Source organism: Streptomyces sp. NPDC058525, from assembly GCF_042719495.1.
Classification (GTDB): domain Bacteria; phylum Actinomycetota; class Actinomycetes; order Streptomycetales; family Streptomycetaceae; genus Streptomyces.
Genome location: NZ_JBHXNP010000049.1, coordinates 1 through 56130, shown reverse-complemented (window position 1 = coordinate 56130; position 56130 = coordinate 1). Strand labels below are relative to the sequence as shown.

Sequence of the window (56130 nt, the reverse complement as noted above, 5' to 3'; positions counted from 1 at the left end):
CCCCGGCGGCCACCCGGCAGGCGGTGCTCTTGCCGGCGCCGTTGGGTCCGAGCACGGCGAGGATCTCCCCCCGGCGCACGGCCAGCCCGACACCGTGCAGCACGAGCCCACCGTCATACCCGGCCGCGACCCCGCGCAACTCGAGCGCCGGCCCACCGGGGCTCCGCCCGACAGAATCGGGGCTCCGCCCCGGACCCCGCTCCTCAAACTCCCCCAGACTCCGTCCGGGGGGACCCCCAGGAGGGGCTGGACTCTGGCTGCTGTCGGCCGCCTGGCGGGGCTGGATTGCGCGGAGCGCAATTTCAGCCCCGCCTGGGGGCACCTCCCAGCGGTAGCTGGGGGAGTTTGAGGCGCTGGGGGTACCCCCAGCGGTAGCTGGGGGAGGGTCCGGGGGCGGAGCCCCCGAAGGGGCCGGGGCAGGGCCCCGCCCCCCGGCCTTGCGCTTCGCACGGCGGACCGGGACGGCCGCGCAGTAGCCGTCGGGATCGTTGGCCAAGGCCAACCCCGCCAGGCCGAACAGGATCACCGGCAGATGGGCCGAGGCCGTCACGTAGTCCGCCAGCACCCGCGGGGCAACGGCGAACACCAGCCCCGCCACCACCGCGTACTGCGGCCTCCGCACACCCGCCGCCACCACCACCGCCAGCCACACCAGCCCCGTCATCGCCGTGAAGTCCGTGGCCGTGATGCGGGTGTTGAACGACGCGTACATCACCCCGCCGAACCCGGCCAGCCCCGCCGACAGCGTGAACAGCAGCAGCTTCGTCCGCAGGACGGACACCCCCGAGGCCATCGCCGCCGCGGGCGCCGACCGTACGGCCAGCATCGCCCGCCCCGACGGGGACCCCCGCAGTGCGCTGAGTCCGGCGGCCACCACCGCGACCACGACCACCAGGGCCACCCCCAGCGCCCGGTCGTCGGACAGGTCCACCGGCCCGAACACCGGCCGCGGGATCGGCCATCCGGAGTCCCCGTTGCGCAGCCACCGCAGCTGGAACAGCACCTGGTCGGCGAGGAACGCCAGGGCCAGCGTGGCCAGCGCCAGTGACCGGCCGCCCAGCCGCAGCGCCGGCAGCGCGACCAGCGCCCCCAGCACGGCGGCCACGCACGTCCCGACCGCCAGCGCCGCCACGAACGGCCAGCCCCGGCTCATCATCAGCCCGGCGACCAGCGCCGCCCCGGTCACGAAGGTGCCCTGGGCCAGCGAGACCATCGCCCCGAGCCCGGTCACCACGGTGAAGGACATGAACACCAGCCCGATGGCCAGCCCCTGCGCCAGCAGCCCGCTCCAGAACGGGGTGGTCACGGTGTAGAAGGCGACGCACAGGGCCACCGCGCCCGCCGCCCACACCCCCCACCGCCGCCCCCACGCGGCCCCGGCCAGATGGTCGACCGGCGGCGCGTCCACGGCCGCCACCCCCGCCGCCCGCGCCCGGCGCGTCATCACCAGCAGGCCCGCGAACAGGATGAGGAACGGTACGGCCGTACGGAAGCCGGTGATGCCCTCGGCGAAGGAGGCGTACCCGGCCACCAGGTTCTGCAGCACCCCGAGCCCCAGCCCGCCCGCGAAGGCGAGCGGCACGGAGGCGAACCGTCCGATGACCGCCGCCGTCGCCGAGACGAACAGGAACAGGGTGAAGTCGTGCGCGGACAGCCCCAGCAGCGGCGTCGCCAGCACGCCCGCCAGCCCGGCCAGCGCCGAGGCGATCATCCAGGCCACGGAGGAGAGCCGGTCGGCGCTGATCCCGCGCAGCTCGGTCAGCGTGCGGTTGTCCACGGCGGCCCGCAGCAGCAGCCCGAGCCGGGTGTGCCGCATCAGCACCCACAGGGCCACCGCCACCACCGCCGTCACCACCCAGGTGATCAGCTGGTCGGAGTCGATGCCGACGCCCTCCGCGAGCTGCCAGGACTTCGCCGGGCTCGGCCCGACCCCCGGCAGCCCGAACTGGTTCTCGGCGGGCTTCACGGGCGCGCCCGCGTCCGCCAGCAGCTCCACCGCCCACAGCCCGGCCGCCGGCAGCGCCACCAGCAGCCCGATGGTCGCCACGATCTGCGCCGTCTCGCCGACCTGCGCGAGCCGCCGGAACATCAGCCGGTCCAGCCCCCAGCCGAGCCCGGGGGCCAGGACGAACACCACGAGCAGCGCCGTGGGGACCGCCGGCCAGCCCAGGCCCGAGTGCAGCTCGTAGAAGGTGAGCGCGCACAGGTAGGCGGTGGCCCCGTGCGCGAAGTTGAACAGCCCGGACGCCGAGTACGACAGCACCAGCCCGGTGGCGAGCAGTGCGTACAGGGCGCCGGAGACCAGGCCGCTCAGGACGAAGCCGAGCAGATCTCCCATGCCGCGGCCCTACTTGAAGGGGATGGGCTCGTGGCACTTGAACGGGACGGAGACCTCGTACGCGCCGTTCTTCAGCTGTACGAGCGCCCCGCAGCCGAAGCTGTCCTTCTGCCCCTTGGGCTCCGCCCGGTCGCCGACGAGCGTGCCGGTGTCGGAGAAGCCCTGCGCGGCGGCCTGGAAGGACTCGACGGTCAGGTCCTTGCCGGCCTTCTGCGCGATGGAGACGAAGAGGTCGGCCGACATGTAGCCGGTCAGCATGTGCATGTTGAGCGGCACGTCCTGCCCGCCCGCCGCGGCCTTGATGTCGGCCTTGAACTGGGCCATCTTCGGGTTGTCCGACTCGAAGGGCTCGAACTGGAGCAGCACGTGGACCCCGTCGAGCGCCTGCTTGGTGGCGTCCTTGGCGAGCAGGCCCGGGTCGTAGTCGGTGGGGTCGGACAGCAGGCCCTGGTAGCCGCCGCGCTTGAGCGCGGTGAACAGCCCGATGTTGTTGGGGGTCTGCATGACGGAGACCACGGCGTCGGGCGCCTTGCCGCCGTTGCTGCCGAGGATCTCCTTCACGTACGCCGACCAGTCGCTGGGCACGGCGGTGCCGGGCACGGAGGCCTTGGCGTAGGAGACGGTGAACCCGGCGCTGGCGAAGCCCTGCTGGAAGGTGCGGATGCCGAACTTCCCGGCGTCGCTGTCGTTGGCGATGATCGCCACGGACTTGCCCTGTGCCCCGCCGAGGAGCTGGGAGATGCCCTCGGGCCAGGTCTGGTTGATGGTGCCGCCGGGGGTGGGGACCAGGCAGCCGTTGAAGCCGTAGATGTACTTGGGTCCGCAGAAGGAGGGCAGGGTGCCCCAGCCGAAGGTGGGGACCTTCTCCTGTTCCAGGAAGTCGGCGCCGGAGAAGGTCACCGAGCTCATGGGGGCGACCGCGAAGACCTTGTCCTGCTGGACGAGTTTGCGGGCGGCCGCCATGTTCTTCGAGGGGTCCTGGCCGTCGTCCTCCGCGCCGAGGTAGTCGATCTTCCGGCCGTTGACGCCTCCCTCGGCGTTGGCCCTCATGTAGCGCGCCTTGGCGCCGAGATCGGTGTCCTTCTTGCTGTAGCCGCTCGCGCTGGTCATCGACACGATGCCGCCGACCTTGATCGACTCGGCGGTCACCCCGCGGCGGTCCCCGGGCGTGGCGCCGGGCTTGCCGATGTCGTTGCCGTTGGTGGAGGCGGAGTTGCAGGCGGAGACGAGTGCGAGGACTGCCGCCGCGGCGGCAAGGGTGCGGATCGGTCGCGACATCTGGGGATCCCCTCCGGTCGGAATTCCCGCATTCTGTGCGCGACCTGACGCATCGTCAATATTGTTGGCAGCGGCGATATGACGAACCGTCAGGAGAGCTGGGCGGAGCCTCCGGGGCCGGGAACCGGCCTGCTCACGGCTGGTACAGGGCCGCGACCTCCATCGCGTACGCCTTCTCGATCGCCCGGCGCTTGAGTTTCAGGGAGGGCGTCAGCAGCCCCCGCTCCTCGCTGAACTGCTCGGGCAGCACCCGGAAGGTGCGGATCGCCTCCGCCTGCGAGACCAGGGTGTTGGCCGCCACCACCGCCCGCCGGACCTCCGCCGACAGGTCCGTGTCGTGCACCAGCTCCGCCGCCGGCCGCTGCGGCAGGCCGCGCATCGACAGCCAGTGCGCGATCCCCTCCGGGTCCAGCGTGATCAGGGCCGCGATGTACGGCCGGTCGTTGCCCACCAGAACGCACTGGGCCACCAGCGGATGCGAGCGGACCCGCTCCTCCAGCGCGGCCGGCTGCACGCTCTTGCCGTTGGAGGTCACCAGGATCTCCTTCTTGCGGCCCGTGATGGTCAGGTAGCCGTCCTCGTCCAGCCGCCCCAGGTCCCCCGTCGCCAGCCAGCCGCCGCGCAGCACCTCCTCCGTACCGCGCGGGTCGTTGAGGTAGCCCGAGAAGACGTGGCCGCCGTGCAGCCAGACCTCCCCGTCGTCCGCGATGTGCACCGTGCCGCCGGGGATCGGCGGGCCCACCGTGCCGTACTTGGTCGCACCCGGCGGGTTCGCCGTGGCCGCCGCGCTCGACTCGGTCAGCCCGTACCCCTCGAAGATCGTGATCCCGGCCCCGTCGAAGAACAGCCCGAGGCGGCGCGACATCGCCGATCCGCCCGACATGGCGTGCCGCACCCGGCCGCCCATCGCCGAGCGGACCTTCCCGTACACCAGCTTCTCGAAGACCTGGTGCTCCACCCGCAGCCCCGCGGAGGGCCCCGGCCCGCTGCCGAAGGCCTTCTGCTCGCGCGCCTCCGCATACCGCACGGCCGTCTCCACCGCCCGGTCGAAGGGACCCGTGCGCCCCTCCGCCTCCGCCTTGCGGCGGGCGGCCGCGAAGACCTTCTCGAAGACGTACGGGACCCCGAGCACGAAGGTCGGCCGGAACGCCGCCAGGTCCGGCAGCAACTCGGCCGCCGTCAGCTGCGGCTGGTGACCGAGCTTGACCCGCGACCGGATGGCGGCCACCTCCACCATCCGCCCGAAGACGTGCGCCAGCGGCAGGAAGAGCAGCGTCGACGGCTGCTCGCCCGGACCCGCCTGGAAGACGGACTCCCAGCGGCTGACCATCGTGTCGGCCTCGAACATGAAGTTGGCGTGCGTGAGCACGCACCCCTTGGGCCGCCCGGTGGTCCCCGAGGTGTAGATCACGGTCGCGACCGCGTCCGGGGTCACCGCGCCGCGATGACGGTGCACGACGTCCTCCGCGACCCCGCGCCCGTCGGCGACCAGCGCGTCCACGGCCCCCGCGTCGAGCTGCCACAGCAGCCGCAGCCGGGGGAGCCGGTCGACGACCGAGCCCACCGTCATGGCCTGGTCCTCGTTCTCGACGACGCAGGCCGTGCACTCGGAGTCGTGCAGGATCCACTGCACCTGCTCGGCGGAGGAGGTCGGATAGACGGGCACGGGCTGGGCGCCGATCGCCCACAGGGCGAAGTCGAAGAGGGTCCACTCGTAGCGGGTACGGGACATGACGGCGACCCGGTCACCGAACCGCACCCCCTGGGCCAGCAGCCCCTTCGCGAGCGCCAGCACCTCGGCGGCCAGCTCCCCGGAGGTCACGTCCCGCCAGACGCCGCCGGTCTTGCGGCCCAGGACCACCCGGCCCGGTTCCTCGTGCGCATGGCGGAAGACGGAGTCGGCCAGACCGCCGACGGGCGCGCCCGTGACGACAGGTGGGACGGTGATCTCGCGCAAGGCCCCGCTCCTCTCCGTACGGCGCGGCGACGCTACCCCACGCCGAACGGCAGTTGATCAGCCTGCGCATACCTCCACAAGACCTCCTCAGCGGGGTTCCGCGCGCGGGTCACGCCGTACGGCTCAGCCGGTCCGCCCCCGAGAGGATCGCCGAGGCCAGCGCCTCGGCGGCGGCCGGCACGCGGGCGCCGCGCAGCAGCGCGAACTCCACCGAGCCCAGCTCGGGCAGCCCGCCGACACGGACCAGCCCCGGCGGGATCAGCCCGCGCGTGTGGGCCATCACGCCCAGGCCCGCCCGGGCCGCCGCGATCAGCCCGCTCAGGCTGCCGCTCGTACAGGCGATCCGCCACCGCCGCCCGTCCCGCTCCAGCACCTCCAGGGCCCGCGCCCGGGTGATCCCCGGCGGCGGGAAGACGATCAGCGGCACCGGGCGCTCCGGATCCACCCGCAGCCCCTCCGCCCCGATCCACACCATCCGGTCCCGCCACACCAGCCGGCCCCGCTCGTCGCCCGGCCCCCGCCGCTTCGCCAGCACCAGGTCGAGGCGCCCCGCGTCCAGCCGCTCGTGCAGCGTGCCCGACAGCTCCACCGACAGCTCCAGGTCCACCTCGGGATGCTGGTGCCGGAACCCCTCCAGGATCTCCGGCAGCCGGGTCAGCACGAAGTCCTCCGAGGCCCCGAACCGCAGCCGCCCCCGCAACCGGGTCCCCGTGAAGAAGGCCGCCGCCCGCTCGTGCGCCTCGAGGATCGTGCGCGCGAAGCCCAGCAGCGCCTCGCCGTCCTCCGTCAGCTCCACGCTGTGCGTGTCGCGCAGGAACAGCGGCCGGCCCGTCGCCTCCTCCAGCCGCCGCACGTGCTGGCTGACCGTGGACTGCCGTACGCCGAGCCGCCCGGCGGCCTGCGTGAAGCTGAGCGTCTGGGCCACCGTGAGGAACGTGCGCAGCTGGACGGGGTCGTACATACCGTCCACGCTACCGCGCCCATCACGGATCGCGATGACAGTGAGTGTGGTGTGCGGGTTTCCCGATCACCACGCCACCCCCGACGATGGGAGGGAGACCGTCCCCCAGAGGAAGTGAGCACCCCGCGCATGCGACGCCCGCACCTCCCCGCCTGGCTGCCCCTGGACCCGTACATCCTGGCGCTCCTCGGCACCGGCGGCCTCGCCGCGCTGTTCCCCGCCCGCGGCGCGGCCGCCACCGTCGCCGGCGGCGCGTCCACCGCGGCCGTGGCCCTGCTCTTCTTCCTCTACGGCGCCCGGCTCTCCACCCGCGAGGCCCTCGACGGCCTGCGCCACTGGCGGCTGCACCTCACCGTGTTCGCCTCCACCTTCCTCCTCTTCCCCCTCCTCGGCCTCGCCGCCGGGGGCCTGGTGCCCGGAGTGCTCACCCAGCCCCTCTACAGCGGCCTGCTCTTCCTCTGCCTGGTCCCCTCGACCATCCAGTCCTCGGTCGCCTTCACCTCGATCGCCCGCGGCAACGTCCCGGCCGCGATCTGCGCCGGCTCCTTCTCCAGCCTCGCCGGCATCCTCCTCACCCCCCTCCTCGCCGCGGCCCTGCTCGGAAACGGCGCGGGCGGCTTCTCCCTGGACTCCCTCTTCAAGATCGTCCTCCAGCTCCTCCTGCCCTTCCTCCTCGGGCAGTTCCTGCGCCCCTGGGTCGGCGGCTTCCTCGTACGCAACCGGTCCGTCCTCGGCTACGTCGACCGCGGCTCGATCCTGCTCGTCGTCTACGCCGCCTTCAGCGTGGGCATGGTCGCCGGGATCTGGCACCAGGTGAGCATCGCGCGGCTCGGCGCCCTGATGGCGGTGGAGGCCGTCCTCCTCGCCGTCATGCTGCTCGTCACCTGGTACGGGGCGAAGCGCCTGGGCTTCGGCCGGGCGGACCGCATCGTCATCCAGTTCGCCGGGTCGAAGAAGAGCCTGGCCGCCGGACTCCCCATGGCCAGCGTGCTGTTCGGGCCGCAGGCGAGCCTCGCGGTGCTGCCGCTGATGCTGTTCCACCAGATGCAGCTGATGGTCTGCGCGGTCCTCGCCCGGCGCCGCGCCGCCGATCCGGTGGATCCCGAACCCGCCGCAGACCGTGTGGCGGAGGTCTCGCCCGCGTCCCAACAGCCCACCGGTCAGGCTCGATAACGTTCGGTGGTGACCTGGATACGTCCGAACGGCGCCCACGCCGAACGCCCCTGCACCCTCGTGGTCTGCCGCGGCTGCTGCTGCGGCGACCCCCGCAAGAACCCCGGCACCGACCATGCCGGGCAGCTCGCCCGGCTGCGCGAGGCCGCGGCCGCCTCCGGGGGACGGCTGGCCGTCCGTACGAGCGAATGCCTCGGGCCGTGCGCCCAGGCCAACGTGATCGTGGTCCAGCCCACCACCGAGGCCCGCCGCCGCGGAGCCCGCGCGGCCTGGTTCGGCTGGGCCCTGGACGACACCGCCACCGACGAGATCATCGCCTGGGCCGAATCCGGCGGCCCCGGCACCACACCGGTCCCGCCCGCCCTGGACCTGCTCCGCATCACACCGCCGGCCCCCGCCCCGGCCGCCCGCGCCACGCGCCGCACCCGCCGCGGGCGTTGAGCCGGCGGCGGCGCGACGGGGATGGGGACGGGAACGGGGACGGGGACGGCGACGGGGGCGCCTGCGGCCGCCGACGGCATCAGCGGCGGCGGCCCGGGGATCACACCGTGATGCGTTCCTCGCCCGCGTAGATGTTCATGTCCGGGCCGCGCAGGAAGCCGACCAGGGTCAGGCCCGTCTCCAGGGCCAGGTCCACCGCCAGCGAGGACGGGGCCGAGACCGCCGCCAGGATCGGGATGCCCGCCATCACGGCCTTCTGGGCGAGCTCGAAGGAGGCCCGGCCCGACACCAGCAGCACCGCGCCGGTCAGCGGCAGGCCGCCGGACTGGAGCGCCCGCCCGACGATCTTGTCCACGGCGTTGTGCCGGCCCACGTCCTCGCGCAGGTCCAGCAGCTCGCCACCCGCCGAGAACAGCCCGGCCGCGTGCAGCCCGCCCGTGCGGTCGAAGACCTTCTGGGCCGCGCGCAGCCGGTCCGGCAGCGCGGCCAGGAGATCCGCGGAGATCCGTACGGGGTCGGCGGCCGGCGTCGGGAAGCGGGTCGCCGTGCGGACCGCGTCCAGGCTGGCCTTGCCGCACAGGCCGCAGGAGGAGGTGGTGTAGACGTTCCGCTCCAGCGTGATGTCCGGCACGGGAACCCCGGCCGCCAGCTGCACATTGACCACGTTGTAGGTGTTCGTGCCGTCCTCGGCCGCCCCCTCGCAATAGGTGACGGCCCGCACGTCCGAGGCCTTGGCGAGCACGCCCTCGCTCACCAGGAAGCCCACCGCGAGCGCGAAGTCGTCCCCGGGGGTGCGCATCGTGATGGCCAGCGGTTTGCCGTTCAGCCGTATCTCCAGCGGCTCCTCGGCGACCAGAGTGTCCGGGCGGACCCCCACCGCGCCGTTCCGGATCCGGACGACACGACGACGCTCGGTGACCCGTCCCATGGCGATCAGTCCACCCCTTCGGTTTTTTCTTGCGGTTCTCGCACGTGTCCGACAACCTCATTGTCGCGGTTCCGCTTCCTGCACCCTCCCCGGCTGCCGGATCCTCGGGAATCTCCAAATTCCGGCACCGGAATCCTGTCGGGTCACGCGCACACGTACCCACCAGTAGCAGGCAAAGCTGGGTGATCCTGACTTCCGTACGAGGGGGGACCCCGCCCATGACCGGTTCACGCGTGGTGGCGCTAGGGCACTACCAGCCCGCGAAAGTGCTCACCAACGAGGACCTCGCGGCCATGGTCGACACGACGGACGAATGGATCCGGTCCCGGGTCGGCATCAAGACGCGCCACATCGCGGGTCCGGACGAACCGGTGGACGAGCTGGCCTTCCAGGCTGCGGGCAAGGCCCTGGCCGGCGCCGGCCTGACCCCGGACGACATCGACATGGTCCTGGTCGCCACCTCCACGGCCATCGACCGCTCGCCCAACATGGCCGCGCGCGTCGCCGCCAAGCTGGGCATGGGCGGCGGCCCCGCCGTCATGGACATCAACGTCGTCTGCTCGGGCTTCACGCACGCCCTGGCCACCGCCGACCACGCCATCCGGGCCGGATCCGCCTCCCGCGCCCTGGTCATCGGCGCCGACAAGATGACCGAGATCACCGACTGGAGCGACCGCAGCACCTGCGTGCTCACCGGCGACGGCGCCGGCGCGGCCGTGGTCGAGGCCTGCGACGAGCCGGGCATCGGCCCGGTGCTGTGGGGTTCGGTCCCCGAGATGGGCAACGCCGTACGGATCGAGGGCTCGCCGCCGGTCTTCGCGCAGGAGGGCCAGTCCGTCTACCGCTGGACCACCAGCCAGCTCCCGCCGCTCGCCCGCAAGGTGTGCGAGAAGGCCGGGGTCCTCCCGGAGGAGCTGGCCGCGGTCGTCCTGCACCAGGCGAACCTGCGGATCATCGAGCCGCTCGCCGCCAGGATCGGCGCGGTCAACGCCGTCGTCGCCCGCGATGTCGTCGACTCGGGCAACACCTCGGCCGCCAGCATCCCGATGGCGCTGTCCAAGCTGGTGCAGCGCGGCGAGATCCCGACCGGAGCCCCCGTACTCCTCTTCGGTTTCGGCGGGAACCTTTCCTACGCGGGCCAGGTCATCCGCTGCCCCTGACCCGGGCGAGACGCACCGTATCGCCATGCCCGCCGAGACATGCGTGCAGGTCAGCACGGCGTGGCGGACAGCAGCCGCTCGGATAAGTGGTCGGAGCCCCGCCGATCCTTTGCTATTGTTGTCCATGTCGCCGCGGGAAACCGGGGCCGACCACCTGGTCCGGGTGGCGGAATGGCAGACGCGCTAGCTTGAGGTGCTAGTGCCCTTTATCGGGCGTGGGGGTTCAAGTCCCCCCTCGGACACCAGCAGAGACCCCAGTTGATCTGGGGTTTTTCTGTTTCTCCGGCTGTGGCGTGACCAACCACGTGACCAACAGCCGAGCGAACTTCCTGGTCAGACCAGGGATGACAGGCCGAGTCGGCCCGCACCGGAGGCGGCGAGCTTCCGCGCTCCGTCCCTACGTGAGTGGCCGTACCGGGCCATCGTGTAGCCCGGCGAGTGGTGCCGGACGTTCGCAGAGACCTCTACGGGGTTCTCCCCAGCCTCCAGGTCGTTCGTGACCTTGCTGTGGCGCCAGTCGTGAATCCGGAAGTCCTCCGGCAGGTGCAGGCGTGCCCGGAGGGTGCGCCACCGCGCCGAGACCTTCTCGGGGTCCTGGGGCCCCCGGCCTCACTCCGGTACAGCTTGAAGCCGTCCCGAGCGAACACCAGGTCGTGATCAACCCACGCGGGTCCGAGCCGTTCCCGCTCCTCGTCCTGGCGCTGCGTCTGCCACTTGAGCACGTTCATGACGCTCTGATCCACATAGATCCGCGCGTTGGCGTCTCCGTCCTTGGTCAGCTTCCGCAGGCGGTAGACGTTGCCTTCCTCGACTACCACCCAGCCCAATTCGATCGACCCCTCATCCCAGTGGACGAGGGACCACTTCATACCCAGGGCCTCACTGCGACGGACACCAGTCGCGGCGTAGACGGTCCACAGTGGGGCATCCCGGAGGCTGTGATGGGTCAGGCCGCCATCACAGGCTCGGTTGCCGCAGGGCTCCCACACCGAGCCCAGGAAGCGTGCTGTCTGCCCATTCCTCAGCCGACCAGCGCGGAGCGTGACGTGAAGCGCGCCACGGTCGTTCAGATGGACGCCTACCGCCCGACCCTGAAGCCCGTTCCGGTAGACGTGCCGGTGAAGCGGCAGGCCGCTCCGGTTTCCGATTCCAACCCGTTCCGCGCGCTGCTTTGAACGGTCCAAACAAACCAATGAAGCCCCGGCGAATCGCCGGGGCTTCTTTCGTTGCTTCGACTATGCGTGTGGGTAAGGCAGTTCGGGACGGGATCCGTTCGGGAAACAGGACGCCAGGGCTAGCGAGCTACGCTCGGTAGAGCGAAGGGCGCTCGGCAACCTGGTCGGGGCCGAGGCCGTCCACGGTCAGGTTGCCGGTCCACAGGTGGTCACGGTGGGCGCAGGTCGCTTCGAAGCTGACTCGCTTCCCGCCGGGCTCCAGCTTCCAGCCCTGGTCATGGAATTGGGCGATGCGGTCGCTGCCACAGACAAACGAGCGGGTTGCCTGGATCAGAATCCACTGTGCAAGTTCGGTGTCCTTGGCGGCGGGCCTGCCGCAGGTGCGGGCCATCTGCCAGAGCCGGGGCCATTCGACGCCGGGGCTCAGGGGGCCGATGACGGCCACCTCTCCGATCCGTCGTTCGTCAAGGTGGTGTGTGGCGTAGCCGAAGACCGCACCGAACATGGCGAACACCGTGATCCGACTGCTTCCGGTGAGGCCCTCGTCATTGCTGCTCATCTTTGGAACCCTTGGGTGTGGCGGTCCGGGCGCCTTAGACACGCCCGGACCGCTTCCGTTCAGTGAGAGTGGATCAGCAGCCGTCGCCGTCACCGCAGCACGCGGGCGGGTTGCAGTCCTTCGCCGCGCCCCACAGCCGGTCATCGACGTAGAAGCCAGCCGCCCTGACGCGGTCCACCACGGAACCGATCAGCGGACGGGTGCGGACGGTGGCCTTGGGCTCGTGTCCGAGGAAGAACCCGAACTGTTCGTCGCACCAGGCGGCGTACGCCTGTGTGTGGAGCACGAACGAGTGCCATCCGGGGTCCGACACCTTCTCGAACAGCTCGGGACTGACGAGGTCCCGCCCGTGCCGTAAGGCGACGGGGGATTCCAGCATGGTCGTCACAGTGAGATTCCCTCTCTCGACGGTTGGGGGCCGGCTACGCGGCGGGCGGGGGCGGGAACTTCTCTCCGCCGCCCTCGGTCTTGTCGCGGGGGTCAGTCATGCCTGCACCTCCTGATCTGCTTGACGGCCTGGTGAGGCCGTCTCCCGCCCTCAGCGGGCGGAAGTCTCCGTGACCCTCATGGCCTCGGCAATCTGCTCCACCACGGCGGCGGGGAGCATCCCCAGGTGCACGTACGGGAGGCCGTTGTAGGTGACCGTGGGCCGTATGCCACTCCCTGCCGCTTCGGGGATGCCGAGGGCGGCCAAGGCGGCCCGTATGGACTCGGCGGCATCAGTGGCTCGTGTCCGGCCGTCTCTCCAGGTCTGCATGTCCATCAGTGGCCGGTCCCGTGCATCCGCAGCAGGATGTTGCAGTCAGCGATCGTGCTGCTGTCCCGCTCCATCGCAGCGGCCTTCCGGAGCTGGCCCAGCCGCGCGCACTCGGGGCAACCAGCCACCGGCCGGGGCGAGGGGCGTTCCTTCCGCGTAGGCAGCATCACCGTTGGTTCGTGCCACCGATTCGGTTCCGTCTTCATTACGCCGTGCCCTCCCGATCGCTTCCGAGGTCGATGGAATGACCCTAGAAAGCGGGGGACGGAGCGGGCCACGGTCTTGCACGACCTTGCACGCGAACTAACCGAGGGACGTGATCGCATCCGAGATCAGAGCCCGAGCGGGTGCACCGTAGACAGCGAGCTTGGACAGCTCGGAGAACGCCTTGGCGTACGTGGCAACCTCGCTGGGCGCCGTGACGTTCACTGCGGCCGTGAGTAGCTCCACGCTCGCTTGGCGGCCGTCGAAGAGATAGAAGGCTTCCAAGGGCCAGACACGCCGCTGGGCCGTGAAAGGGATTACCCCGAGGCTCACGTTCGGAAGCGCCATGACAGCCAACAGGTAGCCGAGCTGTCCAGCCATGACGGCAGCGTCGCCAATGCGATAGCGAAGCACCGTTTCTTCCAACAGCAGTGCGAAGCGGTGGTTGCCGTCATGGAGCACGCGAGAGCGCTCGATTCGGGATGCTGCCGCCGTCTGCGAGTCGTCAGGGGTGCCTTGAAAGGCGGCAATGGTCGATAGCAGAGCTGCCGCGTACGCCTCGGTCTGGAGCATGCCCGGCACCACGTTCGAGCAGTACACGCGGAAGTGGCGGGTCTGCTCGTAGAGAGGGACAACCTCCTCCTGCGCCCGGCGCATGCCGTGCCGGTGCAGCTTTTGCCAGTGGACATACATCTGGTCTGCTTGGCGGTTCGCCGCGATCAGATCGTCGGTCTGGTCCTCCGCTCCGCACGCTTTGCACCAGGCGCGGATGTCGGCGGCCGATGCAGGGGTCTTGGCCCGCTCAATGCGGGACGACTTCGCGGGACTCCAACCGCACCGAAGAGCCAACTCATGCCCGGTCAGCTCCGCGTCTTTGCGTAGGCCCCCGAGACGGGCGGCGATGGCTTCACGGGCGGCCTGGGCGCTGGACGAGGGGGACGCAGACATGAGTGGGCTCTTCGTATTCCGTCAGGTCAGACCGTGAACTTCTCGTGCGGGATGCCGCGCTCCCAGACCGCCTCGAACGCAGCCGAGGCCAGCCGTGCCACAGCGGGCTCGGAACGAACCTCCCAGCCAGGCTCGGACCAGTTCCCATCACCGGAGAAGTGGTTGAAGAGCACGATCTCTCCGTCGAACACCCAGCAGTCGTTTCCGGGAAGCGCAATGTCCGAAGCCTGCCGCCTGGGCAGCCAGCGAACCTGCTCCCCGGCGTGAAGGTTGACCACGGTGCCGGCGTGCTCGTACCGGATGTAATCCGTTACCGGTTCCGATACGACGCGGGCACGGCGGACGGTCACTCCTCGGGCCACGGTGCTGCAAATCAAATCAACCCAGGGCGTCCAGTAGGTGGACGCCGGGTCAATGTCGCGCTGGCCCGTACGCTTCCAGGTCTCGAAGTCCTCGGCCTCATCCCCGACGCCGTACGAGTCGCGCAGCTCCAGGTGCACAGCCGAGTGCTTGGCTGCGGCCAGCAGCTCGTTGGGGCCCGGCTCGTTCTGTGACATCGCGCGCCTTCCTGGGCATCGGCACCATGCGGGCCGGAATCCGAATCACGGCTTCGTGCGGCGGGATGCCCGGAGCGTGCCCGGGAACCTCGAACGCTGCACACTCTGCCTCAAGCTTCTCGTCTGGCTTCAAGCCCTGAAGCACCAGCTCCCCCTTCTCCTCGTCCACCCATACGGTGGGGGAACCCTGCTGCCCGGTGTCTGGATCAATCCCGATGAACCGTAGTGCCATGACTGCCTCCGGTGTCGAGTGGCTTACGCCAACTTGCACGAGCTTCGTCCTGAGGGCACGGCAGCGTCAAGGTTGGCGAGCGTCTGCACGGTCGCTGGAGAGCGCTTCTCAGCCAGTCTGGAGACCCTGCTGTGAGGAGGCGCGGACTGGAATGGTCACGTGACCAACGCATGACCAACAGCGGTCCGAAACACCGAGAAACAGCAGGTGAGGGTGACCAACCGTGGCAGGCTCCGGATAGCCTCCACGGGGGTGTTCGTGCAGGTCAGTGAACTAAGAAGCTGGTGCCCGAGTGGAGAGTTCAAGTCCCCCCTCGGACACAAAAGAAGGACCCCGCTCCGGCGGGGTCCTTTTCGTTGTCCCGGGGACGACCCGCGGGCCGTCCGGTTCACGGGCTGTCCGGTTCACGGGCCCAGGACCACCAGGCCCGTCGGGGTGGCCAGAGTGCCCGGGGCGACCTGGGTGAAGGTGTGCGGCAGGGACAGGCACGGCCGGCCGGTGTCCGGGAGGGCGTCGAAGAGGTACGCCGCCGCGGACGTGGTGTCGCTGACCAGGTGGGGGCCGGCGGGGGAGCCGGTCGTCCCGGTCACCGGGGTGCGGAAGAGCCGCCTGAGGTGGCGCAGGGTCTCCGGGGTGAGCGGAGCCCGCCCCCGCTCGGGCCGGGGCGGCGCGGCCGGCGGCCGTACGCCCGAGGAGTCCGGGGTGTCCCCGGTGCCCGCCTGGGCAGGGGCCCGCTCGCCGGGCGGGGCGGCCGGGGCGTCCGGCGGGATCGCGCCCGACAGGAGCAGTGCGAGCAGTACCGGGACCGCCTTGCGGCGCAGCGCCTCGGTGGCCGCGGCCAGCCGGTGCGCATGGGCCGCGGGCAGCGAGAGCGCGAGGCTCCCGGCGGCGTCGCCGACCGCGATGGGGACCGCGGAGCAGACCACGCCGGGGGAGTACTCGAGCAGGTCGAAGACGGGTGCACCCGGCGCCACCGAGTCCAGGGCGGTGAACAGGGTGCGGCTGTCCGTGATCGTCCGCGGGGTCAGCCGGGCCGGGCGGTGCCGGGCCACGTGGTCGGCGCGGCGGTCGTGGTCGAGCTGGGTGAGCAGGCACTTGCCCACGGCGCTGGCATGGGCGGCGGCCCGGAAGTCCACCCACTCCCGCACCGGCGGGGTGCCGGGCCCGTCCGCCATCTGCGTGATGCGGACCTCGCCCTCCGCGTACCGGCTCAGGTAGACGGCGGCGCCCGCGCTGTCCCGGGCCAGGGCCAGGGTCCGCTGGAGCTGGCCCGCCAGACCGTGGCAGCCGGGGGCCGCGAGCCGGTCCAGGGCCGGTCCGCGCGCGTACACCCCCGCGGCCGGCCGGTACGCGTACTCCTCCTCGCACAGCATCGACAGCAGCGGACCGAGCGCCTCCTCGGTCAGACCCGACGCCCGTGCGAGCCGGGCGGCCCGCACGCCCAGGGGGTGCTGCTCCAGGACCCGTACGACGGCCAGCGCGCGCCGCGCCTCCGCCAGGGCCTCGCCGGTCCCGGCCTGGACGACGGTCCCGCGCGCCGCGGCCGTCAGCGCCGGGTGGCGCAGCGGCCCCGCCGAGAGGGCCGGTACGGTCACGGGCGCCGGGGCCGGGGCGGCGGCCGGGGCGTCCGCGACCGGGGCAGCCGACGGCCGGAACGCGGCCAGCACCCCCGGCAGCCCCGGCCGGGGCAGCGGCACCGGGCCCAGGTCGGGATCGTCCAGCTGGTCGACGTAGCGCAGGACCGCGGCCTGTGCGCAGAGCCGCACCTCCCGCAGGTCCCGGCGGCCGCCCGGCCGGAAGCCGCGGCGGCCCAGCTCGCGCGCCCAGAGCCGGGCGTCGTGGTGCTCGCCGCGCCGGGAGTGGTCGAGGAACAGGCAGTACGCGGCCGGGGCGGTGCGCGCCCGGCCCGAACCTGCGGCGAACTGCCACCAGAACCGCGCGCCTTCGCGCATCCCGGCCAGGTGCAGCAGACAGCCGAAGACGACCGCGCCGGCCAGATCGCTGTGCCCGCTGGAGAGGAAGGAGTCGAGCTGCGCTTCCGCCTTCGGCCCGCACACGGCGGCCAGGCAGGCGGCCTTGAGGTCGCGGCGGGCCCGCTCCGAGTCGAGCGGGCAGTCCCGCGCCGGGTCGCTCCAGCCGAACACCGACCGGCGGCGGGCGCGGTGTCCGGTGGCGGGCGCGTGCGGGGTGGCCCGCAGCAGCCGGGCCTCGGCCGCGCCCAGGTCGTAGTGCGGATAGCGGTCGCGGACGCCCGCCCGGGCGAGGAACTCGGCCAGGGAGCGGGGGGTCTGTTCGCCGTCCTGCGGTCGCCGGCGCTCGTAGGGCCTCATGATTCGGCTGATTCGGCCGGTCCGGCGGTGTCCGCGGAGGTGTCGAGCAGCCGGGCGAGGCGCCGGTGGGCCTGGCCGAGGTAGGAGCGGACCGTGGCCTCGTCGACGCCCATCAGGGCGGCGGCCTCGCCGGGGGTGCACTGGAGTCCGTACCGCAGCAGCACCGCGTCGCGCTGCCGCTCGGCCAGCCGGGAGACGGCGGAGTAGAAGCGGATGGTGTCGGTCAGCACCTCGTACTGATCGGCGTGGGCTTCCTTCAGGGCGGCCTCGAAGGCGCTGATGTCCACCGGCTCGGGCCGCTGCGGCTGCCAGGGGTGGCGCCGGTGCTGGCGTTCGACCAGGCACTGTTTGAGCACGGTCCACGCGTACGCGTCCAGCCGGTCCATGTGGAGCATGCGGAGCCACTCGCCCATGATCGAGTCGAAGGCGGCGTCCACCGCTTCCTCGGCCGCCTCGTCCGAGCCCAGCTGCAGATACGCGAAGCGCATGTATGCGGGCCGACGGTTGGCGTGGAAGGCCCAGTACGACAGGCGCGCCGTCGGATCCCACTGGCTCATGGGCGTCGGCCGCCGGCGTCGGCTCGGCAGTCCCACGGCCCCACCGGACTCCTCCGGTCCGCCATCGCTCACCGTTCCACCTCATCCCCTGTGCCGTGCACCAGGAAATCAGCGCGGGCGCACTCGGAGGGCGCAGAGAAGAAACCTGGAAATATTACGTTCGGTGATGATCGAGTCGTGATCGAGGGCGATCACGCAGGCGTTCAACCAGCGCGTATGCATATGCCTCTCGCAGATGGCAGTGCACGGCGGGTGACGGCCGCGGGACCGCGACACCTGTCGCACGCCCACCGGACGTCCGTCGCGCGCCCACCGGATGCCCGCCGGATGTCCGTCGCACGCCCACCGGATGTCCGTCCGCTGACCGCCGGTCGGGCGCGCGGCGGACCGGCTGTAGCATGGGCGCCATCGCGAGGGCCGTGACGCAGAGGTCACCACCCTCGCTTTTGTGTTACGTCCACCCAGAACAAATGCGGCGCGGGGCCTTTCGGCGGTTCGATACGATGAACCGCACTCACAATCCGTCACGTCACGTTGTACCGCACATACGAAATGGAGCATCCGAGGATGGCTCGACACCTGATCACCAGCGCGCTTCCCTACATCAACGGGATCAAGCACCTGGGCAACATGGTCGGGTCGATGCTTCCGGCGGATGTGTACTCCCGGTACCTCCGCCAGCGCGGCCACGACGTCCTCTACATCTGCGCCACCGACGAGCACGGCACCCCCGCCGAACTCGCCGCCAAGGAGGCCGGTCTGTCGGTCGCCGAGTTCTGCGCGCAGGCCCACGACGCCCAGAAGGCGGTCTACGACGGCTTCGAGCTGTCCTTCGACTACTTCGGCCGCAGCTCCTCGGAGCAGAACCGCGAGATCACCCAGCACTTCGCCCGCAAGCTCCAGGAGAACGGCTTCATCGAGGAGCGCGCGATCCGGCAGGTCTACTCGCCGGTCGACGGCCGCTTCCTGCCGGACCGCTACGTCGAGGGCACCTGCCCGCACTGCGGCTACGACAAGGCCCGCGGCGACCAGTGCGAGAACTGCACCCGCGTCCTGGACCCCACGGACCTGATCGAGCCCCGCTCGGCGATCTCCGGCTCCACCGAGCTCGAGGTCCGCGAGACCAAGCACCTCTTCCTGCTCCAGTCCAACCTGCAGCACGAGGTCGAGTCCTGGGTCTCCGAGCACGAGGAGGAGTGGCCGCAGCTGGCCTCCTCCATCGCCCGCAAGTGGTTGACCGAGGGCCTGCACGACCGCGCCATCACCCGCGACCTCGACTGGGGCGTCCCGGTCCCGGCCGACACCTGGCCCGAGCTCGCCGCCGAGGGCAAGGTCTTCTACGTCTGGTTCGACGCCCCGATCGAGTACATCGGCGCGACGAAGGAGTGGTCGGACCTGGACCCGGCGAACCGCGACTACAAGTCGTGGTGGTACGAGGCCGAGGACGTCCGCTACACGCAGTTCATGGCCAAGGACAACGTCCCGTTCCACACGGTGATGTTCCCCGCCACCGAACTGGCCACCCGCGAGCCGTGGAAGAAGGTCGACTACGTCAAGGCCTTCAACTGGCTGACGTACTACGGCGGCAAGTTCTCCACCTCGCAGAAGCGCGGCGTCTTCACCGACCAGGCGCTGGAGATCCTCCCGGCCGACTTCTGGCGCTACTTCCTCATCGCCAACGCGCCCGAGTCCGACGACTCCTCCTTCACGTGGGAGCACTTCGCCGCCACGGTCAACAAGGACCTCGGCGGCACCCTCGGCAACTTCGTCAACCGCGTACTGACCTTCTCCCGCAAGAAGTTCGGCGACGAGGTCCCCGCGGGCACCCCCGCCGGCGAGGCCGAGGCCAAGCTGGGCGAGCAGATCGCCGAGCTGCTGGCCGAGTACGAGGGCCACATGGAGTCCCTCCAGTACCGCAAGGCCGCGGCCGGGCTGCGCGCCCTGTGGTCGGCCGGCAACGCCTACCTGGACGAGAAGGCCCCCTGGCTGGAGGTCAAGACCGACCTGGAGGGCGCGGCCCTCACCCTGCGCACCGCGATGAACCTGATCCACCTCTACTCGGTGGTCTCCGAGCCGTTCATCCCGGCCTCGGCGCGCGCCATGCGCTCCGCGTTCGAGCTCGCCGGCGACACGGCCACCTGGGTCACCCCGGAGCAGGCAAGGTCGCTGGACGCGGTCCCGGCCGGCACGCCGTTCACCGTGCCGCCGGTGCTCTTCGCGCGGGTCACCGAGGAGGACCTGGAGTCCTACCGCGAGCGGTTCGGCGGCACCGACGCGGCCTGACGACCGTCCGACCGGAGGGGCGCGACCAGCCGTGGTCGCGCCCCTCCGGCGCACCCGGGCTCACATCGCCGCGCCCAGCACCAGGAAGCCGCAGATCAGCACGAAGAGGATGGCCAGCAGCGGCCAGACGAAGCGCAGGTACGTGTCGTAGCCGACCTTGGCCAGCGCCACACCGCCGATCGTCACGGCCGTCGTGGGCACCCACAGGTTCATCCAGCCGCTGGCCGACTGCCAGGCCGTGACCACCACCGCGCGCGAGACTCCCGCGAAGTCCGCGAGCGGGGCCAGGATCGGCATGGCGAGGGTGGCGTGGCCGGAGGTGGAGGGGATCAGGAAGGCCAGCGGGAGGTTGACCACGAAGACGATCACCGCGAAGACCCCGGACGAGGTGCCCTGGACCACGCCCTCGATGGAGTGGAGCACGGTGTCGGTGATCTTCGAGTTGTTCATGATGACGGTGACCCCGCGGGCCAGCATGATGACCAGGGCCGGCGAGATGAAGTCCGCGGCGCCCTGGATGATCGTGGAGCTGAGCTTCGCCTCTCCCATCCGTGCCACCAGCCCCACCAGCACCGCCGCGCACAGGAAGAGCGCGGAGAGCTGCGGGAAGGACCAGTCCAGCTCCCAGGAGTACGGGGCCGCGTCCGCCTCGCCGGTCAGCGCGCCGGACCAGGGGACCACCGAGAAGATCATGAAGGTGAAGACCAGGACGAGCAGGACCAGCACGGTCCGGTGCAGACGGGTCAGCTCCGGTTCCACCTCGTCGGCTCCGGTGGCCTTCTGCTCGCGGTCGCCCGGCAGGAAGCCGCACAGGGACTTGGCCGGATCGCGCTGGACCCGCCTCGCGTACCGGACGACGTAGAGGATCGTCACCGCCGTCAGCACCACCCACATCGCGAACCGCAGCACGATGCCGTCGCCCAGCGAGATGTCGGCGGCCGAGGAGGCCACGCCGGTCGCGAACGGGTTCACGGTGGAGCACAGCACGCCGATGCCCGCACCCAGGATCGAGGCGCCGACGGCCACCAGCCGGTCGTAGCCGAGGGCCAGCATCATCGGCACCAGCAGGCCGTAGAAGCCCAGGGTCTCCTCGGCGAAGCCCTCCACCGTGCCGAGGACGGAGAACACCAGCATCACGGCGGCGATCAGCAGCGCCCCGCGGTCGCGCAGCCGGTGCGCGAGCCGGGCGATGCCGCGGTCCAGGGCGCCGGTGGCGAAGACCACGGTGATGAACGAGCCGATCGCGAGGACGAAGAGGAAGACGCCCGCGCTGCCGTACAGCTCGCCGGCGAAGCTCGGGCCGACCTCGCCCGTCTTGGCGTCCTGGATGCCGTACAGACCGTTGACGGGGGAGAGGAAGAGGTCGTTCAGCCGCTGCGTGAAGCTCTGCGTGTCGTCGACCCGGTGGTAGGTGCCGGAGACGGGGGCGCCGCCGGCGTCGCGGTCGTACTGGCCCGCCGGGACGAGGAAGGCCAGCAGCCACACCGCCACCGTGACGATCGCCAGGATCGTCAGCGCGCTGGGGAACGCGAACTTGCGGGGCGGCGCGGGCGGTTCGGCCTCGGGCGCGGGCACCGGGGGCGCGGTCGTCACCGGGGGGCTCCGGCCGTGCGCGCCTCGAAGCCGGGGCCGGTGTCGCCCGGGGTGACGGTGAGCGGGATCCCGAAGGGGCGCTGCGCGCGCAGGTGGTGCACCAGCGCGCCGAGGTGGGCGATCACGTTCGACTTGTCATCGGCGATGCCGCGGGCCCGCAGCCCGCCGCCGGGCACCGGGGTCGCGCGGAAGGGCGGGGAGAGCCACAGGGCCTCGTCGCCGGCCGACTGGACGTCGTAGTGCCCGTAGAGCAGGACGGTGGGCGCGTCCGGGCCGGGCGGGAATCCCGGAAAGGCGACCGACGGGATGGCCGCCAGCCGCTGCAGATCCGACCGCAGCCCGTCCATCAGGGCGTCGGCCCGGTGCTCCAGGCCGTCCGGGCGGGCCCGGCCGTCCGAGCCGTTCCGGCCGGCCGGGTTCGCCGGGCCCGCCGGGCTGGTTCGGCCGTCCCGTTCCATCCGCCACCGTCCCTCCTGCTGGTGCTCCGATCATGGGGCGGGGCGGGCGGCGGTGCCGTGGCGGACGGAGCCGGACGGGTGAGCCGGGTCAGGCGGTGACGGCCTTCAGCTCCTGATCGCCGTCGGAGTCCAGCGGCGGGTAGGTGACCGCGCCCCGCACGAGGCAGTCCTCGAAGAAGCCCAGGCAGCGCAGGTGGTAGGCGCGGGCCGCGTAGCCGAGGCTGATGTTGTGGCCGGCCTCCGGCTGCCGGTCGATGTGCACCCGGGGGGCTGCGGTGAGCCGCGACCTCAGCTCGGCGAGCGCGTCCCGGTCGAACCGCCACCACGGCTCGTGCTCGGCGAAGGTGAACCGCACGGGCACGCGGACGCGGCCCGCGGCGGCCCGGAAGACCTCGGGCCAGCGGACGATGTCCGCCTGTTCCCGGGGCGGGACGGGGGCCACGATCGAGGCGCAGGTGGTGAAGGTGCTGGGCGGGTAGAGGCGCAGCGGCCCCCAGCTGCGCCGGCCGCCCCTGGAGGCGCCCGTTCCGGAGAAGGCGTCCGGCGCGTAGCGGTGGCCGCACCCGGAGATCTCCATGCCGAGCAGGTCCGGCGGGGCGTGGTCGGCGGCGGTGAGCAGCGCGACCTTGCCGCCGAAGGAGTGGGCCAGCAGGAAGACGCCGGCCCCGGTCGGATACCGGGCGCCGAAGTCCCCGACCGCCGCGGCGAGGGCGGCCGCCTGCTCGGCGATCGTCCGGCCCTCGGGGTGCGCGGCCGCCGACCGGCCGTAGCCCGGCCGGTCCACGGCCACGACCGTGTACCCGAGGCGGGCCCCCAGGGTGAGCAGGGAGAAGTCGGGGAGGGCCTGGCTGTCGAAGTACCCGGCGCTCATGCCCGCCCCGTGCACCGCGACCACCGTGGCCCGCGGCGGGCCCCCGGACGGTGTGCAGAGCAGGGCGGACAGGGAGCCGTCGTTGGTGTCCAGGCCGATCCGGCGCACTCCCGGAGACAGCTCCTCGCGGGCGGTGCTCATGCCGGCACCGCCCCCCGGGCGGTCGGCTCGGCGCCGACGGTGATGACGTCCGTGTCCACGGGAGCATCCTGCGCTCGGATTGTCGTATTCATGACGTGACGCGCCGAACCCGGTCCGATCCGCTCCGTCGGCGATCTTGTCCGGTCGGCCGCGTGTCGAAGCAGGGCCGTGATCGTTTCTTCAGCCGTAAGCCCCATGAACCTCATGAGGCCCATCTGAAGCCGATCTGTGCTGCGGAAATCGGGAGGACGCGGTGACCGCTTGGCAGTACTTCGCCGGGGCGGGCCTGGTGGCGGCCCTCTGCCCGCTGCACGGCCATGTGGCGGTCGCGGGCGACGGGCACGGCCGCGGCGCCCGGGTCGACCTGTGCGTGCCGGGCGGCGGGCCGGGCCGGCCGGTGTTCCGGCCGCCCTCGGTACGGGCGGGCGTGCCCGGAGCCGAGCGGCCCACCGTGCACCACCCGGGGCGGTCCCCCGAACCGCCCGCGGCCGCGGACCGGACCGCGCCCCCGCGGCCGACGGGGGCGCCGCGGCCGACGGGGCCGGTGGGGCTCGCGGCGCCTTCCGCGGAGGCCCGGGCCGAGCTTCCGGAGCCGCCGGTGCCCGCGCCGGATCCGGGGTCCGGTCCCGGACCGGTCCGGGCGGACGCACCCGCCCCGCCCCGGCCCAGGGCCGCCGCCGCGCCCGCGAGCGCCTTCCACGTGCGTCCGTACCGCTCTGTGGCCTTGAAGCGGCGCGGCCCCGGCGGGATGTCCACGGTGATGCTGATGGTCGTCGTCACGACCCCGGCCGTGCTCGCGGCCGCCGCCCTGCGCCCCCGCTCCAAGGGCCGCGGCTGACCGCAGCCACCGCCGCCGCCCGCTCCGCGCGTCCACGCAACCGACCGTCCACCGATCCACCCACCGATCCGTCCACCGATCCACCACGGGAGAACCCACGTGTCCGAATGGCTGGTCCTGGCCATCGCCATGGCGCTCGTCTGCGCCCTCGTCCTCACCATCACCCTGATCCGGCACCGCCGGGCCGCCGACGACGAGGACACCAGCGAAACCCCCGATGTCATCGAGTACATGACCATGATGGTGGGCGTGGTCTACGCGATCGTGCTGGGTCTGGCCATCGCGGGCGTCTGGGAGGCGCGCGGCGCCGCCGAGGACAGCGTCCGCCGCGAGGCGCAGGCGCTGTACGAGGTCACCCAGCGCGCCGACGTCTACCCGGCGGCCGTCCGCGACCGGATCCGCGGCGAGGTGGACGCGTACGTCTCCCACACGGTCGCCGTGGACTGGCCGCTGCTGACCTCCGGCGAGAGCGCCTCGGCCGAGGGGGCGCAGCTGCTCGGCAAGCTGCGCAGCGACGTCACCCACCAGAGCCCCGCCACCGAACTCCAGGCGCAGGCCTACCAGCCGCTGCTGGACCACATCGCCGCCGCCGACGACGCCCGCCACTCGCGCACCCAGAGCTCGGAGTCCACGCTGCCGAGCGTGGTGTGGTTCGGGCTGCTGGTCGGCGGGGTGGTCACGGTCGGGCTGATCTTCACCCTGCAGATCCGCCGGTCGGGGCGGGAGCTGCTGCTGGCCGGGCTGTTCAGCGCCCTGATCGTGTTCCTGCTGTTCATGGTGTGGAGCTTCGACGCGCCCTACGGGCGGGACGGGACCGACTCCGCGGGGCCGTTCCAGGACCTGTTCCCGGCGACGGCGGTGGCCGCCGCCCGCTGAGCCTGCGGCCTCCGCGGCTCAGGCGCGGCCGCTCCCGGACAGCGCGGCCTGCTGCCGGACCGCCTGCACCACCGGCGAATGCCGCAGGGCGTGGGAGATCCGCAGCAGGTCGCGCGGCCCGTCCGCGGTGTCGAGCACGGTCTCCTCGCCGGCGCCGATGACCATGCCCTCGGGGTCCGCCGACCGGGCCTGAACGGCGGCCGCGACCATGGCCGCGTCGGCGACCGCGCGGGCGGCCGCCTCGTCCGCCCCCTCCGCGAGGGCCCGCTCGTACGCCCGGTCGCGCAGGGCCCGGTCGAAGTAGGGGCCCAGGTGCAGGAATCCGTCGTGGATGTCCGACTCGCGCTGGATCACGCGCAGCTCGGCCGCGGACCACCAGGCCATCTGCACGGACGGGGTGCCGGCGGGTGCGGAGATCTGCACCTCCTGCCACAGCGAACCGAGCTTGCGGTACGTCGCCCACGTCTCCCAGTTGTCCGACATGCGCTGGCAGACGAGCGGGAGCACGAAGCCGATCGCGCTGATCAGGGCTCCGACGGAGGCCAGCGGCGGGGCGACGAGGGTGCTGAGGAAGTCGAGGTCGTGGCCGGTCCAGCGGGCGATCACCGCGGTCATCTTGGTGGCGTCGTAGCTGAGGTTGAACATGTAGCCCGCGACGATGATCATCAGGCCGACCCGTAGCCAGCCGCGCACCTGGAGGGACCAGCGCCAGCACATGGCCACCATCACCACCGCGGCCACGTTGTGCGCCACGAGGTAGAGGGCGATCATCTCGCGGATGTACGGGGTGTTCGCGTAGTGGGTGTCCAGGTCGCGCAGCCGCTCCTCGGGGGCCTCGCCCAGGGCGAAGAGCACGACCAGGGCCACGATCACCAGGCTGTAGCCGAGGATCCAGCGCTGCGAGACGCGGCGGGTCTCCTCGGGCGGCCCGCCCCGCCAGTTGACGACCAGGACCAGGCAGGACGCGCTGAAGGCGGTGATCAGGCAGTACACCAGCGGGGCGGAGACGTTGGGCACCCCGGTCCAGCGGTTGACCGCCGCGATGGTGGGCGGGGCGGCGAAGGCGAACACGGCGCCGGCCAGCATCAGCAGCGCGCAGACCGACCGGAGGAGCGGATCGCGCCAGTTGTGGCGCAGGGCCGGCAGTTTGAAGGCGAGCGAGACCGCCATCGCGGCTGCCGGTATGTAGTAGTCCTGGCCGTTCAACGATCGTTCCTGTGCCCCCGGTAGCCCAGCGCGGCCTCGATCCGGCCCGCCAAATGGTCGCGCTGTGCCGGGGCCCGGTGGCTCGCCGACCCGGCGAGCCAAGTCCGACACCGGCTCCCCAGCAGTAAGCCGAAGGTCTCGGCCTCGGTCTCCTCCCGTACGTCGGCACGCGTGCGCGCGGCGACGCGGCGGACGGTCTCGCCGATGTCGGCCTCGTCGGACAGCAGCCGGGCGGCGACGGCGGCGCCGTCGACGTGATGGCTGCAGTGGCCGGCTTTCATGTGCCACAACTCGTGGCCCAGGATCACCAGCTGGTGGTCGGGTGCCGTGCGTTCCTCGATGACCACGAGATCGCGGTCCGCCATGTCGAGCCACAGACCGCTGGCCGTCCCCGGCGGGAACGAGGCCATCCGGAAATCCACCCGGCGGCCGCGGTGTCTGCTCATGCCCTCGCAGAGGGCGGCGTAGAGGTCCACGGGTTCCACGGGGGCGGTCAGCCGGATCCCGGCCACCAGCTCCCCGCACAACCGCCGCTGCTCTCTGCCTATGCTCACCGTTCTCCCCGTCGGCGCGGATCCGGATCAGGACTCAAGGATCAGACCCAGATGTTCGACTGGGTCAGGACTCGTTCGGTTTGACGCTTTCGAGGAGCATGTCCAGCCATTCGGTCACCTTGTCCCGGTGCTTGTCGCTGGGCAGTTGGGCGGCTCTCCAGGCGATGCCCCGCACACCGTGGTTCTGGAGGAGTCTTGCCAGCGGATCGCCTGCCGAAGCGGCCGCGGCCGGTACGGTTTCGCGCGCACGGCCCGCGAAGTCCTGGAGCAGCTGTTGCTCGGTGCGCTGGAGCGCGTCGGTGAGGGCGTCCGCGTCGTGGGCGGTGAGGAAGCCGGCGTGCACCCCGAAGAAGCGCTGGATCGCGTCACAGTGCTCCATGGTGGGGCGGCGGTCGCCGTTGATCAGGGCTCCGGCCTGCTGCCGGGACATCCCGGCGCCGTCCGCGATCTCCTGCTGCGTGTAGCGGCGGCCGTTGGGTTTGACCCGGGTGCGCCGCAGCAGGTCGAGGCGCTGGAGGAAGCGGGTCTGGAGATCGGGTTCGCCGGCGGGCCTGCCGTCGAGCAGGATCCTGACCACGTCCGTGGGTACGCCGGACGCCTCCGAGAGGCGCCGCAGGTCAAAGACCTGGTTCAGGTCGCGGCCCAGCTTGCCCGCGAGTTCGGCGACGCGCGTGACGGTGGCTGCCAGGGGTGCGTGGGCCACCGCGACGGGAGCCGGGAAGCCGTCTGTCACCAGGGGTTCTCCTAGTTCGCACGAAGTCGGTACGGGCACATGGTCGGCTTCTGGAATCTAGCCGCTATCGCACCGAAGGGCTAGAACGTGCCACAGCTGTGGCGGGAATGAGCTGTCAAGAGGCTGGAATTGCCACAATAGTTGACACTCGAATGAAGTCGGTAGCAGGATCGCCACACGGAAATGAAGATCCAGACCGTGAGGAGGGGGAGCTCTCGGTGCCACATCTCGCAGCGGTGGGCCCGGCCGATGGCCTCGCCCGAGCCGGTGAGGAGCGCCTGGCGGGCGAGGAGTCCGCACGCGGCGCCGTGCGGTCGGAGCGACGCAAGGAGATTTTGCGCCAGCGCCGCGAGGAACTGGGGCTGAGCCAGGAGGACCTCGCGGCTCGGCTGCGCATCAGCGTGCGCGCGTACGGCAATTGGGAACGCGGCCTGGTCAAGGAGTGGACGGACCGCAAACTGCTGGCCCTGGCAGAGGCGTTGGAGATGAGCGAGAGACAGTGCTTCTGGCTCTTCCGCGTCATGGTCGACCGCGACCCCCCGCCCACCTGGCGGGCGGCCGAGGAGAACCGGCTGCCCGAGGACCCCGCGCAGCGCGACTACCTGTGCGACTACGCGGCCCTCATGGAAGCCGTCCCCTACCCGAGCTTCCTGGTGGACCACCGCTGGGACGTCGCGCTCACCAACTCGGCCTTCGACCAGCTCTTCCAGACGGTGCGGCCGCACCCCACGGCCCTGCCCGACGACAACTTCCTGCGCTTCGTGCTCTTCCATCCGGACGCCGCCGCCGTGCTGGAGGACCACGAACCGGCCTGGTGCGTACCGCTGCTGGCCCAGTTCGCCACCGCGCTCGCCGCGGCCCCGGAGGACGAGGGACTGCGCAGCATCCGCCAGGAGGTGGCCCGCGACCCCTTCATGGAGGCGGCCTACCGCTACGGGGTGCCGCACTGGCTGAGCATGCGCGGAGCCGAGGCGGCCGAACAGGACGGGGCGGTGCGCACCGTGCGCCACCCCGACCCGCGGCGGGGCATCGTGCGCTGCCGCATGGTGGCCGAGACCAGCCGCATGCTGGACGCGATGGGGCTGACCCGGATCACCCTGATCCTCTCGGCTCCGCAGGGCGCGCCGGCCGGCCCGGTCCGGGGCGGCGGGCCCGCCCAGCAACAGGGCGCCCGGCTGCGCGCCGTGCCGTCGCTGGGGGAGTGAGCGGCCGGGGGAGACTGTGCCCCGTAGGTCGCGTGCCACGGATGCCGTCACGGTCCCGTGTCACCGATCGTGGCACTGGTGGCGGTGAAGGGCGGTAAGGGCGTGCGGCTGGCGATCCTCGGCGGGGGCGGTTTCCGGGTTCCCCTCGTCTACGGAGCACTCCTCGGCGACCGCGCCGAGGGCCGGGTGACCGAAGTGACCCTGTACGACGAGGATCCGGCGCGGCTCGGCGCCATGGCCCGGGTGCTCGCGGACCAGGCGGCCGCCGCCGGGGTGCCCGACGCCCCGGCCGTCACGGCCACCGGCGACCTCGACGAGGCCCTGCGCGGGGCCGCCTTCGTGTTCTCGGCCATCCGGGTCGGCGGGCTCGACGGGCGGGCCGCCGACGAGCGGATCGCCCTGGCCCAGGGCGTGCTGGGCCAGGAGACGGTGGGCGCGGGCGGGATCGCGTACGGGCTGCGCACCGTGCCGGTGGCCCGGGAGCTCGCGCGCAGGATCGCCCGCGCCGCTCCCGACGCCTGGGTCATCAACTTCACCAATCCGGCCGGGCTGGTGACCGAGGCGATGGCCGAGGAGCTCGGCGCGCGCGTGATCGGCATCTGCGACTCGCCCGTGGGGCTGGGCCGGCGCATCGCCGGGCTGCTGGGCGCCCGGCCGCAGGACGCCTGGATCGACTACGTCGGCCTCAACCACTTGGGCTGGGTGCGCGGGCTGCGCGTCGGCGGCCGCGACGAACTGCCGCGGCTACTGGCCGACACCGAGGCGCTGGAGTCGTTCGAGGAGGGCCGGCTCTTCGGCGCCGAGTGGCTGCGCTCGCTCGGTGCGATCCCGAACGAGTACCTGCACTACTACTACTTCAACCGTGACACCGTACGGGCCTACCAGGAGGCCAAGCAGACGCGCGGCGCCTTCCTGCGCGACCAGCAGCGCGGGTTCTACGCCGAGGCGGGCCGGTCCGGGCTGCCGGCCGGGGCGGCGCTGGCCGCCTGGGACCGGACCCGGGCCGAGCGCGAGGCCACGTACATGGCCGAGAACCGCGAGGCGGCGGGGGCCGGCGAGCGCGACGGGAGCGACCTGGAGTCCGGCGGCTACGAGAAGGTGGCGCTCGCGCTGATGCGGGCCATCGCCCGGGACGAGCGGGCCACGCTGATCCTCAACGTGCGCAACGGTCAGACCCTGGCCGTCCTCGACGCGGAAGCCGTCATCGAGGTGCCCTGCCTCGTCGACGCCAACGGCGCCCACCCGGTGGGCGTCGCCCCGCTGCCGCTGCACGCGGTGGGGCTGGTGACGGCCGTCAAGGCGGTCGAGCGGGAGGTCCTGGAGGCCGCGGCGAGCGGCTCGCGGGCGGCCGCGGTGAAGGCCTTCGCGCTGCACCCGCTGGTGGACTCGGTGGGGGTGGCCCGACGGCTGCTCGACGGGTACGCGTCCGAGCATCCGGGCCTGGCCTACCTGCGCTGACACCCGGCGCGGGGGGCTTCGCGGGGGCGTTCCGGCGGGGCTTCGCGCGGGCGTTGAGGCGGGGCTTCGCGGGGGCTTCCGCGGCCCTTCCCGCAGTCCTTCGCGGCCCTTCCCGCGGCCCTTCCCGCGGTCCTTCGCGCGGTACTTCGCCGCCCGGGCCTTCGCGTCGTGGCCGGCGCGGTCGCCCGTACGGCCCATGCCGCATGCGGCGGGGCGGGGACGCTGTGAGAGTGCGAGGGTGACCACTGCCCCCGCCACGGCCGCCGCGCCCCCCGTGCTCGACCGGCGGCGGCGCAACATCGTCTTCGGCACGATCATGCTGGGCGTCCTGCTGGCCGCGCTCGACCAGACGATCGTCGGCACCGCCCTGCCCACGATCGTGGGGGACCTCGGCGGCGGCGACCACATGTCGTGGGTGGTGACCTCCTACCTGCTCGCGGAGACCGTGGCGACGGTACTGGTCGGCAAGTTCGGTGACCTCTTCGGCCGGAAACTGATCTTCCAGATCTCCGCCGTCGTCTTCATCAGCGGCTCCTTCCTGTGCGGTCTGTCCCCCAACATGACGTTCCTGATCCTGTGGCGCGGCGTCCAGGGCGTCGGGGCCGGCGGTCTGATGGTCACCGCGATGGCGCTGATCGCGGACGTGGTGCCGCTGCGCGAACGCGGCAAGTACCAGGGCATGATCGGCGCCGTCTTCGGCGTCGCCACCGTCATCGGACCGCTGCTCGGCGGGTTCTTCACCGACCAGCTGACCTGGCGGTGGTGCTTCTACGTCAACGTCCCGATCGCGATCCTCGTCGTCATCGCGGCCGCCCGGACGATCCCCGCCGTACGGGCCGAGGGCAAACCGGTCATCGACTACCTGGGCATCGCCCTGGTCGCGGTCGGATCGAGCGCCCTGATCCTGGCCACCAGCTGGGGCGGCAACGAGTACGCGTGGAACTCGGTCACGATCATCGGCCTGTTCGCGGGCGGCGCCGTCGCCCTGGTCCTGTTCTGCCTCGCCGAGACGCGGGCGGCGGAGCCGATGCTGCCGATGCGGCTCTTCCGGAACCCGGTCTTCTCCGTGTGCTCCGTGCTGAGCTTCATCGTCGGCTTCGCGATGCTCGGCGCGCTGACCTTCCTGCCGACCTACCTCCAGTACGTCGACGGGGACTCGGCCACGGTCTCGGGCGTCCGGACCCTGCCCATGGTCTTCGGGCTGCTGATCGCCTCGGTGTTCAGCGGCAACGTCACCAGCAAGACCGGCCGGTACCGGATCTTCCCGATCGTGGGCAACGCGGTCATGGGCGTCGGCCTGTACCTGCTGTCGCGGATGGACCCGGGCACCAGCACCCTGCTGGAATCCCTGTACATGTTCGTGCTCGGCACCGGCATCGGCCTGTCCATGCAGGTGCTGACGATCGCCGTGCAGAACACCGTGGACTACGCCGACCTCGGCACGGCGACCTCCGGGGTCACCTTCTTCCGCACGCTTGGCAGCGCCTTCGGGACGGCCGTCTTCGGCACGATCTACGCGAACAGCCTGGGGCCCGAGCTCAAGGCGGGGATCGCGGAGTCGGCGCGGATCACCGGGCAGGACCCGGCGCAGCTGGCCCGGGAGATCTCGACTCCGGAAGGCGTGCACCGGCTCGATCCGACGGCCGCGGGGCCGATCATCGACTCCTACGCGCACGCCCTGCACACAGTGTTCCTGTGGACCGTGCCGGTGGCGGTGGTCGGATTCGTCGTCGGGCTGTTCCTGAAGGAGGTCAAGCTCCGCGACAGCGCCCGCGCCGGGTCGACGGACATGGGCGACGGCTTCGCCTCGCCGGCCACGGCCAGTGGGAACTCGGCCAAGCTGCTGGAGCTGGCGGTCGGCAAACTCGTACGGAGCATGGGGCCGGAGACGGCCCGGTCGATCGTGCACGCCTCGGACACCCGGCTGGACATCGCGGGCGCGTGGGCCGTGATGCAGGTGGAACTGCTCACCCGGACGGTGGGCGCCGCCAGCCTCGGCCTGATCGCCGGGCGCCGTTCCGTGCCGCCGGAGGTGCTGCTGCCGGTCTTCGACCGGATGGTGGGGGAGGGCTACCTCAGCCGCGAGGGCACGTACTTCGCGCTCACGCCGGGCGGACAGCGGGAGGCCGACGTCATCTCGGCGGCGTGGGCGGACTGGCTCGGGGACCAGCTGGAGAAGGACCGGGGCCGGCCGCGGAGCGCGGAGCTGCGGGTGGCGGCGGACGCGATCGCGAAGCGGCTGCTGGCGGAGGACCTGCGCGAGGGCAACTTCGCGCCGAGGGCGGTGGCGTAGGGGAGGCCGGGCGGCGGGCAGGGGTGTGGCGGGGGCGGGAACTTCCGGGGGCGGCCGTGCGTCCTTCCGTTCGGGGTACGGGGCGAATTCGGGGAGCGCGTGAAGCGCGGGCATCGGACTACGGGGGTATCGGCCATGACGGTCACGCTGGCGGAGGAGATCATGCTGCTCTCCCTGGACGACGAGTCCGGGGCGACGAGGCAGCGGCAGGCGGTGGGCTGGGCCGTGGCGGGCGGGATCCTGCTCGAACTGGTCCTGGCGGAGCGGGTGACGGTGAAGGGCAAGTACCTGGAACTGTCCGACGACACGCCCACCGGTGAGGAACTGATCGACGGCCGCCTCGGATTGATGGGGACGTGGCTGCGCGGGCGCAGCAAGCGGCGGGTGACGGACTGGCTGACGAAGGACCAGGCGAAGGCGGTCGGAGCCGCCGTCGAGCGGCTGCGCGAGCGCGGCGTGGTCTCGGTGGAGGAGAGCAAGGTGTTCGGGGTGTTCCCGCGCCGCCGCTACCCGGAGGCCGACGGCACGGTCGAGCGGGCCCTGCGGGAGCGGCTCGGCGCCGTGGTCCTCGAAGGCGCCGAACCGGACGAGCGCACGGCGGGCCTGGTGGCCCTGCTGCACGCGGCCAAGCTGCACCGGCTCGCCTTCCCGGACCTGCCGCGCGGGCAGGTCTCGGCGCGGATGGCGGAGATAGCCGCCGGTAAATGGGCTGCCGAGAGCGTGCGGGCCGCGATCCGCGACATGCAGGCGGCGATGGTGGCGGCCACGGCGGTGACGGTCGTGGTGGCGGCCGGCTGAGGCCGCCCGGACCGGGGCGATCCGGGGCCGGGTCGGGCTGATGCCGGGTCGGGTCGGGCTGATGCCGGGGTCCGGTCGGGCTGATGCCGGTCGGTCGGCTGATGCCGGGTCGGGTCGGGCCGGGTGTCTGCGGCGGATGTCCGGGGCAGGCGTCTGGGTGCCGGTGCCGGTGCCGGTGCCGGTGCCGGTGCCTGTGCCTGTGCCTGTGCCTGTGGCGGTGCCGGTGCCTGTGCCGGGTCTGGGCGGGTGTCGGGGCGGGTCAGGTCGCGGTCGGGTAGGCGTACGAGGGCACCTGCGGCAGGGTCGTGAGGTCCGGGCGCCAGACGCGCAGCACTCCCGCGGAGGGGGCGTAGAGCGCGCTGGGGATGTCGTCCGGGGCGAACCACTCCCAGCGGGCGATCTTGTGCGGCTCGGTGACGGCCGGGATGCCCTGGGCCGTCGTGGTCACGGCGGCCGCCGTGAGCCGGGTCAGGCCCGCCTTCGAGTCGATCTGCACGGAGAGCACGCGGATCCCCTCGGGGTCCGCCCGCAGGTCCGTCTCCTCGGTGAGTTCCCGCGCGGCCGCCTGCTCGAAGCCCTCCCCGGGGTCCACCTTGCCGCCGGGCAGCTCCCAGCTGCCGTCGTGCGCCTGGCCGAGCAGGACCCGGCCGTCCGGGCCGACCACGACCAGGCCGACGCCGACGACGGCGTTGGGCTGCGGCGCGGCCCGTTCGGGGCGCTCGCCGGTGGTGCTCATGTGCGTCCTTCCGATGAGGTGGTGGGCCGGGCGCGGACGTGGATCCGCTCGCCCTGCGGCCCGAAGAGGCTGAGGCATTCCGCCGCGTGCGGACCCGCGTTGAAGAAGGCGTGCGGGGTGCGCGTGTCGAACTCGGCGACCTCCCCGGGGCCGAGGACCAGGTCGTGCTCGCCCAGCAGCAGCCGGATGCGTCCGGACAGCACGTACAGCCACTCGTAGCCCTCGTGGACGCGCAGTTCCGGCGGGGTCGGAGTGCCTTCGACGGCCGGGAAGACCTGCTTGAAGGCGTGCACCCCGCCGAAGTGGCGGGTCAGCGGCAGGATGGTGGTGCCGTGGCGGACGAGGGGGCGCGGCCGGATCCGCGGATCCCCCGTCTCGGGCGCGCCGACCAGCTCGTCGAGCGCCACCCGGTGCGCCTTGGCGAGCGGGAGCAGCAGCTCCAGCGTGGGCCTGCGCTGTCCGGATTCGAGCCGGGACAGGGTGGAGAGGGAGATCCCGGTGGCTTCGCTGAGCTGGGCCAGGGTGGTGCCGCGCTCCTGGCGCAGGGCGCGCAGCCGCGGCCCGACGGCGGTCAGCACGCCGGCGAGTTCCTCGTCCTGCTTCTCGGTGGCCATGGTTCCCATTTGCCGCTTCGGCAACAGCATTTGTCAAGTCCGACCGCGCGGGAAGATCCTCACCGGTATGGACAGCGAGAACGAAGAGACGATGACGGAACGGTTCGACGTGGTGGTCGTCGGCGGCGGAGCCGCCGGGCTCGCCGGGGCCCTGACCCTGGCCCGGGCCCGCCGCTCGGTGCTGGTGATCGACTCCGGGAGCCCGCGCAACGCCCCCGCCGCGCACCTGCACGGGTACCTCGGCCACGACGGGCAGAGCCCGGCCGGCCTGCTGGCCGCAGGGAGGGCGGAGGTCACCGGCTACGGCGGGCGGATCCGGCCGGGCACGGTGGTCGCCGCCGACCGGCTGCCCGGCGGCGGGTTCCTGGTCCGCTGCGGGGACGGCTCGACCGTCCGGGCGGGGCGGCTGCTGGTCGCCACCGGTCTGGTGGACGAGCTCCCCGCCGTGCCGGGGCTGCGGGCGCGCTGGGGGCGGGACGTGCTGCACTGCCCGTACTGCCACGGCTGGGAGGTGCGCGACCAGCCGGTCGCGGTGCTGGCCGACGGCCCGCTGGCGGTGTTCCAGGCCGGTCTGTGGCGGCAGTGGACCGCGCGCACCACCCTCCTCGCGCACACCTGGCGGCTCACCGCCGAGGACCGGGAGCTGCTGGCGGCCCGGGGCGTCGAGGTCGTCGAGGGCGAGGTCACCGGCCTCCTCGTCGACGAGGACCGGCTGACCGGGGTGACCCTGGCGGGCGGGGGCACGGCCCGGTGCGGCGCGCTCGTGGTCGCGCCCCGGTTCATGACCCGCTCCGGCGTCCTGACCGGCCTCGGGCTGCCGACGGCCGCCCTGGAGCGGGACGGCCATGTCGTCGGCACCTGCGTCGAGGCCGACCCGGTGACCGGCGCCACCGCCCACCCGGGCGTCTGGGTGGCGGGCAATGTGACCGCCCCGGTGGAGCAGGTCGCGGGCGCGGCCGCCCAGGGGGTGCGCGCGGCCGCCGCGATCAACACCGACCTCGTCGAGGAGGAGACCCGGCGTGCGGTGGAGGCCCACCGCGCGGCGGCGGGCACGCGGTAGACGCGTACGCACAATTGTGCGGGTTTCGGCCAGTGCCCGATCGCGCAGGCTCTGGGCGATGTGATCGTCGTACGGTTCATCGGCTCAGGGGGGCGCAATGGCACATGTACTGGTCATCGGCGGAGGTGTCGGAGGGCTGGCGACCGCGCTGCTCGCGGCGCGGCAGGGGCACACGGCGGAACTGTTCGAACGCGATACGCGCGCCCCGGGTACCGCGCTCGACCGCGACTTCTTCGGCTGGCGCCGGCCGACCGTGCCGCAGGCGAACCAGCCGCACGCGCTGCTGGGCGCGGCGCGCAACCTCCTGCGCGACGAACTGCCCGACGTCCACGCGGAGATGCTCCGGCTCGGAGCGCGCGAGCGGCACGAGCTGGACTGGTTCGACGAGCGGCCGCCCGCGCACCCCGGTGACGAGGACCTCGTCATGCTCCAGGCCCGGCGGATCCTGCTGGAGAGCGCACTGGCCACCGCCCTGCGCGCGGAACAGGGCGTCGTCTCGCGGTACGGGGAACCGGTCACCGGGCTGCTCACCGCGCCCGGGGTCCGCGTGACGGGAGTGACCACGGAGGCCGGGAGCTACCGGGGGGACCTCGTGGTGGACGCGGGCGGGCGGCGCGGGGGAGTCGAGCGCTGGCTCACCGCGGCGGGCTGCCGCCCGCCGGTCGTGGAACGGCACCGCACGGGGCTCGCGTACTTCTGCCGCTGGTACCGGCTGCCCGACGGGATGGACGAGGGGCCGCGCCGGCCCTGGGCGGTGACGGGCGGCGCCTTCGCCGGGTGCGCGGTCTTCCCCGCCGACAACCGGGTCTTCGCCGTCACCCTGTTCGTCCACACCACGGACACCACGCGCTCGGCGCTGCGCGACCCCGCCGTCTTCGAGGGCGCGGCCCGCTCCTTCCCGCCCGGCGCGGCCTGGCTGGCCCTCGGCGCCGAACCGCTGTCCGAGGTGCTGGCCACCGCGAGCCTCGACAACCGGTGGAGCGCGCTCGTCGACGAGCGGGGGCCGGTGGTGAGCGGGCTGGTGCCGGTCGGCGACGCGATCACGCACACCAACCCGACCCTCGGGCAGGGCACCTCGCTCGCCCTGTGGGCGGCCCGCAGGGTGGCCCGTACGGCACACCGCGACCCGGCATCGGAGCGGTACGCCGCCGACCACCACGCCTGGGCGGTGCGCACCCTGAAGCCGTGGTTCGACTTCCAGGTCGTCGCGGACGCGGCCATCGGGGAGCGCTTCGCGACCCGGGCCGGGCGTACGGGGACGGCGCGCGAGGTGGCGGCGCTCTTCGACTGCGCACTGGAGGACCCGGAGGTGATGCGGGCCCGGGCCAGGGTCCGCCACCTGGCCGAGGTCCCGGAGCGCGCGTACGCGGACCCGGAGATCCGGGCCCGCGTGGCCCGCTGGCTGGAGTCCCGCCCGGACTACGAGCCGAACACGGTGGGCCCGGACCGCGCGGAATGGGAGAAGCTCACGTCGGGCTGACCCCGGCCGGGGGAGCGCCGAGCACCTCGGCCAGGTCGTAGCCCACGACCTCCTCCAGCTGGGTGTAGGTGCAGCTCTGCGGTTGGCGGTCGGGGCGCCAGCGGCGGAACTGGGACGTGTGGCGGAAGCGGTCGCCCTCCATGTGGTCGTACTTCACCTCGAGGACCCGTTCGGGGCGCAGCGGGACCCAGGACAGGTCCTTCTTGCCGGTCCAGCGGCTCTGGGCGCCGGGCAGGCGGGCGCTCTCGTGGGCCGACTCCTCGGCCCAGGCGGCCCAGGGGTGGCCCTCGGGGTCCGGCATGCGCAGGGGTTCGAGCTCCTCGACCAGCTCGGCCCGGCGCTTCATCGGGAACGCGGCGCAGACGCCCACGTGCTGGAGGGCTCCGTGGCCGTCGTACAGGCCGAGCAGCAGCGATCCGACAATCGGACCGCTCTTGTGGAAACGGAAACCCGCCAGAACGACGTCCGCCGTACGCTCGTGCTTGATCTTGAACATGAGGCGGGCGTCGGGCCGGTAGGGGAGGTCGAGGGGTTTGGCGATCACCCCGTCGAGCCCGGCGCCCTCGAACCGCTCGAACCACTCCTGCGCGAGCGCGGGATCGGTGGTCGCGGGCGCGAGGTGGACGGGGGGCCGTGCGGTGGAGAGGGACCGGGCGAGGGCGCTGCGGCGCTCGGTGAGCGGGGTGTCGAGGAGCGCCTCGTCGCCGAGCGCGAGCAGGTCGAAGGCGACGAAGCTGGCGGGGGTGGTCTCGGCGAGCAGTTTCACGCGCGAGGCGGCGGGGTGGATGCGCTCGGTCAGCCGGTCGAAGTCCAGACGCCCGCCGCTGACGATGACGACCTCGCCGTCGACCACGCAGCGGTCGGGCAGGTTCTCCTTCAGGGCCGCCACCAGCTCGGGGAAGTACCTGGTCAGGCTCTTGCCCGTGCGGCTGCCGATCTCGATCTCGTCGCCGTCGCGGTGTACGACGGCCCGGAAGCCGTCCCACTTCGCCTCGTACTGCATCCCGGGCGGGATCTTCGTCACGGACTTGGCGAGCATCGGTTTCACGGGCGGCATCACCGGCAGGTCCATGCCTCCGATTCTGCGGTGGTACGTCCGCGCCCGCCCGGTGTGCGCACCCGGCCGGACCCGCCTACCGTGGCGCACATGGGTGCTGCCGGCAATGCCATCGAGCTGGACGCGGGCGGGCGGACGGTACGGCTGTCCAGCCCGGACAAGGTGTACTTCCCCGAGCGCGGCCTCACGAAGCGGGACGTGGCCGAGTACTACCTGGCGGTCGCCGACGGCATCACGCGCGCCCTGCGCAACCGGCCGACGACCCTGGAGCGCTACCCGGACGGGGTGGAGGGCGAGTCCTTCTTCCAGAAGCGGGCTCCCAAGAACCTCCCCGACTGGATCCCGACCGCCCACATCGCCTTCCCGAGCGGCCGCAGCGCCGACGAGATCTGCCCGACCGAGCCGGCGGCCGTGCTGTGGGCCGCCAACCTGGGCTGCCTCACCTTCCACCCGTGGCCCGTGCGCCGCGAGGACACCGACCGGCCCGACGAGCTGCGGATCGACCTCGACCCCCAGCCCGGCACCGACTACCACCACGCGGTGGCGGCCGCGCACGAGCTGCGCGCCCTGCTGGAGGAGCTGGGGCTGCGGGGCTGGCCCAAGACCTCGGGCGGCCGCGGCCTGCACGTCTTCGTCCCGATCGAGCCGCGCTGGACCTTCACCGAGGTCCGCAGGTGCGCCATCGCGCTGGGCCGGGAACTGGAACGCCGTATGCCGGGCAAGGTCACGACCGCGTGGTGGAAGGAGGAACGCGGCGAGCGGATCTTCGTCGACTACAACCAGACGGCGCGCGACCGCACGATCGCCTCCGCCTACTCCGTCCGCCCCCGCCCGCACGCCCCGGTGTCGGCCCCGCTGCGCTGGGACGAGGTGGACGACGCGGAGCCGCGCGACTTCGACATCGTGACCATGCCCGCCCGCTTCGCCGAACTGGGCGACCTGCACGCGGACATGGACGAGCACGCCTTCACCCTGGACGCCGTGCTCGAACTCGCCGCCCGCGACGAGCACGAACACGGCCTGGGCGACATGCCCTACCCGCCGGACTACCCGAAGATGCCGGGCGAGCCCAAGCGCGTCCAGCCGAGCCGCGCGAAGCACGAGGACTGAGCGGGCGGGCCGCGCCGGCCCGGGCCGCTGTCGGCGGGGGGTGCCATGCTCGGAAGGGACGGGACAGCGGAAAGGAGCGCGGACCATGCTCACCACGGACTACAAGGACGGCTCCCCGAACTGGGTGGACCTCGGGACACCGGACATGGACGCGGCCGCCGGGTTCTACGCAGGACTCTTCGGCTGGGACTTCCGGGCGGGCGGTGAGGAGGTCGGCGGGTACGGGACGTTCCACCTGCGCGGCAAGACGGTCGCCGGAGGGATGGCCGTGCCGGCCGGGCAGGCGCCGGCCGCCTGGCAGGTGTACTTCCAGACCGCCGACGCGGACGCGACGGCGGCGGCCGTGACCAAGGCGGGCGGGACCGTGGCGTTCGAGCCGATGGACGTCATGGACCTCGGCCGGATGGCGATCTTCGCCGATCCGGAAGGCGTCGGCTTCGGGGTGTGGCAGCCCCGGGCGAACAAGGGCCTCGGCGCGGTCACGGAGGTCGGCTCCCTGTGCTGGACGGAGCTGTACACGAACGACCTGGACGCGGCGGCCGAGTTCTACCACGAGGTCCTCGGCTGGCAGCTCGGCGGCGTGCCGTACGAGGACGGTACCTACACGACGGTCAGGCCGGCCGGCACGACGGACGAGGCGTCCTGCGGCGGGATGGTCCCGCTCTCCTCGGACCCCGTGGAGGACGTGCTGCGGCCGTACTGGACCCCGTACTTCGAGGTGGCGGACTGCGACGCGGTGGCGGCGAAGGCCGGGCAGGCGGGCGGCAGCGTGCGGCTGGCCCCGGTCACCCTGGAGGGGGTCGGCCGCATGGCCAAGCTGGCGGACCCCGCAGGGGCCCGGTTCGCGGTCATGGCCGGCGCGGCGGCGCCCGGGCCGGAGGGAGCCGGCTGACGCGGCGGGCCGCGCGGTGTTGATGGACCGTTGATAGGACGTCAATCGACGGCGGTCAGGATCACCGGCATGTCGATGAACACCGCTGACGCCACCGCCACCACCGCTTGGTACGACCTCGCCCTCTGCGCCCAGACGGGCCCGGGCTTCTTCTTCCCGGAGCCGGGCTCGTCGCTGCGCGACGCGAAGCGGCTGTGCGGGGCGTGCGAGGGGCGGACGGCGTGCCTGGAGTACGCCCTGGCCAATGACGAGCGCTTCGGCGTCTGGGGCGGCCTCTCGGAGTCCGAGCGCCAGGCCCTGCGGCCCCGCCGCGGCTGAGGGCCGCGGCTGAGCGCGCGCCCGGGACGCGAAGAGCCCCGGCGGAGCGGTGCTCCGCCGGGGCGATCGGCCCCACTGCCGCGAGTGGGGGAAGCCTCAGCCCTTGCGGGCCGCGAGACGGGCCGCGCGGGCGGCCAGCCGCTCGTCGAACTTGCGGGCCTCGGAGTCCAGGCCGTTCATGAACAGGCCGAGCTCCTCCTGGGCCTTCTGGCCCTCCGGGCCCAGGCCGTCGATGTCCATGACCTTCAGGAAGCGGATCACGGGGCTCAGTACGTCGTCGTGGTGGATCCGCAGGTTGTAGACCCCGCCGATCGCCATCTGCGCGGCCATCCGCTCGAAGCCGGGCATGCCGTGTCCGGGCATCCGGAAGTTGACCACGACGTCCCGTACGGCCTGCATGGTCAGGTCCGGGGCGATCTCGAAGGCCGCGCCGAGCAGGTTGCGGTAGAAGACCATGTGCAGGTTCTCGTCCTGCGCGATGCGCGCCAGCATCCGGTCGCACACGGGGTCACCGGACTGGTGGCCGGTGTTGCGGTGCGAGATGCGGGTGGCGAGCTCCTGGAAGGCGACGTACGCCACCGAGTGCAGCATGGAGTGCCGGTTGTCGGACTCGAAGCCCTCCGACATGTGCTGCATCCGGAACGCTTCCAGCTTGTCCGGGTCCACGGCGCGCGAGGCCAGCAGGTAGTCGCGCATCACGATGCCGTGGCGGCCCTCCTCGGCCGTCCAGCGGTGCACCCAGGTGCCCCAGGCGCCGTTGCGGCCGAAGAGCGTGGCGATCTCGTGGTGGTAGCTGGGGAGGTTGTCCTCGGTCAGCAGGTTCACGACCAGCGCGATCTTGCCGATGTCGGTCACCTTGGACTGCTGGGGGTCCCAGGCCTCGCCGTCCTCGAAGAAGCCGGGGAAGTTCCGGCCGTCGCTCCACGGGACGTACTCGTGGGGCATCCAGTCCTTGGTGACCTTCAGATGGCGGTTGAGCTCCTTCTCGACCACCTCTTCCAGCGCGAACAGCAGCTTGGCGTCCGTCCACGCCTCAGAGCTGCCGAGGTGGGGAGAGGTGATCGTCACGGGTACTCCTGGGTGCAAAGCGAATTACCTACGGTTCCGTAGCCTACGGAGTCGTAGGTTAAGCCTGACATCAAGGCCAGCCAAGCCCCAGGCAGGGCTATGACCGATTACGTCCCGTTATCTATGCAGTTTGAATGGGTCCTGAGAGGGAAGCGAGGGGCCAAAGTCATGCCACCAGGTGGTCGGCCGCCGCCACCTTGACGGCCGATCCGGGCGCCGCGAGCGCGTCGCCCGAATCGGTGACCGCCCGGTCAGCCGTGCCAGAGCGACTCGCGCACCTCCTCGGCGGTGGTCTCGCGCAGCCTGCCGTCCAGCATCAGCCACCGGGTGATGCCGATCGACTCCAGGAACGGCACGTCATGGCTGGCCACCAGCAGCGCCCCCTCGTAGGACTCCAGCGCGTCCGTCAGCTGCCGCACGCTCGCCAGGTCCAGGTTGTTCGTCGGCTCGTCCAGCATCAGCAGCTGGGGAGCCGGCTCCGCCAGCAGCAGCGCCGCCAGCGCCGCGCGGAAGCGCTCGCCGCCGGACAGGGTGCCCGCGGCCCGGTCCGCCCGGGCGCCCCGGAACAGGAAGTGCGCCAGCCGCGCCCGGATCAGGTTGTTCGTGGCCTGCGGGGCGAACCGGGCCACGTTCTCCACGACCGAACGGCTCTCGTCGAGCACGTCCAGCCGCTGGGGCAGGAACCGCGTGGTCACATGGGTGACCGCTTCCCCGGACTCCGGCGCGAGCTGTCCCGCGACCGTGCGCAGCAGCGTGGTCTTGCCCGAGCCGTTGCGGCCCACCAGCGCGATCCGCTCCGGACCGCGCAGTTCCCACTCGCCCGGTACGTACGCCCCGTGGACCAGGCGCAGATCGCTCAGGGTCAGGACGCGCCGGCCCGGCGGGACCTGGGTGGCGGGCAGTTCGATGCGGATCGCGTCGTCGTCGCGGACCGCGTCCACCGCGTGGTCCAGCCGTTCCTTCGCCTGGGCCAGCTTCTCGGTGTGCATGATGCGGTGCTTGCCGGCCGACTCCTGCGCGGCCCGCTTCCGGGCCCCCATCACGATCTTCGGCTCGCGCTTGGTGTCGTTCATCTTCTGTCCGTACCGCTTGCGCCGGGCCAATTTGGCCTGGGCTTCGGACAGTTCGCGCTTCTGCCGCTGTACGTCGGCCTCCGCGACCCGGACCATCCGCTCGGCCGCGTCCTGCTCGGCGGCGAGCAGCGCCTCGTAGTCGGTGAAGTTCCCGCCGTACCAGCGGACTTCACCGTCGCGCAGATCGGCGATCTGGTCGACCCGCTCCAGCAGCTCCCGGTCGTGGCTGACCAGGACCATCACCCCGGTCCAGGACTCCACTGCCGCGTACAGTCGGCCGCGGGCCCGCAGGTCGAGGTTGTTGGTCGGCTCGTCGAGCAGCAGTACGTCGGGACGCGCGAGCAGCAGGGCGGCCAGCCGCAGCAGGACGCACTCGCCGCCCGAGAGTTCGCCGACGGTCCGGTCCAGGCCGATCCGGGCGAGCCCGAGCTGGTCGAGCGTGGCCAGGGCCCGCTCCTCCACGTCCCAGTCGTCGCCCACGGCGGCGAAGTTCGCCTCGGTGGCCTCGCCCGCCTCGATGGCGTGCAGGGCGGCCCGGGCGGTGCGGATGCCGAGCGCCTCGTCCACGCGCAGCGCGGTGTCGAGGGTGATGTTCTGTGGGAGGTACCCGATGCGGCCGGCCACCGACAACTGGCCGTCGGACGGGGTGAGTTCTCCCGCGATGAGTTTCAGCAGGGTGGATTTCCCGCAGCCGTTGAGCCCGATCAGGCCGGTGCGGCCGGGGCCGATGGCGAGCTGGAACCCGTCGAACACGGGTGTGCCGTCGGGCCAGTCGAAGGACAGTGCGGAGCAGGTGACGAATGAGGGAGCATGGCTCATGGAGGCCTCCAGGTTGCGTGAGTGGTGCGTGCAACGCGGGGAGACGGCCGGCTGTCGGATGGCGGTGGCCGGTGTCTCGGACCTCAGACGAACAATGTCCTGCTCCGTTTCGGCGGCACGCGGCTGTGAAGGGCGTGCGCATGAGTGCGGGGTGCATCAACGAAGCTACGGGCGGCCGGAGCCGCCCGCAAACGAATTAAGCCCCCCGGCTCTGGCCGGGGCCGGGCCGCCCGGCCGCCGGTTCAGCAGGTGTCGCGCATCAGCTCGGCCAGGCTGTGGTCCATGTCGAGGTACAGGTGCTCCAGACCGGGCGGGACCACCGCCCCGGCCCGCTCCAGGAACCGGTGCAGCTCGGCCGTCAGCATCAGGATGATCGCCACGCCCTCGGGCGCGTGGAACTCGATGGTGGTGCGGTCCCCGTCGTACGGGCGCACCCGCACGTCGCCGCAGCCGGACGGGCGGTCCAGACCGGATTCGAGCAGCTCCCGCGAGAAGGTCCAGGAGACCTCGACGCCCTCCAGCGTGGCCGGGGCGGGGAAGGCCATGCGCACGGCGAACGGATCCGCACGGTCGTAGCAGAGGGTGACGGGAACGGTCTCGACCTTCGGCGCGGTGGCGACCAGGCGGGCCTGTACGGCCTGCTCGATGACAGTGATCAAGGCTCACTCCCTTGCGGCGGATCTGCTGCCGGGCTGTGGGGTGGAACCCGGCAACCCGATAGACGCCGGAATCGGCAAATCCGTGCATGGGGGCTGACGTGAGCTGTGTCACCGATTGGCCGGAAGCCGCCTGTGTGATCGCACAGAGTGACCGTCCGGGGGGTGGGGCGGCAGGAGGTCCGGCGCGAGCCGCGTGCTCCGGAGGGATCGCAGAAGGGCTGGTTACCGCTCACTCCACAGGCGCAAAGCACCGCCCGGCCCGACCCGCGCACGGGGCGACGCACCCTGGACGGGGCATCGGGCGTGCGTTAGCTTCCGGCGCCATGAGACTTCTGGGAGTTGGCATGTGCGCGGCGGCTTTGACGGTGGGCTTACTGGCCGCGCCGGCCGGTGCGTCCGAGGCCGGAGAGACGGCGCAACTGCGCGGCGCGGGCTGGGCGCTGAAGGACACCGGCAAGGACGTGCGCTTCCGCGGGCTGGCCGCGGTGAGCCGGAGCACGGCCTGGGTCGCCGGCTCCAAGGGCACCGTGCTGCGCACGGTGGACGGCGGCCGCAGCTGGCAGGACGTCTCCCCGCCGGGCGCGGTCGCGGAGGGGGTGGAGCTGCGGGACGTCGAGGCCTTCGACGCGCGGCGTGCGGTGGCCCTGTCGATCGGCGAGGGCGAGGCCTCCCGGGTGCTGCGCACCGAGGACGGCGGCGCCACCTGGACCGAGACCTTCCGCAACCCCGACCCGCGCGCCTTCCACGACTGCCTCACCTTCTTCGACGCGCGGCACGGGCTGGCGATGAGCGACCCGGTGGACGGCCGGTTCCGCATCCTGTCCACGGACGACGGCGGACGCAGCTGGCGGGTGCTGCCGGACGCCGGCATGCCGCAGGCCCTGCCCGGCGAGGCCGGCTTCGCCGCGAGCGGCCAGTGCCTGGTCAGCGCGGGGCCGCGCGATGTCTGGCTGGCGACGGGCGGCGGAGCGAAGGCGCGGGTGCTGCACTCCGCGGACCGCGGCCTGACCTGGCGCGCCGCCGAATCCACCGTCCCGGCGGGCGATCCCGCGCGGGGCGTCTTCGCCCTGGCCTTCCGGGACCGTACGAAGGGCCTCGCGGTCGGCGGCGACTACCGCACCGGCCAGGCCTCCCCGCAGGCCGCGGCCGTCTCCGGCGACGGCGGGCGCAGCTGGCGCCAGGCGGCCGCCCCGCCGTCGGCCTACCGGTCCGGCGCGGCCTGGTACCCGTACAGCCGCGGCACGGCGCTGGCGGTGGGGCCGACGGGCACGGACGTGACGCGGGACGGCGGGCGCAGCTGGCGGCCGCTGGACTCCGGATCCTTCGACACGGTCGACTGCGCCCCGGACACGGGCTGCTGGGCCTCGGGGGAGAAGGGCCGGGTGGCCCGGCTGGAACACCGCTGACCCGAACGGGCCGGGCCGCCCCGCCGGGGCGGCCCGGCCGCGCTACAGCGCCGGGTTCTCGCGGACCGTCGCCAGGTCGGACGAGGTCTTCGTCGCGATGAACTCCGTGACGCGGTAGACACAGACGCCCGCCACCGCGAAGGGGTCCTCGGCCGCGATGTTCTCGATCTCGGCGCGGGACACCCCGCCGGCCAGGATCACGCCCCCGTCGCGCGGGACCTTGCGCCCCGACGCGAGGAAGACGCCCGCGGCGTAGTGGCCGTCCAGCCAGGCGACGTGGGCGTCCATGTGGTCCTCGACGGCTTCGACGGGCGCGGTGTAGGTGAGCTCCAGGACGAACATGATCGCCAGGCTACTCTCGCTCCATCATGACGAGGACGAACACCCCCGCCGACGAGGCCGAGGCCCGGGCGATACAGGACGAACTACGCCATCAGGTCGTGCTCACCGAGCCCGGCCCGCCCCCCGGCAGCGGACTGGTCGCCGGGGTGGACGTCGCCTACGACGACGAGCGGGACCTGGTCGCCGCCGCGGCCGTGGTGCTGGACGCGGCCACCCTCGAGGTCGTCGAGGAGGCCACCGCCGTCGGACGCGTCAGCTTCCCCTACGTGCCCGGGCTGCTCGCCTTCCGCGAGCTGCCGACCGTACTGGCCGCCCTCGACTCGCTGGCCGCCGCGCCCGGCCTCGTCGTCTGCGACGGCTACGGGCTCGCCCACCCCCGCGGCTTCGGCCTCGCCTGCCACCTCGGCGTGGTCACCGGGCTCCCGGCCATCGGGGTCGCGAAGAACCCGTTCACCTTCACGTACGGGGAACCGGGCGCCGGGCGCGGCGACTTCGCCCCGCTCGTGGCCGCCGACGGGGCGGAGGTCGGCCGGGCGCTGCGGACCCAGGACCGGATCAAGCCGGTGTTCGTCTCCGTCGGGCACCGGGTGTCGCTGGACAACGCCTGCGCCCACGTCCTCGCCCTCAGCCCCCGGTTCCGGATCCCGGAGACCACCCGGCACGCCGACTCCCTGTGCCGCCGCGCCCTGCGCGAGGCCGCTGCGGGGTCGGGCTGACTCCCGCTCAGCGGGAGTCAGCCACCCGGAAGACGATGCCGGCCTTCCGGAGGCGGTCGATCAGCGCGTCGCCCATCGCCACGGCCGTCGTCAGCTGTCCGGCGGCCTCGGGCAGGGAGTCGTAGGCCAGGCACAGCGCGGACTCGGCGAGCATCTTCGCCGTCTCCCCGTACCCCGGGTCGCCGCCCGACACCTCGGTGAGCACCCGCCGGCCGCCGCCCTCGCCCACGAACCGCACCGTGAACCAGCTGCGCGCCCGCCGCTCCGCGTCCGGTCCGCGGCCCGGCTCCCAGCGGCTCATCAGCCACCGCCGGGCCGCCGGGACCTGGGCCAGGGCCGCCGTCGCGCCCACCGCCGCGGCGCCGCCCACCACGACCGGCAGGTGCTTGACCGAGGCGTAGTGCCGGTAGCGGAAGTCCGGGCCGTAGCGCTCCAGCGCGGCCGCCGACCGGGCCACGATCCGCGGGTCCAGCGTGGGCAGCGGCACCGCCCAGGTGCCGGTCTCCCGGCTGAACCGGGGCGGGCCGGCCGGCCCGCGCGCCCGCCGCCCCAGCAGCCGGGGCTCGTGCAGCCGGCGCTCCCGCGCGGCGGCCAGCGTCTGCGGGCCGCGGCTCAGCGCGGTCAGCGCCGAGGACAGGGTCCCGCCGGAGAACAGGGCGTTGGACCGCATGAACCCGTCGACCCGCAGCGGCACGCCCTCGGGCAGCCGGCCGACCGTGAAGTACGCCCCGAGGTCGGCCGGGATCGAGTCGAAGCCGCAGGCGTGCACGATCCGCGCGCCGGTCTCCCGGGCCCGCGCGTCGTGCTCGACGTACATCCGGTCCACGAACTCGGGCTCGCCGGTGAGGTCCACGTAGTCGGTGCCCGCCTCGGCGCAGGCCGCGACCAGCTCCGCCCCGTACCAGACGTACGGGCCCACGGTGGTGGCCAGCACCCGGGTGGACGCGGCCAGTGCGCGCACCGCCCCGGCGTCGGAGGCGTCCGCCCGCAGCAGCGGCAGCGCGGCGCAGGCCGGGTCGATGGCGGTCAGCCGCTCGCGCAGCCGGTCCAGCTTGGCGAGGTCCCGGCCCGCGAGGGCCCAGCGGCAGCCGGCGGGCGCGTGCGCGGCGAGGTACTCGGCGGTCAGCGCCCCCACGAACCCGGTGGCGCCGAAGAGCACGATGTCGTGGGCCCGCTCCCGCGGATGGTCCTGCCGAGCCTGTGCGTTCATGACCGTTCCTCCCAGCTGGTGTAGGGGGCGAGGCTAGCGTGCGGGGAGAACGGGCAGCGCCCCGGGGACGGCCTGGGGCCGTTCCCGGGGCGCTGGATCCGCCGGCTGCCGGTGGGTCAGTTCTTGTCGTAGTAGCCGAACATGTCGACGATCATGTCGATGTCGTCGTCCGACTGGTTCCAGAAGTCGACGATGCCCGTGTTGCCCGTGCTCGCCTGCACCAGGTTCGGGACGGTCTTGCCCGCGGTGAAGTTGAGGGTGGACGAGGTGGGCGCGGCCGGCCAGGTCTCCGAGCCGTTGTCGTACTGCCAGCGGTAGTTCGGGTCCGGGGCGACGGCGACGAAGCCGGGGCCCGCCGTGTTGGTGGCGGTGGTGTTCAGCACGTAGCCGATGTCGTTGGGCCACTCCGAGGCGAAGTCCACCCAGATGTAGCTGCGGCCCCACACCGGTCCGTAGACGGAGCCCGCGGGGTCGCGGGTGTCGAACACGCGCTTCGGGTTGAGGCGCAGGTACGCGCCCTCGCTCGCCTCGCTGTAGTAGCCGACGACGTCGACGATGACGTCGGTGCCGGCCCAGGCGCCGTTGCGGATGTTGATCTTGCCGTCGGGGCCGACCGGGACGATCACCGAGTTGGCGATGGTCTGGCCGGCGGAGAAGTTCACGTTGGAGGCGCTCGGCGCCGCCTGGCCGCTCGGGTAGGCGGTCAGGTGCCCGGCCTCGCGCGGGTTGGTGACGGTCACGTTGAGCGCCACGGCGGTGATGCCGGCCGGCAGGCCGCGGCTGTTGCCGATCTGCAGGCCGAAGGAGGACTGCCCGGCGACCTGGCCCTTGGCGGTGCCGAGGCCCTCGCGGGTGTCGGCGAAGCGGATCGGGGAGATCGGGGTGTAGCCGCTGGCGGCGGCCTTGGCGAAGTAGCCGGTGACGTCGGCGATGAGGTCGATCGACTCCCAGCCGCCGTTGTACAGCTCCACGTAGCCGTCCTGGCCGACCGTGACGACCGCCAGGTTCGGCACCGTCTGGCCGGCGACGAAGTTGACGTTCGAGGTGATCGGGCGCGCGGTGCCCGAGGGGAACGCCGTGACGTGGCCGCCGCTGGTGGTGTTGGTGACCGTGAGGTTGAGGACCACGGAGGTGACGCCCGCCGGGATCGAGCCGTTGCCGGCGATCTGCACGCGCGCCGTGGTGTACGGCTTGATCTTCGCCTTGGCGCCGCCGATGCCGCTGCGGGTGTCCAGCAGGCGGGTGGGGCTGTGCGGGGTGAAGTCCGAGCCCGCGGTCAGGATCTCGACCGTGTTGGTGACGGTCGTGCCGTCGGCGCGGTCCGTCGCGGTGACCGTGATGGTGTAAGTGCCCAGTTCCGCGTAGTTGTGCGCGGTGGTCATCGTGGTGCTGCCGTACGCGGTCTCGTTGCTCGTGGTGCCGTCGCCCCAGTTGATGACGGCGTCGACGTACCGGTTCGGCTCGCTCGTGACGGTGGTGTCCAGCTCCAGCGAGTGGGCGGACACGTTCCACGCCGCGAGGTCGACGGCGAGGCTCGGGTTGGCCGCCTCCGACTGCGCGGTGGCCTTGCCGCCGGAGGTGCGGACCGAGCGGTCGGCAGAGCTCTTGAAGGTCTTGAAGTTCTCCGCCGCGGCCTTCTTCAGGTCCGCGTCGGGCACCGTCACGCCCGGCTTGGCGGGCGCGACCGGATCGGCCTGCGCCACACCGGGTATGAGACCCACGCCCGCGGCCACGACGGCAGCGGAAATTACGAGTCGGCGATTGCGCACCGGCCCCCCCATTTTTCGTTTTTGAACTCGCTCAGGTTTGAAGCGTGATCAGAGTACATAGCCGCCTGCCGCGCCGAAAGGACTTTGATCAGCGGGTGGGGGCTAGCGTGAGGACCGACCCCTCCGGGCGGGCCGGTCGGTGCCGGTCGGTGCCGGTTCGGGGTGGATGTGACCGGCGGTTGGCGGGAGGCGTTGATGAAGGCTGCGGTACGCAAGTGGGAGGCGGTGCGGGAGTTTGCCCGCGGGCTTCCGGAGGCCGTCGAGGAGTATCCGTGGGGTCCCGAGGACTGTGTGGTGAAGGTCAACAAGAAGATCTTCGTCTTCCTCGGGAACGCCGACGGGCCCCAGCCGCCCGGCCTCTCCGTCAAGCTCAAGGACGAGGCGCTGCACGGGCACGCGATGTCCGCTCCCGGCGCGGAGCCCACCGGCTACGGCCTCGGCCGCTCGGGCTGGGTCTCCGTCCCGCTGGGGGAGAAGGGGGCGCCCTCCGCGCAGGTCCTGTGCGAGTGGGTGGAGGAGAGCTACCGCACCGTGGCCCTCAAGCGGCACGTCAGGGAACTGGACGCCCGGATCGAGGCAAATGGCTAAGCGCTTGCTCTTGTGCTGAGTGGAACGCGTTCCTAGCATCGCTGGTGTTACATCAGTTGTGTCACACCGTGCGGCTACGAATGCTGGGGGCTCGATGGCAGTGACAGGGACCGGCCCGCTCGCCGGGGTGCGCGTCGTCGAACTGGCGGGCATCGGCCCCGGCCCGTTCGCCGCCATGCTCCTCGCCGACCTGGGCGCCGACGTCGTGCGCGTGGACCGGCCGGGCGGCGGCGGGCTCGCGGTCAACCCCGCCTACGACCTCACCAACCGCAACAAGCGCTCCGTCCTGGTCGACCTCAAGTCCGCCGGGGGCCCCGCCCGCGTCCTGGACCTCGTCGAGCGCGCCGACGTCCTCATCGAGGGCTTCCGCCCCGGCGTCGCCGAACGGCTCGGCGTCGGGCCGGCCGACTGCCACGCCCGCAACCCGAAGCTGGTCTACGGCCGGATGACCGGCTGGGGCCAGGACGGGCCGCTCGCCCACACCGCCGGGCACGACATCGCCTACATCGCCGTCACCGGCGCCCTCGGCATGATCGGCCGCCCGGACGAGCCCCCGGCCGTCCCCGCCAACCTGGTCGGCGACTACGCGGGCGGCTCGCTCTACCTCGTCATCGGCGTCCTCGCGGCCCTCGGGCACGCCCGCACCCCCGGCGGCGCGGGCCAGGTCGTCGACGCGGCCATCGTCGACGGGACCGCCCACCTCACCGCGATGATCCACGGCATGCTGGCGGCCGGCGGCTGGCAGGACCGCCGCGGCGCCAACCTGCTCGACGGCGGCTGCCCCTTCTACGGGACCTACGAGACCTCCGACGGCCGCTACATGGCCGTCGGGGCCCTGGAGCAGCAGTTCTACGACACCTTCGTGGAGCTGCTCGGCATCGCGGAGCAGGCCCCGGCCCGCAAGGACCTGGCCCGCTGGGGCGAGCTGCGCGAGGCCGTGGCCGCACGGTTCAAGACCCGTACGAGCGAGGAGTGGACGGCGGTCTTCGAGGGCACCGACGCGTGCGTGGCCCCGGTGCTCTCCCTGCGCGAGGCCCCGCACCACCCGCACCTCGCGGCCCGCGGGACCTTCACCGAGCACGCCGGGATCACCCAGCCCGCCCCCGCCCCGCGCTTCTCCGCGACCCCCACCCGCGTCGCCTCCGGGCCGGCCCTGCCCGGCGCGGACACCGCATCCGTGGCCGCCGACTGGGACGTGCCGGCCCTGCTCCCGGAAGGGGCCTGATGGAACTGTCGATGCTGCTCGACTACGCCGGCGACGCGCGCCGCGCCGCGGACGAGGCGGCGGCGCTGGAGTCGGCCGGCCTCGACGCCCTGTGGGTCGCCGAGGCCTGGGGCTTCGACCTGTCGGGCCGCAAGCGCGACGCGGCGGCCGCCGTCCCGGACGAGTTCTGCGAGCTGATGACGCTGTGCGGCCCGGAGGGCTACGTGCGCGAGCGCGTCGAGGCCTTCCGCGAGGCGGGGGTCACGATGCTCAACGTCACCCCCGTCGGCCCCGAGCCCGCCCGCCTGATCGAGACCGTCAAGAACTGGCTTTAGGGAGCCCGCTGATGAAACGCCGGATCTTCGACGCCGACCACGAGGCGTTCCGCGAGACCGTCCGCACCTTCCTCACCAAGGAGGTGCTGCCGCACTACGAGCAGTGGGAGAAGGACGGCATCGTCAGCCGCGAGGCCTGGCGGGCCGCCGGCCGGCAGGGACTGCTGGGCCTGGCCGTCCCGGAGGAGTACGGGGGCGGCGGCAACACCGACTTCCGCTACGCCGCCGTGATCGCCGAGGAGTTCACCCGCGCGGGCGCCCCCGGACTCGCCTTCGGCCTGCACAACGACATCATCGGGCCCTACCTGACCTCGCTGGCCACCGAGGAGCAGAAGCGCCGCTGGCTGCCCGGCTTCTGCTCGGGCGAGACCATCACCGCCATCGCCATGACCGAGCCGGGCGCGGGCTCCGACCTCCAGGGCATCCGCACCAGCGCCGAGGACCGGGGCGACCACTGGGTGCTGAACGGCTCCAAGACCTTCATCTCCAACGGCATCCTCGCCGACCTGGTGATCGTGGTCGCCAAGACCACGCCCGAGGGCGGGGCGCACGGGCTGTCGCTGCTGGTCGTCGAGCGCGGCGCGGAGGGCTTCGAGCGCGGCCGCAACCTCGACAAGATCGGGCAGAAGGCTCAGGACACCGCCGAACTGTTCTTCCACGACGTCCGCGTCCCCAAGGAGAACCTGCTCGGCGAGCTGAACGGCGCCTTCGTCCACCTGATGACCAACCTCGCGCAGGAGCGGATGGGCATCGCGATGGCCGGCATCGCCGCCGCCGAGCACCTGCTGGAGATCACCACCCAGTACGTCAAGGAGCGCGAGGCCTTCGGCCGGCCGCTGTCCAAGCTCCAGCACATCCGCTTCGAGATAGCGGAGATGGCCACCGAGTGCGCGGTCACCCGCACCTTCCTCGACCGCTGCATCACCGACCACGCGAACGGCGAACTGGACCACGTGCACGCCTCGATGGCCAAGTGGTGGGCCACCGAGCTGCAGAAGCGTGTTGCCGACCGCTGTCTGCAACTGCACGGCGGATACGGATACATGACCGAATACCGGGTCGCGCGGGCCTTCACCGACGGCCGCATCCAGACCATCTACGGCGGCACGACCGAGATCATGAAAGAGATCATCGGCCGCTCCCTCCTCGGCTAAGACCCAGACCTCCCGAAAGGCTTGACCAGTGAGCACCGAAGCTTACGTATACGACGCGATCCGCACCCCGCGCGGCCGCGGCAAGGCCAGTGGCGCCCTGCACGGCACCAAGCCGATCGACCTGGTCGTCGGCCTCATCCACGCCCTGCGCGAGCGCAACCCGGGGCTGGACCCCGCCGCCATCGACGACATCGTGCTCGGCGTCGTCGGCCCGGTCGGCGACCAGGGCTCCGACATCGCCCGGATCGCGGCCATCGCCGCCGGACTCCCGGACACCGTGGCGGGCGTACAGGAGAACCGCTTCTGCGCCTCGGGTCTGGAGGCCGTCAACCTGGCCGCCGCCAAGGTCCGCTCCGGCTGGGAGGACCTGGTCCTCGCGGGCGGCGTGGAGTCCATGTCCCGCGTCCCGATGGCCTCCGACGGCGGAGCCTGGTTCAACGACCCGATGACCAACTGGGACGTCAACTTCGTCCCGCAGGGCATCGGCGCCGACCTGATCGCCACCATCGAGGGATTCTCCCGCCGCGACGTGGACGAGTACGCCGCCCTCTCCCAGGAGCGGGCCGCCGCGGCCATCAAGGACGGCCGCTTCGCCAAGTCCGTCGTCCCGGTCACCGACCGCAACGGCCTGGTCGTCCTGGACCACGACGAGTTCGTCCGCCCCGGCACCACCGCCGACACCCTCGCCAAGCTGAAGCCCTCCTTCGCGGACATCGGCGAGCTCGGCGGCTTCGACGCCGTCGCCCTCCAGAAGTACCACTGGGTCGAGAAGATCGACCACGTCCACCACGCCGGCAACTCCTCCGGCATCGTCGACGGCGCCTCCCTCGTCGCGATCGGCTCGCGCGAGGCCGGCGAGCGGTCCGGCCTCACGCCGCGCGCCCGGATCGTCTCGGCGGCCGTCTCCGGCTCCGAGCCCACCATCATGCTCACCGGCCCCGCCCCGGCCACCCGCAAGGCCCTCGCCAAGGCCGGGCTGACCATCGACGACATCGACCTGATCGAGATCAACGAGGCCTTCGCCGGTGTCGTGCTGCGCTTCGTCAAGGACATGGGCGTCTCCCTCGACAAGGTCAACGTCAACGGCGGCGCCATCGCGCTCGGCCACCCGCTCGGCGCCACCGGCGCGATGATCCTCGGCACGATCGTCGACGAGCTGGAGCGCCAGGACAAGCGCTACGGGCTCGTCACCCTCTGCGTCGGCGGCGGCATGGGCGTCGCCACCATCGTCGAACGCCTCTAGCCGTGCGGCGCAGAGAAGGCCAGACCACCCCGTAGCGACCGAGCCGGACCTTCCGGCCGGCCCCTCCCGCCCGGCCCTGCCGAACCAGACTTCCACGGAGACCCACCCCATGACCGAGACCCGCACCATCCGCTGGGAACAGGACGAGACCGGCGTCGTCACCCTGGTCCTCGACGACCCCGACCAGTCCGCCAACACCATGAACCAGGCCTTCAAGGACTCCATCGCGGCCGTCGCCGACCGTGCCGAAGCCGAGAAGGACTCCATCCGGGGCATCATCTTCACCTCCGCCAAGAAGACCTTCTTCGCGGGCGGCGACCTCAAGGACATGATCCGGCTGCGCCCCGAGCACGCGCAGCTCGCCTTCGACACCGGCACCGAGATCAAGCGCTCGCTGCGCCGCATCGAGACCCTCGGCAAGCCGGTCGTCGCCGCCATCAACGGCGCGGCGCTGGGCGGCGGTTACGAGATCGCCCTCGCCTCCCACCACCGCGTCGCCCTCGACGCGCCCGGCTCGAAGATCGGCCTGCCCGAGGTCACCCTCGGCCTGCTCCCGGCCGGCGGCGGCGTCACCCGTACCGTGCGCCTGATGGGCATCGCCGACGCACTGCTCAAGGTGCTGCTCCAGGGCACCCAGTACAACCCGAAGCGCGCCCTGGAGAACGGCCTGGTCCACGAACTGGCCGCCACCCCCGAGGAGATGATCGCCAAGGCCCGCGCCTTCATCGACGCGAACCCCGAGTCGAAGCAGCCCTGGGACGTACCCGGCTACCGGATCCCGGGCGGCACCCCGTCCAACCCGCGGTTCGCCGCCAACCTCCCGGCCTTCCCGGCCAACCTGAAGAAGCAGCTGAACGGGGCCCCGTACCCGGCCCCGCGCAACATCCTGGCCTGCGCCGTCGAGGGCACCCAGGTGGACTTCGAGACCGCGCTGACCATCGAGGCCCGCTACTTCACCGAGCTGGTCACCGGCCAGACCGCCAAGAACATGATCCAGGCGTTCTTCTTCGACCTCCAGGCCGTCAACGCGGGCCGCAGCCGCCCGCAGGGGATCGAGCCGCGCACGGTCCGCAAGGTCGCCGTCCTCGGCGCCGGCATGATGGGCGCGGGCATCGCCTACTCCTGTGCCCGCGCGGGCATCGAGGTGGTGCTCAAGGACGTCAGCGCCGAGGCCGCGGCCAAGGGCAAGGCGTACTCCGAGAAGCTGCTCGACAAGGCCGTCTCCCGCGGCCGTACGACCGAGGCCCAGCGCGCCGAGCTGCTCGCCCGGATCACCCCCACCGCCGACGCGGCCGACCTGGCGGGCTGCGACGCCGTCATCGAGGCCGTCTTCGAGGACACCGCCCTCAAGCACAAGGTGTTCCAGGAGGTCCAGGACGTCATCGCGCCCGACGCGCTGCTCTGCTCCAACACCTCCACCCTGCCCATCTCCGGGCTCGCGGTGGGCGTCAAGCGCCCCGCCGACTTCATCGGGCTGCACTTCTTCTCGCCCGTCGACAAGATGCCGCTCGTCGAGATCATCAAGGGGGAGCAGACCGGCGACGAGGCCATCGCCCGCGCCTTCGACCTGGTCCGCCAGATCAACAAGACCCCGATCGTGGTCAACGACTCGCGCGGGTTCTTCACCTCGCGCGTCATCGGCCAGTTCATCAACGAGGGCGTGGCCATGGTCGGCGAGGGCATCGAGCCCGCCTCGATCGAGCAGGCCGCCGCCCAGGCCGGCTACCCGGCCAAGGTGCTCTCGCTGATGGACGAGCTCACCCTCACCCTCCCGCGCAAGATCCGCAACGAGACCCGCAAGGCCTTCGAGGCCGAGGGCCGCGCGTGGGCCGAGCACCCCGCGGACGGGGTCATCGACCGGATGGTCGACGAGTTCGGCCGCCCGGGCCGCAGCGGCGGGGCCGGCTTCTACGCGTACGACGAGGCGGGCAAGCGCGCCGGCATCTGGCCGGGCCTGCGCGAGCACTTCACCAAGCCGGGGTACGAGATCCCGTTCGAGGACATGAAGGAGCGGATGCTCTTCTCCGAGGCCCTGGACACCGTCCGCTGCCTCGACGAGGGCGTGCTCACCTCCGTCGCCGACGCCAACATCGGCTCCATCATGGGCATCGGCTTCCCGGCCTGGACCGGCGGCGTGATCCAGTACATCAACGGCTACGAGGGCGGCCCGGCGGGCTTCGTGGCCCGTGCGCGCGAACTCGCCACCAGCTACGGCGAGCGCTTCACCCCGCCGGCGTCCCTCGTGGCGAAGGCCGAACGGGGCGAGACGTACGGCGACTAGCGCGCCCGGCGCGGAAGGGCAGGCCGGGTGCGCTCCCGGCCCGGCCCGTCGCGCCCGTTCTCCCGGGGGGGCGGGCCCGGGACCCCCGCGGCCCAGGGCCAGGGGCACGACCCGGCCCGGGCCCGGGAGAAAAC

The 56130-nt window shown here is 72.3% G+C and carries 49 protein-coding genes, 1 tRNA gene and 3 pseudogenes (1 of these 53 only partly in view); 25 read left to right on the top strand and 28 right to left on the bottom strand.

Annotated elements, in window-relative coordinates:
- The 4 genes from ACFWP3_RS22815 to ACFWP3_RS22800 all read right to left on the bottom strand — a co-directional run.
- On the bottom strand, positions 1–2338 hold the 5' portion of the coding sequence (locus ACFWP3_RS22815; protein WP_384224002.1) for an ATP-binding cassette domain-containing protein. It extends 539 nt beyond the left edge of the window; the window shows 2338 of its 2877 coding nt (coding positions 1–2338); its start codon is at positions 2336–2338; the stop codon falls past the left edge of the window.
- A 9-nt stretch (positions 2339–2347) separates the two neighbouring features.
- Positions 2348–3616, bottom strand: coding sequence for an ABC transporter substrate-binding protein (locus tag ACFWP3_RS22810; RefSeq protein WP_384224000.1), 1269 nt, complete (start codon positions 3614–3616; stop codon positions 2348–2350).
- A 133-nt stretch (positions 3617–3749) separates the two neighbouring features.
- On the bottom strand, positions 3750–5573 hold the full coding sequence (locus tag ACFWP3_RS22805; RefSeq protein WP_384223997.1) for an AMP-dependent synthetase/ligase: 1824 nt from the start codon (positions 5571–5573) through the stop codon (positions 3750–3752).
- 109 nt (positions 5574–5682) lie between these two features.
- Positions 5683–6534: a LysR substrate-binding domain-containing protein gene (locus ACFWP3_RS22800; RefSeq protein WP_384223995.1), complete on the bottom strand. Its 852-nt coding sequence runs from the start codon at positions 6532–6534 to the stop codon at positions 5683–5685.
- A 129-nt stretch (positions 6535–6663) separates the two neighbouring features.
- On the opposite strand from ACFWP3_RS22800, the gene ACFWP3_RS22795 reads away from it, so the two are divergent.
- Both ACFWP3_RS22795 and ACFWP3_RS22790 read left to right on the top strand, forming a co-directional pair.
- Complete coding sequence (locus tag ACFWP3_RS22795; RefSeq protein WP_384223992.1) at positions 6664–7707, top strand: bile acid:sodium symporter family protein; 1044 nt, start codon at positions 6664–6666, stop codon at positions 7705–7707.
- Positions 7708–7716: 9 nt separating this feature from the next.
- On the top strand, positions 7717–8148 hold the full coding sequence (locus ACFWP3_RS22790) for a (2Fe-2S) ferredoxin domain-containing protein (protein ID WP_384223989.1): 432 nt from the start codon (positions 7717–7719) through the stop codon (positions 8146–8148).
- A 100-nt stretch (positions 8149–8248) separates the two neighbouring features.
- On the opposite strand, the gene fdhD is transcribed toward ACFWP3_RS22790, so the two are convergent.
- Positions 8249–9076: a formate dehydrogenase accessory sulfurtransferase FdhD gene (gene fdhD, locus ACFWP3_RS22785; RefSeq protein ID WP_384223986.1), complete on the bottom strand. Its 828-nt coding sequence runs from the start codon at positions 9074–9076 to the stop codon at positions 8249–8251.
- Positions 9077–9294: 218 nt separating this feature from the next.
- On the opposite strand from fdhD, the gene ACFWP3_RS22780 reads away from it, so the two are divergent.
- The 3 genes from ACFWP3_RS22780 (at position 9295) to ACFWP3_RS22770 (ending at position 11411) form a co-directional block, all read left to right on the top strand.
- On the top strand, positions 9295–10236 hold the full coding sequence (locus tag ACFWP3_RS22780; RefSeq protein WP_384223983.1) for a beta-ketoacyl-ACP synthase III: 942 nt from the start codon (positions 9295–9297) through the stop codon (positions 10234–10236).
- 157 nt (positions 10237–10393) lie between these two features.
- A tRNA-Leu gene (locus ACFWP3_RS22775) sits at positions 10394–10481 on the top strand.
- Positions 10482–11282: 801 nt separating this feature from the next.
- Complete coding sequence (locus tag ACFWP3_RS22770; protein ID WP_384223980.1) at positions 11283–11411, top strand: hypothetical protein; 129 nt, start codon at positions 11283–11285, stop codon at positions 11409–11411.
- A 127-nt stretch (positions 11412–11538) separates the two neighbouring features.
- Here ACFWP3_RS22770 and ACFWP3_RS22765 read toward each other — a convergent pair whose 3' ends face one another.
- The 8 genes and pseudogenes from ACFWP3_RS22765 to ACFWP3_RS22730 all read right to left on the bottom strand — a co-directional run bounded on the left by ACFWP3_RS22765 (position 11539) and on the right by ACFWP3_RS22730 (position 17627).
- Positions 11539–11970, bottom strand: a complete 432-nt coding sequence (locus ACFWP3_RS22765) for a hypothetical protein (protein WP_384223977.1) — start codon at positions 11968–11970, stop codon at positions 11539–11541.
- 73 nt (positions 11971–12043) lie between these two features.
- Positions 12044–12349, bottom strand: coding sequence for a hypothetical protein (locus ACFWP3_RS22760; protein WP_384223974.1), 306 nt, complete (start codon positions 12347–12349; stop codon positions 12044–12046).
- A gap of 159 nt (positions 12350–12508) precedes the next feature.
- Complete coding sequence (locus tag ACFWP3_RS22755; RefSeq protein ID WP_384223971.1) at positions 12509–12727, bottom strand: hypothetical protein; 219 nt, start codon at positions 12725–12727, stop codon at positions 12509–12511.
- A 303-nt stretch (positions 12728–13030) separates the two neighbouring features.
- Positions 13031–13879, bottom strand: a complete 849-nt coding sequence (locus ACFWP3_RS22750) for a helix-turn-helix domain-containing protein (RefSeq protein ID WP_384223968.1) — start codon at positions 13877–13879, stop codon at positions 13031–13033.
- 26 nt (positions 13880–13905) lie between these two features.
- A complete protein-coding gene (locus ACFWP3_RS22745; protein ID WP_384223965.1) occupies positions 13906–14436 on the bottom strand; it encodes a DUF6879 family protein in 531 nt (176 codons plus the stop codon).
- Positions 14420–14668: pseudogene (locus tag ACFWP3_RS22740) on the bottom strand (hypothetical protein); the annotation flags it as partial. The pseudogene ACFWP3_RS22740 and the gene ACFWP3_RS22745, both read right to left, overlap by 17 nt.
- A gap of 779 nt (positions 14669–15447) precedes the next feature.
- Positions 15448–16167, bottom strand: a pseudogene (locus tag ACFWP3_RS22735) (IclR family transcriptional regulator C-terminal domain-containing protein); the annotation flags it as partial.
- Between the two features lie 827 nt (positions 16168–16994).
- On the bottom strand, positions 16995–17627 hold the full coding sequence (locus ACFWP3_RS22730) for a sigma factor-like helix-turn-helix DNA-binding protein (RefSeq protein WP_384223962.1): 633 nt from the start codon (positions 17625–17627) through the stop codon (positions 16995–16997).
- Between the two features lie 495 nt (positions 17628–18122).
- On the opposite strand from ACFWP3_RS22730, the gene metG reads away from it, so the two are divergent.
- Positions 18123–19838, top strand: coding sequence for a methionine--tRNA ligase (metG, locus tag ACFWP3_RS22725; RefSeq protein WP_384223959.1), 1716 nt, complete (start codon positions 18123–18125; stop codon positions 19836–19838).
- 60 nt (positions 19839–19898) lie between these two features.
- On the opposite strand, the gene ACFWP3_RS22720 is transcribed toward metG, so the two are convergent.
- The 3 genes from ACFWP3_RS22720 to ACFWP3_RS22710 all read right to left on the bottom strand — a co-directional run bounded on the left by ACFWP3_RS22720 (position 19899) and on the right by ACFWP3_RS22710 (position 22901).
- The gene (locus ACFWP3_RS22720; protein WP_384223956.1) at positions 19899–21431 is read right to left on the bottom strand and encodes a YfcC family protein; all 1533 of its coding nucleotides are present in this window, start codon (positions 21429–21431) and stop codon (positions 19899–19901) included.
- Entirely contained in the window at positions 21428–21889 is a 462-nt protein-coding gene (locus ACFWP3_RS22715; protein WP_384223953.1) for a M20/M25/M40 family metallo-hydrolase, read from the bottom strand. Before ACFWP3_RS22715 ends, ACFWP3_RS22720 begins: the two co-directional genes overlap by 4 nt.
- An 88-nt stretch (positions 21890–21977) precedes the next feature.
- On the bottom strand, positions 21978–22901 hold the full coding sequence (locus ACFWP3_RS22710) for an alpha/beta hydrolase (protein ID WP_384223951.1): 924 nt from the start codon (positions 22899–22901) through the stop codon (positions 21978–21980).
- A gap of 253 nt (positions 22902–23154) precedes the next feature.
- Between ACFWP3_RS22710 and ACFWP3_RS22705 the strand changes: the two genes are divergently transcribed.
- Together ACFWP3_RS22705 and ACFWP3_RS22700 are read left to right on the top strand one after the other, a co-directional pair.
- Positions 23155–23739, top strand: a complete 585-nt coding sequence (locus ACFWP3_RS22705) for a hypothetical protein (RefSeq protein WP_384223948.1) — start codon at positions 23155–23157, stop codon at positions 23737–23739.
- A gap of 99 nt (positions 23740–23838) precedes the next feature.
- Positions 23839–24615, top strand: a complete 777-nt coding sequence (locus ACFWP3_RS22700) for a hypothetical protein (protein WP_384223945.1) — start codon at positions 23839–23841, stop codon at positions 24613–24615.
- A gap of 18 nt (positions 24616–24633) precedes the next feature.
- Here the strand turns inward: ACFWP3_RS22700 and ACFWP3_RS22695 are convergent, their stop codons facing one another.
- From ACFWP3_RS22695 to ACFWP3_RS22685, 3 genes are all read right to left on the bottom strand, one after another.
- A complete protein-coding gene (locus ACFWP3_RS22695; RefSeq protein WP_384223943.1) occupies positions 24634–25821 on the bottom strand; it encodes an MAB_1171c family putative transporter in 1188 nt (395 codons plus the stop codon).
- Positions 25818–26375 (bottom strand): toxin-antitoxin system, toxin component, encoded by a 558-nt coding sequence (locus ACFWP3_RS22690; protein WP_328928674.1) that lies wholly within the window; start codon positions 26373–26375, stop codon positions 25818–25820. The genes ACFWP3_RS22695 and ACFWP3_RS22690 overlap by 4 nt, the downstream gene beginning before the upstream one ends.
- Positions 26376–26439: 64 nt before the next feature.
- Positions 26440–27108: a helix-turn-helix domain-containing protein gene (locus tag ACFWP3_RS22685; protein ID WP_384223941.1), complete on the bottom strand. Its 669-nt coding sequence runs from the start codon at positions 27106–27108 to the stop codon at positions 26440–26442.
- Positions 27109–27326: 218 nt separating this feature from the next.
- Between ACFWP3_RS22685 and ACFWP3_RS22680 the strand changes: the two genes are divergently transcribed.
- From ACFWP3_RS22680 to ACFWP3_RS22665, 4 genes are all read left to right on the top strand, one after another.
- Positions 27327–28313 carry a helix-turn-helix domain-containing protein gene (locus ACFWP3_RS22680; RefSeq protein WP_384223938.1) on the top strand — a complete coding sequence of 329 codons (987 nt, stop codon included), beginning with the start codon at positions 27327–27329 and terminating at the stop codon, positions 28311–28313.
- 102 nt (positions 28314–28415) lie between these two features.
- The gene (locus ACFWP3_RS22675; RefSeq protein WP_384224024.1) at positions 28416–29771 is read left to right on the top strand and encodes a 6-phospho-beta-glucosidase; all 1356 of its coding nucleotides are present in this window, start codon (positions 28416–28418) and stop codon (positions 29769–29771) included.
- A 316-nt stretch (positions 29772–30087) separates the two neighbouring features.
- Positions 30088–32064 carry an MDR family MFS transporter gene (locus ACFWP3_RS22670; RefSeq protein ID WP_384224021.1) on the top strand — a complete coding sequence of 659 codons (1977 nt, stop codon included), beginning with the start codon at positions 30088–30090 and terminating at the stop codon, positions 32062–32064.
- Between the two features lie 135 nt (positions 32065–32199).
- A complete protein-coding gene (locus tag ACFWP3_RS22665) occupies positions 32200–32862 on the top strand; it encodes a GPP34 family phosphoprotein (protein ID WP_384223936.1) in 663 nt (220 codons plus the stop codon).
- A 259-nt stretch (positions 32863–33121) separates the two neighbouring features.
- On the opposite strand, the gene ACFWP3_RS22660 is transcribed toward ACFWP3_RS22665, so the two are convergent.
- Both ACFWP3_RS22660 and ACFWP3_RS22655 read right to left on the bottom strand, forming a co-directional pair.
- A complete protein-coding gene (locus tag ACFWP3_RS22660; protein WP_384223933.1) occupies positions 33122–33598 on the bottom strand; it encodes an NUDIX hydrolase in 477 nt (158 codons plus the stop codon).
- Complete coding sequence (locus ACFWP3_RS22655; protein ID WP_384223931.1) at positions 33595–34212, bottom strand: helix-turn-helix domain-containing protein; 618 nt, start codon at positions 34210–34212, stop codon at positions 33595–33597. Before ACFWP3_RS22655 ends, ACFWP3_RS22660 begins: the two co-directional genes overlap by 4 nt.
- 67 nt (positions 34213–34279) lie before the next feature.
- Between ACFWP3_RS22655 and ACFWP3_RS22650 the strand changes: the two genes are divergently transcribed.
- The gene (locus tag ACFWP3_RS22650) at positions 34280–35272 is read left to right on the top strand and encodes an NAD(P)/FAD-dependent oxidoreductase (protein WP_384223928.1); all 993 of its coding nucleotides are present in this window, start codon (positions 34280–34282) and stop codon (positions 35270–35272) included.
- Between the two features lie 97 nt (positions 35273–35369).
- Positions 35370–36752 (top strand): NAD(P)/FAD-dependent oxidoreductase, encoded by a 1383-nt coding sequence (locus tag ACFWP3_RS22645; protein ID WP_384223926.1) that lies wholly within the window; start codon positions 35370–35372, stop codon positions 36750–36752.
- On the opposite strand, the gene ACFWP3_RS22640 is transcribed toward ACFWP3_RS22645, so the two are convergent.
- Positions 36739–37824 (bottom strand): ATP-dependent DNA ligase, encoded by a 1086-nt coding sequence (locus tag ACFWP3_RS22640; protein WP_384223924.1) that lies wholly within the window; start codon positions 37822–37824, stop codon positions 36739–36741. The two genes, ACFWP3_RS22645 and ACFWP3_RS22640, sit on opposite strands and share 14 nt — an antisense overlap.
- Positions 37825–37899: 75 nt before the next feature.
- Here ACFWP3_RS22640 and ligD point away from each other — a divergent pair, with 75 nt between their 5' ends.
- The 3 genes from ligD (at position 37900) to ACFWP3_RS22625 (ending at position 40129) form a co-directional block, all read left to right on the top strand.
- Complete coding sequence (gene ligD / locus ACFWP3_RS22635; protein WP_384223922.1) at positions 37900–38919, top strand: non-homologous end-joining DNA ligase; 1020 nt, start codon at positions 37900–37902, stop codon at positions 38917–38919.
- 85 nt (positions 38920–39004) lie between these two features.
- Entirely contained in the window at positions 39005–39811 is an 807-nt protein-coding gene (locus ACFWP3_RS22630; RefSeq protein ID WP_384223920.1) for a VOC family protein, read from the top strand.
- Positions 39812–39880: 69 nt separating this feature from the next.
- The gene (locus ACFWP3_RS22625; RefSeq protein WP_384223918.1) at positions 39881–40129 is read left to right on the top strand and encodes a WhiB family transcriptional regulator; all 249 of its coding nucleotides are present in this window, start codon (positions 39881–39883) and stop codon (positions 40127–40129) included.
- Between the two features lie 96 nt (positions 40130–40225).
- On the opposite strand, the gene ACFWP3_RS22620 is transcribed toward ACFWP3_RS22625, so the two are convergent.
- From ACFWP3_RS22620 to ACFWP3_RS22610, 3 genes are all read right to left on the bottom strand, one after another.
- On the bottom strand, positions 40226–41197 hold the full coding sequence (locus ACFWP3_RS22620) for an acyl-ACP desaturase (protein WP_384223916.1): 972 nt from the start codon (positions 41195–41197) through the stop codon (positions 40226–40228).
- A gap of 251 nt (positions 41198–41448) precedes the next feature.
- Entirely contained in the window at positions 41449–43089 is a 1641-nt protein-coding gene (locus tag ACFWP3_RS22615) for an ABC-F family ATP-binding cassette domain-containing protein (protein WP_384223914.1), read from the bottom strand.
- Positions 43090–43331: 242 nt separating this feature from the next.
- Positions 43332–43748, bottom strand: a complete 417-nt coding sequence (locus ACFWP3_RS22610) for an SsgA family sporulation/cell division regulator (RefSeq protein ID WP_384223911.1) — start codon at positions 43746–43748, stop codon at positions 43332–43334.
- Positions 43749–44071: 323 nt separating this feature from the next.
- Between ACFWP3_RS22610 and ACFWP3_RS22605 the strand changes: the two genes are divergently transcribed.
- Positions 44072–45154 (top strand): WD40/YVTN/BNR-like repeat-containing protein, encoded by a 1083-nt coding sequence (locus tag ACFWP3_RS22605; protein WP_384223909.1) that lies wholly within the window; start codon positions 44072–44074, stop codon positions 45152–45154.
- A gap of 42 nt (positions 45155–45196) precedes the next feature.
- Here ACFWP3_RS22605 and ACFWP3_RS22600 read toward each other — a convergent pair whose 3' ends face one another.
- The gene (locus tag ACFWP3_RS22600) at positions 45197–45496 is read right to left on the bottom strand and encodes a YciI family protein (RefSeq protein WP_384223906.1); all 300 of its coding nucleotides are present in this window, start codon (positions 45494–45496) and stop codon (positions 45197–45199) included.
- A gap of 26 nt (positions 45497–45522) precedes the next feature.
- On the opposite strand from ACFWP3_RS22600, the gene ACFWP3_RS22595 reads away from it, so the two are divergent.
- Entirely contained in the window at positions 45523–46212 is a 690-nt protein-coding gene (locus tag ACFWP3_RS22595; protein WP_384223905.1) for an endonuclease V, read from the top strand.
- A gap of 7 nt (positions 46213–46219) precedes the next feature.
- On the opposite strand, the gene ACFWP3_RS22590 is transcribed toward ACFWP3_RS22595, so the two are convergent.
- Both ACFWP3_RS22590 and ACFWP3_RS22585 read right to left on the bottom strand, forming a co-directional pair.
- Positions 46220–47422 carry a saccharopine dehydrogenase family protein gene (locus ACFWP3_RS22590; RefSeq protein ID WP_384223902.1) on the bottom strand — a complete coding sequence of 401 codons (1203 nt, stop codon included), beginning with the start codon at positions 47420–47422 and terminating at the stop codon, positions 46220–46222.
- Between the two features lie 116 nt (positions 47423–47538).
- Positions 47539–49191, bottom strand: coding sequence for a hypothetical protein (locus tag ACFWP3_RS22585; RefSeq protein ID WP_384223900.1), 1653 nt, complete (start codon positions 49189–49191; stop codon positions 47539–47541).
- Positions 49192–49386: 195 nt separating this feature from the next.
- Here ACFWP3_RS22585 and ACFWP3_RS22580 point away from each other — a divergent pair, with 195 nt between their 5' ends.
- From ACFWP3_RS22580 to ACFWP3_RS22555, 6 genes and pseudogenes are all read left to right on the top strand, one after another.
- Positions 49387–49779, top strand: a complete 393-nt coding sequence (locus ACFWP3_RS22580; RefSeq protein WP_384223898.1) for an MmcQ/YjbR family DNA-binding protein — start codon at positions 49387–49389, stop codon at positions 49777–49779.
- A 94-nt stretch (positions 49780–49873) separates the two neighbouring features.
- Positions 49874–51004 carry a CaiB/BaiF CoA transferase family protein gene (locus tag ACFWP3_RS22575; RefSeq protein WP_384223895.1) on the top strand — a complete coding sequence of 377 codons (1131 nt, stop codon included), beginning with the start codon at positions 49874–49876 and terminating at the stop codon, positions 51002–51004.
- Between the two features lie 119 nt (positions 51005–51123).
- A pseudogene (locus ACFWP3_RS22570) lies at positions 51124–51318 on the top strand (LLM class F420-dependent oxidoreductase); the annotation flags it as partial.
- Positions 51319–51329: 11 nt separating this feature from the next.
- Positions 51330–52472 (top strand): acyl-CoA dehydrogenase family protein, encoded by a 1143-nt coding sequence (locus ACFWP3_RS22565; RefSeq protein ID WP_384223893.1) that lies wholly within the window; start codon positions 51330–51332, stop codon positions 52470–52472.
- Positions 52473–52500: 28 nt separating this feature from the next.
- Positions 52501–53715 carry an acetyl-CoA C-acetyltransferase gene (locus ACFWP3_RS22560; RefSeq protein ID WP_384223890.1) on the top strand — a complete coding sequence of 405 codons (1215 nt, stop codon included), beginning with the start codon at positions 52501–52503 and terminating at the stop codon, positions 53713–53715.
- A 109-nt stretch (positions 53716–53824) separates the two neighbouring features.
- Complete coding sequence (locus tag ACFWP3_RS22555) at positions 53825–55996, top strand: 3-hydroxyacyl-CoA dehydrogenase NAD-binding domain-containing protein (RefSeq protein ID WP_384223888.1); 2172 nt, start codon at positions 53825–53827, stop codon at positions 55994–55996.
- The last annotated feature ends 134 nt before the right edge of the window (positions 55997–56130 follow it).

Excerpts from the sequence above, each read along its gene's own strand:
- ACFWP3_RS22565 (WP_384223893.1), top strand. The coding sequence starts at position 51,330 with ATGAAACGCCGGATCTTCGACGCCGACCACGAGGCGTTCCGCGAGACC.
- ACFWP3_RS22640 (WP_384223924.1), bottom strand. The coding sequence starts at position 37,824 with ATGGACCTGCCGGTGATGCCGCCCGTGAAACCGATGCTCGCCAAGTCC.
- ACFWP3_RS22780 (WP_384223983.1), top strand. The coding sequence starts at position 9,295 with ATGACCGGTTCACGCGTGGTGGCGCTAGGGCACTACCAGCCCGCGAAA.
- ACFWP3_RS22760 (WP_384223974.1), bottom strand. The coding sequence starts at position 12,349 with ATGCTGGAATCCCCCGTCGCCTTACGGCACGGGCGGGACCTCGTCAGT.
- ACFWP3_RS22555 (WP_384223888.1), top strand. The coding sequence starts at position 53,825 with ATGACCGAGACCCGCACCATCCGCTGGGAACAGGACGAGACCGGCGTC.
- fdhD (WP_384223986.1), bottom strand. The coding sequence starts at position 9,076 with ATGGGACGGGTCACCGAGCGTCGTCGTGTCGTCCGGATCCGGAACGGC.
- ACFWP3_RS22710 (WP_384223951.1), bottom strand. The coding sequence starts at position 22,901 with ATGAGCACCGCCCGCGAGGAGCTGTCTCCGGGAGTGCGCCGGATCGGC.
- ACFWP3_RS22670 (WP_384224021.1), top strand. The coding sequence starts at position 30,088 with ATGCTGGGCGTCCTGCTGGCCGCGCTCGACCAGACGATCGTCGGCACC.
- ACFWP3_RS22595 (WP_384223905.1), top strand. The coding sequence starts at position 45,523 with ATGACGAGGACGAACACCCCCGCCGACGAGGCCGAGGCCCGGGCGATA.
- ACFWP3_RS22575 (WP_384223895.1), top strand. The coding sequence starts at position 49,874 with ATGGCAGTGACAGGGACCGGCCCGCTCGCCGGGGTGCGCGTCGTCGAA.
- metG (WP_384223959.1), top strand. The coding sequence starts at position 18,123 with ATGGCTCGACACCTGATCACCAGCGCGCTTCCCTACATCAACGGGATC.
- ACFWP3_RS22810 (WP_384224000.1), bottom strand. The coding sequence starts at position 3,616 with ATGTCGCGACCGATCCGCACCCTTGCCGCCGCGGCGGCAGTCCTCGCA.
- ACFWP3_RS22625 (WP_384223918.1), top strand. The coding sequence starts at position 39,881 with ATGTCGATGAACACCGCTGACGCCACCGCCACCACCGCTTGGTACGAC.
- ACFWP3_RS22665 (WP_384223936.1), top strand. The coding sequence starts at position 32,200 with ATGACGGTCACGCTGGCGGAGGAGATCATGCTGCTCTCCCTGGACGAC.
- ACFWP3_RS22795 (WP_384223992.1), top strand. The coding sequence starts at position 6,664 with ATGCGACGCCCGCACCTCCCCGCCTGGCTGCCCCTGGACCCGTACATC.
- ACFWP3_RS22600 (WP_384223906.1), bottom strand. The coding sequence starts at position 45,496 with ATGTTCGTCCTGGAGCTCACCTACACCGCGCCCGTCGAAGCCGTCGAG.
- ACFWP3_RS22615 (WP_384223914.1), bottom strand. The coding sequence starts at position 43,089 with ATGAGCCATGCTCCCTCATTCGTCACCTGCTCCGCACTGTCCTTCGAC.
- ACFWP3_RS22630 (WP_384223920.1), top strand. The coding sequence starts at position 39,005 with ATGCTCACCACGGACTACAAGGACGGCTCCCCGAACTGGGTGGACCTC.
- ACFWP3_RS22800 (WP_384223995.1), bottom strand. The coding sequence starts at position 6,534 with ATGTACGACCCCGTCCAGCTGCGCACGTTCCTCACGGTGGCCCAGACG.
- ACFWP3_RS22755 (WP_384223971.1), bottom strand. The coding sequence starts at position 12,727 with ATGCAGACCTGGAGAGACGGCCGGACACGAGCCACTGATGCCGCCGAG.
- ACFWP3_RS22605 (WP_384223909.1), top strand. The coding sequence starts at position 44,072 with ATGAGACTTCTGGGAGTTGGCATGTGCGCGGCGGCTTTGACGGTGGGC.
- ligD (WP_384223922.1), top strand. The coding sequence starts at position 37,900 with ATGGGTGCTGCCGGCAATGCCATCGAGCTGGACGCGGGCGGGCGGACG.
- ACFWP3_RS22715 (WP_384223953.1), bottom strand. The coding sequence starts at position 21,889 with ATGGAACGGGACGGCCGAACCAGCCCGGCGGGCCCGGCGAACCCGGCC.
- ACFWP3_RS22590 (WP_384223902.1), bottom strand. The coding sequence starts at position 47,422 with ATGAACGCACAGGCTCGGCAGGACCATCCGCGGGAGCGGGCCCACGAC.
- ACFWP3_RS22655 (WP_384223931.1), bottom strand. The coding sequence starts at position 34,212 with ATGGCCACCGAGAAGCAGGACGAGGAACTCGCCGGCGTGCTGACCGCC.
- ACFWP3_RS22645 (WP_384223926.1), top strand. The coding sequence starts at position 35,370 with ATGGCACATGTACTGGTCATCGGCGGAGGTGTCGGAGGGCTGGCGACC.
- ACFWP3_RS22765 (WP_384223977.1), bottom strand. The coding sequence starts at position 11,970 with ATGAGCAGCAATGACGAGGGCCTCACCGGAAGCAGTCGGATCACGGTG.
- ACFWP3_RS22580 (WP_384223898.1), top strand. The coding sequence starts at position 49,387 with ATGAAGGCTGCGGTACGCAAGTGGGAGGCGGTGCGGGAGTTTGCCCGC.
- ACFWP3_RS22745 (WP_384223965.1), bottom strand. The coding sequence starts at position 14,436 with ATGTCACAGAACGAGCCGGGCCCCAACGAGCTGCTGGCCGCAGCCAAG.
- ACFWP3_RS22650 (WP_384223928.1), top strand. The coding sequence starts at position 34,280 with ATGGACAGCGAGAACGAAGAGACGATGACGGAACGGTTCGACGTGGTG.
- ACFWP3_RS22660 (WP_384223933.1), bottom strand. The coding sequence starts at position 33,598 with ATGAGCACCACCGGCGAGCGCCCCGAACGGGCCGCGCCGCAGCCCAAC.
- ACFWP3_RS22750 (WP_384223968.1), bottom strand. The coding sequence starts at position 13,879 with ATGTCTGCGTCCCCCTCGTCCAGCGCCCAGGCCGCCCGTGAAGCCATC.